This window comes from Streptomyces sp. NPDC048196 (genome assembly GCF_040652715.1).
Lineage (GTDB): Bacteria > Actinomycetota > Actinomycetes > Streptomycetales > Streptomycetaceae > Streptomyces > Streptomyces siderophoricus.
In genome coordinates, this window is record NZ_JBEZMM010000007.1 from 112,953 (window position 1) to 170,623 (window position 57,671).

The following is a 57,671-nucleotide window of genomic DNA, read 5'->3' on the forward strand; positions in this document are numbered from 1 at the left end:
GGGCCAGCACGGCCAGCGGGGTCAGCCAGAGGACGTACTGCGGGGAGTAGACCTTGTTGGTGAGGATGAACAGCGCCACGACGAGGAAGGCGAGCTGGGCGAAGCGCGGCCGGCGCGGCGCGCAGAGCGTCAACAGGCCGATGGCGCCGCAGCCCAGGATCATCAGCAGCGTGGCGTAGGTGTTGGCGTTCTCCAGCGGGGCCCCGGTGCGCTGGGAGATCAGCAGCCAGACGGAACCGAAGTCGATGGGCCGCTGCTGGCTGAAGACATAGAACTTCGCCCAGCCCTCGCGGATGTGGAAGCCCGTCGCATCGTGCGTGATCATCACCGGCAGGTTCACCACCAGCCATGACACCACGGCGCCCGCCACCGCCTTGCCGTACGCGCGCCAGGCCCCCGCCCGCCAGCACAGCACCAGCAGCGGCCCCAGCAGGAGCACGGGGTACAGCTTCGCCGCGGTCGCCAGACCGATCAGGACACCGGCGGCCAGCGGGCGGCTGCGGGACCACATCAGCATCCCGGCGGCCGTGAGGGCGATCGCCAGCAGGTCCCAGTTGATGGTGGCGGTGAGCGCGAAGGCGGGCGCCAGCGCCACCAGCAGGCCGTCCCAGGGACGCCGCCGGTGGGTACGGGTCACGCACACCGCGATGACGGCGGCGCAGATCATCAGCATCCCGGCGTTGACCAGCCAGTAGATCTGCTCGCGGAACTGAAGGTCCCCGCCGTGCGGCGTCATCCAGGAGGCGACCTCCATGAAGACACCGGTCAGCACGGGGTATTCCAGATACTCCATGTCGCCGGGCAGCCGGTCGAAGTACGGGATCAGCCCGTCGGCGAAGCCACGGCCGGCGTAGAGATGGGGGATGTCGGAGTAGCAGGCATGGGTGTACTGGCTCGTGGCGCCGAAGAACCAGGCGCCGTTGTAGCAAGGCAGCTTCTGCACCATGCCGAGCGCGAACATCCCGATCGCGACCAGCGCGATGACGCGTACCGGCGTCAGCCAGTTCGTGCCGAGCAGTGCGTGCCGGCCGATGGGCCCTCCGATCAGCTCGCTGCCGGCCGCCGCCACCTCGTCCCGCTTCGTCGGCCGCACCGGCTCGTCCTGTCGCACGCTCGTCATGGGCCCATCCTGCCGTACGAGCAGGGGCAGAACATGGCGAAGCCCCCGCCCGGTCGAGCCGGGCAGGGGCTTCGTCAGCACCTCCGTTTCACGTGAAACATCGCGCTGTTTCACGTGAAACGGTCGCGGGGTCAGCCTTGGGGGCCGCCGAAGATGCCGCCGCCTCCGTTGGTATCCGTGGGATCCGGTGTCGGAGTCGTGCCTCCGGTACTGCCGCCGGGTCCGCCGGTGCCGCCGCCCTTTCCGCCACCGTTGGCGTTACCGCCGGTGTTCCTGCAGGTGGGGTCGAACGGCGAGCAGGTGTCGGTCGGCGAGGGGCTCGGGCTGTCGCTCGGGGGAGCGGACTCGGTGGGCTTGTCCGACGGGGTCGCCGACGGGGTGTCGGACGGCGTGGGCGTCGGCGTCGGGGCCGGCATCCCCGCCTCGTCCGCCTTCTGCCCGACGGGCGTCGCCGGGGGGAAGTCCTCCGGGGTGACACCGTTCATCGCCTGCAGCATGTACTCGGTCCACACCTCGGTGGGCAGAGCGCCACCGTGGATCGAGTCGAAGCCGCCGACACCGTTCATGGACAGCTGACGCGGGTTCTGGGCGTCCTCACGGAACATCGTGATGGCCGTCGAGAGCTGCTTGGTGTAGCCGACGAACCAGGCCGACTTGTTCTCGTCGGTGGTACCGGTCTTGCCCGCGGCCGGCATGTTCAGTCGGCGGGCTGCCTTACCCGTGCCGTTCTGGATGACGTTCTTCAGGACCTTGGTGACGTTGTTGGCGATGTTGGAGTCCATCGCCGTCTCCTGCTTGGGCTTCTCGAAGCCCGGCAGGGGCAGGCCCTGCGACGTCACCTTGGTCACCGAGTACGGCTCCACCTTGGTGCCCGACTCGGCGAACGTCGCATAGGCATCGGCCATGCGGATCGCACTCGGCGTGGAGGTGCCCAGCGCGAACGACGGGTTGAGGTGCTTGTCGAAGCTGGCCTCCGAGATGCCGCAGGCATGCGCCATGTCCCGGACCTTGTCCATGCCGACGTCCATGCCCAGCTGGACGAAGGGTGTGTTGACGGACTGCTCCATCGCCTTAACCAGCGAGATGTAGCCCCAGGGGTGGTTGCTCTCGTTCTCCTGGTAGAAGGGCGAGTTGTCCCGCTTCAGGACAAAGTTGCCTTGTGCGTCCTTCACCTTGAGGTGGTCGTTGCCGTTGTAGAGGCTGTCCGGCGAGAGCCCCTCGGGCCGGGTCTTGGGGACGCCGTACTTCATCGACGCCGCGAGCACGAACGGCTTCCAGGTCGAGCCGACCGGCACACCGAAGGTGTCGGCGTTGTTGCTGAAGTGACCCTTGTCGTAGCCCTCACCGCCGTACAGGGCGACGATCTTGCCGTCTCCCGGCACCACGGATGCGCCACCGAACTGGACGAACTTGTCCTTCTCGCGCTTCTTCGGGTCGATGTAGCGCTTGTCGACCTTCTTGACCGCGTCCTCCAGCTCCCGGGTCTTCTTCTCGTCGAAGGTCGTCCGGATCGTGTAGCCGCCCTTGTCGAACCGGGCCTCGGGGATGTCCGCGTGCCTCAGGACGTACTTCTTGGCGACGTCCATCAGATAGCCGATCTGACCGCTCTTGCTGGCCACCGGCTTCGGCCGAATGGGCTTCGGGAACCGGTCCATCGTGTACTTGTCCCGCTCGGCCTTCGGCAAGAGGCCGTTGGCCACCTCGCGGTCCAGGATCCACGACCAGCGGGCCTTGACGCGCTTGGTGTTCTCCGCCGCCGTCGCACCCGGCCCGGTACCGCCCGCGGGGTCGTAGAGGTTGGCGCCCTTGAGGACGGCCGCGAGGAACGCCCCCTCGTCCGGCGTCAGCTTCCTCGCGTCCTTGCCGTAGTACGCCTGCGCCGCCGCCTGGACGCCGTACGCGCCGCGACCGTAGTAGCTGGTGTTGAGGTAGCCCTGCAGGATCTTGGGCTTGGTCATCTTCCAGCCGACCTTGATCGCGATGAACAGCTCCTTGAACTTGCGGTCAAGGGTCTGCTCCTGGCTCAGCATCGCGTTCTTCACGTACTGCTGCGTGATGGTCGAGCCCCCCTGGGTCTCGCCACCCCGGGCCATGTTCAGCACGGCGCGGGCGATACCCATCGGGTCGACACCGGAGTCCGTCCGGAAGGACGCGTTCTCCGCCGAAATCGCGGCATCCTGCATCGATTTCGGGATCTCGTCTATCGTCACGTTCTGACGGTTCGTCTCACCGTCGCGGGCCATGACCTTGCCGTTGGCCCAGAGATAGACGTTGTTCTGCGACTGGGCCGCTTTGCTCTCATCCGGCACCTGGACCATCGCCAGCGCCACACCTGCCGCGCCGACCATCAGGCCCAGGAAGCCCACACACAGACTGGCGACCTGTTTCCAGGACGGGACGAACCGCCGCCAGCCGATCTTGTTGGCGCGCGGATAGTCGATGAACCGCTTCTTGGCAGGCGGGCCACCGCCGTCCCGACCGCGGCCGCGACCACCCTCGGGGCCACCGCCGCCACCGCCACGACGGCCTCCGCGACCGCCGCCACCGGAACCCATCGCGGCAGTGTCGGGCGCCCGTCGGCGGCTGCCGCGCTGGGCGGCCCTGCGGGCTTCGGCCCGCCCGCCCGGCCTCGGGTCCTGCCCGGGTGGGCCGGAAGGGGGCGTGGGGCCGGCAGCGGAGCCATGCGGAGGGGCGGCACGACGCCCTGCCCCTGACTGCTGTGCGGCGCGTCGGGCCGCGGCACGTCCGCCACTCTGCGGCTGTGGCGGTTTGCGACGGTGCTCGCTCATGGAACGGATACTCCTCGGGCAGGCGCGCTATCTCGTCGCCTGAAGGCGGCAGTTGTCTTCAGGTCCCCCCGATGCGCGGCCCGCCCCTGGGGCGCGAGCCGCACTACACCGAGGACGGGGACGTCTGATATCGGCCCGCGGTTCCCGGCAGTCTGCATGCCGCACAGACTACGCACGGCCAAAACCTGCCCAGTGTTGAAATTCACTCCAAATCAGTCAGGTTGGATGGCACGAATCAGTGATGTGACGCCGTTCACCGTCCCCCCTCTTGTTCCACCCCAGGGCCCGTTCTATCGTCTGGATGTATCGAGTCGATACATCAGGACGGCATAAAGAACGCACCGGGCCGAGGAGGCGGAGGATGAGCAGACGTTCCGGCATCCTTGAGTTCGCCGTCCTCGGCCTGCTCCGTGAATCCCCGATGCACGGCTATGAGCTGCGTAAACGGCTCAATACGTCGCTCGGGGTGTTCCGTGCGTTCAGTTATGGCACCCTCTACCCCTGCCTCAAGGCGCTGGTCGCGAACGGCTGGCTCACCGAAGAGACGGACGGTGGCGCGGAAGGTGTTCCCGCCGCGGCGCTGACCGGGCGGCGGGCCAAGATCGTCTACCGATTGACCGCAGAGGGCAAAGAACACTTCGAAGAACTGCTCGCCCACTCCGGTCCGGATGCGTGGGAGGACGAGCACTTCGGCGTCCGCTTCGCATTTTTCGGCCAGACGTCGCGGGACGTACGGATGCGTGTGCTGGAAGGCCGCCGCAGCCGGCTGGAGGAACGCCTCGAAAAGATGCGGACCTCCTTGGCCCGGTCCCACGAGCGGCTGGACGACTACACCCTCGAACTGCAACGCCACGGCATGGAGTCCGTGGAGCGTGAGGTCCGTTGGCTGAACGGACTGATCGAGAGTGAGCGTGCCGGGCGCGACCAGCGCGCACCGGACCCCGCAGCGCAGAACAAGAAGAACCAGTCAGGAGATACGGGCGGCCTGCCCCGGCACCGGGGTGGATCCCGGCCGGATCCGTCCGATGACACCACCACATGAGGCACTGCGGTGCAGTGCCTCATCGAGAACACAGGGAGCAACCGGAATGGGTTCGGTTCGCGTAGCCATCGTCGGCGTGGGCAACTGCGCCGCCTCGCTGGTACAAGGCGTCGAGTACTACAAGGACGCCGACCCGGACAGCCGCGTGCCCGGCCTCATGCACGTGCAGTTCGGCGACTACCACGTGCGTGACATCGAGTTCGTGGCCGCCTTCGACGTCGACGCCAAGAAGGTCGGCCTCGACCTCGCGGACGCCATCGGCGCGAGCGAGAACAACACCATCAAGATCTGCGACGTGCCGAACGCCGGCGTGCAGGTCCAGCGCGGCCACACCCTCGACGGCCTGGGCAAGTACTACCGCCAGACCATCGAGGAGTCCACCGAGGCTCCGGTGGACATCGTCCAGGTCCTCAAGGACACCCAGGCGGATGTGCTGGTCTGCTACCTCCCGGTGGGCTCCGAGGACGCCGCGAAGTACTACGCCCAGTGCGCCATCGACGCCAAGGTCGCCTTCGTCAACGCCCTCCCGGTCTTCATCGCCGGCACCAAGGAGTGGGCGGACAAGTTCACCGAGGCCGGTGTCCCGATCGTCGGTGACGACATCAAGTCGCAGGTCGGCGCCACCATCACGCACCGTGTGATGGCCAAGCTCTTCGAGGACCGGGGCGTCATCCTGGACCGCACGATGCAGCTGAACGTCGGCGGCAACATGGACTTCAAGAACATGCTGGAGCGGGAGCGGCTGGAGTCGAAGAAGATCTCCAAGACGCAGGCCGTCACCTCCCAGATCCGCGACCGCGAAATGGGCGAGGACAACGTCCACATCGGCCCGTCGGACTTCGTGGCCTGGCTGGACGACCGCAAGTGGGCCTACGTCCGCCTCGAAGGCCGCGCCTTCGGCGACGTTCCGCTCAACCTGGAGTACAAGCTCGAGGTCTGGGACTCCCCGAACTCCGCGGGTGTCATCATCGACGCGCTGCGTGCCGCGAAGATCGCCAAGGACCGCGGCATCGGCGGCCCGATCCTCTCCGCCTCCTCGTACTTCATGAAGTCCCCGCCGGTCCAGTACTTCGACGACGAGGCCCGCGAGAACGTCGAGAAGTTCATCAAGGGTGAGGTCGAGCGCTGAGGCGCCGGTCGCAACCGCCGTTCGCAGGCCCCCGGGTATTCCACCCGGGGGCCTGCGGGCTGTGTGAGGCTGTGCCTCATGCATGCTGTGCGCGCCCTCCGCGTATTACTCCGGCTACGCGACTTCCGCTCGCTGCTCGCCGCACGGCTGCTCTCCCAAGCGGCCGACGGTGTGTACCAGGTAGCGCTCGCCACCTACGTCGTCTTCTCACCGGAGAAGCAGGCCTCGCCCGCGGCCATCGCCTCCGCCATGGCCATCCTGCTGCTCCCGTACTCGCTCCTCGGGCCGTTCACCGGTGTGCTGCTCGACCGCTGGCGACGCCGTCAGGTCCTGCTGTACGGGAATCTGCTGCGGACGCTGCTCGCCATGGCCACCGCAGCGCTGATCGTGTCGAAGGTCCCCGACTGGCTCTTCTACGCCTCGGCCCTGTCGGTGACCGCGGTGAACCGCTTCGTCCTGGCCGGGCTCTCGGCCGCGCTGCCCCGCGTGGTCGACGGTGAACAGCAACTGGTCATGGCCAACTCGCTCGCCCCGACGGCCGGGACGCTCGCCGCGACGGCCGGCGGCGGGCTGGCCTTCGCGGTCCGGCTGGCCGGCCCCGACGTGGATGCGTTCGTCGTGCTGCTCGCCGCGGCCTTCTACTTCCTTTCGGCGCTCACCGCCCTGCGGATGACGCCACAGTTGCTGGGCCCCGACCCGGTGCAGCTCCAACCCGGCCTGGGCGAGGCCCTGTTGAGCACCGTGCGCGGTCTTGGGGCGGGCCTGCGCCATCTCGCCCAGCGGCGTGTGCCGGCCCGGGCCCTGGCCGCGATGACCCTGGTGCGTTTCTGCTACGGGGCGCTGACGGTCATGGTGCTGATGCTGTGCCGGTATTCCTGGTCGGACACCGAGTCCGAGGGACTGGCGCTGCTCGGCATCGCCGTCGTGGTGTCGGGGGCAGGATTCTTCACCGCCGCCCTCGTCACTCCCTGGGCGGTGGGACGGCTCACCGCGTTCGGCTGGATCGCCTGCTGTGCCCTCGGGGGCGCGGTGCTGGTGCCGGCGCTGGGCCTCTTCTTCACCCCGGGGCCGATGCTGGCCGCCGCGTTCGTGCTCGGTCTCGGCACCCAGGGCACCAAGATTTCCACCGACACGGTCGTCCAGTCCTCGGTCGACGACGCCTTCCGCGGGCGCATCTTCGCCCTGTACGACGTGCTCTTCAACGTCGCCTTCGTCGGCGCCGCCGCGGTCGCGGCCCTCATGCTGCCGCCGGACGGCAGATCGGCCGCGCTCATTGGGATGGTGACGGTCCTCTACGCACTGGTCGCCGCGGCGATGGCCCGCTTTCGGCACAGTTAGGCGCCGCCCTCCCCGGCCCGCAGGGAACCGTGTCTGCGGGGGTGCGTCGGGACCCGGTACCTTACGGGCGTCCCACACAAGCCTGTCCACAACAAAATCGGGGGAGTTCCATGACCATGCCGCCACCGGGGCCCAATCCATATGGCCAGGCGCCGTACGGGCAGCAGCCTTACGGCCAGAACCCGTATCCGCAGGCGCCACCGGGTCCCCAGGCCCCGTACGGCCAGCCTCAGGGCGGATACGCCCATCCCCAGCAGCCGCAGGCGCCCTACGGACAGCCCCAGCCCGGGTACCCGGCACAGCCGCAGCAGCCCTATGGCCAGCCCGGCGCTCCCATACCGCCGCCCCGCCCTGCCAAGACCCGTTCCGCCAAGTCGATTCTGCGGGGCATCGGGATCGTCTTCGTCCTGGTCGCCTTCGCGTTCTTCTGGTTCACCAGCCGGGACGACGCCAGCAACGCCGAGGCCGGCGACTGCGTGAAGAAGTCCAGCAGTTCGCTCGACGACGGGCTCGCCGTGGTCGACTGCAGCAGCGGGGAGGCCCAGTACAAGGTGGCCAAGGTGCACGACGGCACCTCGGACCCGACCGTGTGCTCCGCCGGTGAGGACGCCTACATCAAGACGGTGCACCGCCGTCGGCGGGCCGACACGGCCATGGTGCTCTGCCTGACCCCCACGAAGTAGCGCACTCCGTCTCCTGAAGACGGCTCTGGGGCGGTGTTTCACGTGAAACACCGCCCCAGTCGTCTGCGCCACGTTTCACGTGAAACATGGCAGCGGGCCACCGTCCGCCTCGTTTCACGTGAAACATCGCATCGACCCACCGCCGGGCCGTTTCACGTGAAACATCAGCCCTGCTGTGCAGCCCACCAGTCCTTCAGCGCCGCGATCGCCGCATCGCGCTCCATGGGCCCGTGCTCCAGCCGGAACTCCAGCATCTGCTTGTACGCCTTGCCGACCTCGGGCCCCGGCTGCAGACCCAGGATCTCCATGATGTCGTTGCCGTCCAGGTCCGGACGGATCGCATCGAGCTCTTCCTGCTCCTGCAGCCGTGCGATGCGCTCTTCCAGCCCGTCGTAGGCGCGGGACAGCGCACCGGCCTTGCGCTTGTTACGGGTCGTGCAGTCCGAACGCGTCAGCTTGTGCAGCCGCTCCAGCTGCGGCCCGGCGTCCCGGACATAGCGGCGGACCGCCGAGTCGGTCCATTCGCCCGTGCCGTAGCCGTGGAAGCGCAGATGCAGCTCCACCAGCCGCGAGACGTCCTTGATCATGTCGTTGGAGTACTTCAGCGCGGTCATCCGCTTCTTGGTCATCTTCGCGCCCACCACCTCGTGGTGGTGGAAGGAGACCCGGCCGTCCTTCTCGAAGCGGCGCGTCCGCGGCTTGCCGATGTCGTGCAGCAGGGCCGACAGGCGCAGCACCAGATCGGGACCGTCCTCTTCGAGGTCGATCGCCTGCTCCAGCACCGTGAGCGAGTGCTCGTAGACGTCCTTGTGACGGTGATGCTCGTCACTTTCCAGGCGCAGCGCGGGCAGCTCGGGCAGGACCCGGTCCGCGAGGCCGGAGTCGACGAGCAGCCGCAGCCCCTTGCGCGGGTGCGGCGCGAGGATCAGCTTGTTCAGCTCGTCCCGGACCCGCTCCGCGGAGACGATGTCGATGCGGTCGGACATCGCCTTCATCGCGGCGACGACCTCGGGCGCGACCTCGAAGTCCAGCTGAGCGGCGAACCGGGCCGCCCGCATCATCCGCAGCGGATCGTCCGAGAACGAGTCCTCCGGCGCACCCGGCGTCCGCAGCACACGGGCGGCCAGGTCCTCCAGGCCGTTGTGCGGGTCGACGAACTCCTTCTGCGGCAGGAAGACCGCCATCGCATTCACCGTGAAGTCCCGGCGCACCAGGTCGTCCTCGATGGAGTCGCCGTAGGACACCTCGGGCTTGCGGGAGGTGCGGTCGTACGCCTCGGAGCGGTAGGTCGTGACCTCGATGTCGAACGAGTCCTTCTTGCAGCCGACCGTGCCGAAGGCGATGCCGACCTCCCAGAGTGCGTCCGCCCACGGCCGGACGATCTTCAGAACGTCCTCGGGGCGTGCGTCGGTGGTGAAGTCCAGATCGTTGCCGAGCCGGCCGAGCAGTGCATCCCGGACCGAGCCGCCGACCAGGGCAAGTGTGAACCCGGCCTCCTGGAATCGGCGGGCCAGGTCGTCCGCGACGGGGGACACCCGCAGCAGCTCGCTCACGGCGCGGCGCTGCACGTGGTTCAACGCATTCGTCGACTGCGGGGTCCGCTCGGCGTGCGGGGCAGGGAGGTCATTGTTGGCGTTCGGCACAACAGAACAGGGTACGTGGCCGGACCGCGCGAAGCGCCACGTAATAAAGGCGCAGGTAATAAAGGGGACAGGCCGGTCGGGCGGCCGTCCGCTCCGCGATCATGTGGAGCAGTCCGCGGCACTCCCGCCCGGCGGGTCTCGTTACCATTCGTGGACGCACATTCCGACGACCACTGACGACGACGAGGGACGGGCGAGCGCGTGGCCGAGGCGGCAGGGTTCCAGGGGACTGAACGGCCGCGTGGTCGATGGCTGCGCAGGACCGTGACACTCGTCACTGGAGTGCCCCTCCTCGTGGGCCTGCTCCAGACCCCGCACGCCCCCTCCGCCCAGGCCGCCCAGGCCGGGTCGCACACGGTCGACGTGTCCATCGACGCCATGTCGCCGTCGGCCCCCGGCAAGGGCGACACCGTCACCGTCTCCGGCACCCTGACCAACGACAGCAGCAGCACGATCACCGACGCGCACGTCGGCATGCACCGCGGCGATGCGCTGGGCAACCGCAGTTCGATCGAGACGGCCTCCCGTCGCACCGGCTATCTGCCCAGCGTGGACGGCGAGGAGATCAAGGGCCACACGGAGAAGATCGCCAAGCTGGAGGCCGGTGCCAGCCGCCCCTTCAGCCTCAGCGTCCCGGTCAAGGACCTCGATCTCAACGATGACGGCGTGTACCAGATCGGTGTCTCTCTGTCGGGGCACTCCCAGGCCTCGCCGTACGACCAGCTCCTGGGCATCGACCGGACCTTCCTGCCCTGGCAGTCCGCGGATGCCGACAAGAAGACGCAGCTCACCTACATGTGGCCGCTGATCTCGTCCACGCACCTCACCGCGGAGACCGACGCCGACACCCAGCAGACCCCGGTCTTCCGCAATGACGATCTCGCCGCCGAGCTCGCCCCCGGCGGCCGGCTGCAGCAGATGGTCGCGCTCGGCAAGAATCTCCCGGTGACCTTCGTCATCGACCCCGACCTGCTCGCGACCGTCGACGCGATGACCAAGTCGTACCGCGTGAACGGCCCCGACGGCGCCATGGGGAAGAACCAGGCGGTCGCCAAGCAGTGGCTGCACCAGCTCGAAGAGGCGGTCAAGTCGCACCAGGTGGTCGCGCTGCCCTTCGCCGACCCCGATCTGGCCTCGCTGGCCCACCACGGCAAGGGCGTGCCGAGTGCGCTCAGCCACCTCGGGCCGGCTACCGACCTCGCCGACAAGACCGTGGACACGATCCTCGGGGTCAAGCCGCGTACGGACTTCGCCTGGCCCGTCGACGGCGCCCTCGACCGCTCGATCGTCGATGTCGCGACCTCGGCCGGCGCGCACAACGTGATCACCCGCAGCGACAGCCTCCGGGACGCCGGCCGGCTGTCCTACACCCCGACGGCGGCCCGCCCCATCGGCGGCGGCAACACCGCCATCGTGGCGGACGCACAGCTCTCCAGGGCCTTCGAGGGCGACATGTCGAAGGCGACGAACGCCACGCACGCGGTCCAGGAATTCCTCGCCCAGACCCAGATGATCGGCCTCCAGGACCCGGAGCGGCAGCGCAGCGTCGTCGTCGCACCGCAGCGGATGCCGTCGGCCAGCCAGGCGCACGCCATGGCCACCGCCCTGCGTGAGCTGGACGAGTCCGGCCGCTGGACCCAGGCGCAGAACCTCGGCGCCGCGGCCAAGGCCAAGCCCGACCCCGCGGCCACCCGCCAGGTGCCGAGCAGCGCCTCCTACCCGTCCTCGCTGCGCCGGCAGGAACTCCCCACCGACGCGTTCCGGCAGATCCAGGGCACGCAGTCGGCGCTGGAGGACTTCCAGCCGATCCTGGCCCAGCCGGAGCGGGTGGTGACCCCGTTCGGCAACGCGATAATGCGGGAGATGTCGACGCAGTGGCGCGGCGACCGCTCCGGTGCCGCCGGCTTCCGTCACTCCGTGCGCAACTACCTCGACGGTCTGACGACGAAGGTGCACCTGATCCAGAAGTCGGGGGCCACGCTCTCCGGGCGCAGCGCCACGATTCCGGTGACGGTCCAGAACAACCTCTTCCAGGGCGTCAAGGACATGACGCTGCGGCTCACGTCCTCCCAGCCCAACCGGCTCGACGTGGGCAAATCGCAGCAGATCTCGGTGGACGGCGGGCACAGCCAGTCGTTCAAGTTCGACACCACCGCCAACGCCAACGGCCGGGCCTGGGTGACCGCCCAGCTCTACACCTCGGACGGCAAGCCCTACGGTGAGCCCATGACGTTCCAGGTGAACGTCACGGAGATCACCGCCACGGTGATGCTCGTCATCGCGGGCGGCGTGCTGCTGCTCGTGCTCGCCGGCGTACGGATCTACCTCCAGCGCAAGCGGGCGGGCAGCCGGCCCGAGGAGGACGGCCCCGATGACGGCTCCGAAGGCACGGCGGGCACGGACGGCAACGACGGCGGCACGGACGGGGACGAGCCCGAGCAGCCGAGTGACCCCGCGCCGGACACCGGTTCGGAAAAGTCCGAGCCATCCGGCTCAGGTGAGAAAGTGGACCGTTGATAGATGGCGGGGCCGGATGGCCGGCGACTGATGAGGTGGGGCAGCGATGAATGCGCCGTACGACGGTGACCGGGGCCGGGGCGCCAATGGCGACCCCATGGGGCCGGTCCCTCCGACGCCCCCGTTCCCCGCGGATCAGGACCCGTACGTCCGGGACGCCTACCGCAACGACCCGCACCACGCCCAGGACCCGATGGCCCAGGATCCGGTGAACGACGCGCGCTACGACCGCGCCGCGCACCCGCCGCCGTCCCCGGGACAGCCCCCCCAGCCGCTCTATCCGCAGCCCACGCCCGGGCGGCAGGCGCCTGACCCGCAGACCTGGGCCGCACCCCGGACACCCGCCCCGCAGCGCCCGGACCGGGCCGCTCCGTACGGTGACGACGCCGCGACGACGCAGTTCATGGGCGTCGATCCCCTGGCCAACCAGGCCGGCAGCGAGCGTCCGGAGCCCGACGCCTTTGCGCACCTCTACCGGGACCAGCATCCCTACGAACCCCAGCGCTCCGCCCCGGCCGGCCCGCCCGTCGGGGCGCCGGTGACCAGCGCGGTGCCCGGACCTGAGGCCGTTCCGCAGCAGGCCGCGCCGGAGCCGGAGCCCGCTCCCGTGCCGGCGGCCGGCAAGCCCTCCGGCGGCCGGGCCTCCGGCCTGCTCAAGTCCAGTGCGGTGATGGCCGCCGGAACGATGGTGTCCCGCCTGACGGGCTTCGTCCGCTCGGCGCTGATCGTCGCCGCGCTCGGTGGTGCGGTGCTCGGTGACTCCTGGCAGGTCGCCTACCAGCTCCCGACGATGATCTTCATCTTGACCATCGGCGGCGGTCTGAACTCCGTCTTCGTTCCGCAGCTGGTGCGCGCGATGAAGGAGGACGACGACGGCGGCGAGGCCTATGCCAACCGGCTGCTGACCCTGGTCATCGTGGTGCTCGGGGTGCTGACGGTGCTGGCGGTGGTCGCCGCGCCCCTCCTGGTGAAACTGGTCTCGTTCGACATCTCCCGGGACCCGGCGGCCAACGAGGTCGCGGTGGCGTTCACCCGCTACTGCGTCCCCACGATCTTCTTCATGGGCCTGCACGTGGTCATGGGGCAGATCCTCAACGCCCGTGGCCGCTTCGGCGCGATGATGTGGACCCCGGTCCTCAACAACATCGTCATGATCGCCACCTTCGGCCTCTTCATCTGGGTCTACGGCACGGCGAAGACCTCGCACATCGGCGTCACGACCATCCCCGACGAGGGCATCCGCCTGCTCGGCATCGGCACCCTCCTCGGGCTCGTCGTGCAGGCGCTGGCCATGATCCCGTACCTGCGCGACGCCGACTTCAAGCTCCGGCTGCGGTTCGACTGGCGCGGTCACGGCCTGGGCAAGGCCGCCAAGCTCGCCAAGTGGACCGTGCTCTTCGTGCTCGCCAACCAGGCCGGCGTGCTCGTCGTCACCCAGCTCTCCACCTGGGCCGGCAACACCGCCGACCAGCAGGGGCACCCGGGCACCGGCTTCATCTCCTACGCCAGCGCCCAGCTGATCTGGAACATGCCCCAGGCGATCATCACTGTCTCCGTCATGGCGGCGCTGCTGCCGCGGCTGGCCCGGTCCGCGCACGACGGCGACACCGGCGCCGTCCGGGACGACATGTCGCAGGGCCTGCGTACCTCCGCCGTCGCCATCGTCCCGATCGCGTTCGGCTTCCTCTCCCTCGGCGTCCCGCTGTGCACCCTGGTCTACGGCTCGTCCGGCGCCGGCGTCCCGATGGGCTACATGCTGATGGGCTTCGGCATCGGCCTGATCCCGTTCTCGGTGCAGTACGTCGTCCTGCGCGCCTTCTACGCGTACGAGGACACCCGCACCCCCTTCTACAACACGGTGATCGTCGCTGCCGTCAACGCCGCCGCCTCCGGGCTCTGCTTCCTGCTCCTGCCGGCCCGCTGGGCCGTGGTGGGTATGGCGGCCTCCTACGGCCTGGCGTACATCATCGGCGTCGGGGTGGCCTGGCAGCGGCTGAGCAGGCGGATGGACGGTGACCTCGACACGGCGCACGTCGTGCGGACCTACGCGCGGCTGGCCGGCGCCAGCATCCCCGCCACGATCGTCTCCGGCGTCCTGGTGTACGCGATCATGCAGACCCTGGGTAGCGGGTTCATCGGCTCCCTGGCCGCACTGATCGCCGGCGCCGCCGCCCTTCTGGCCGTGTTCTACGTCGCCGCACGCAAAATGCGCATCGAGGAAATGAACGCCCTGGTCGGCATGGTCCGGTCAAAGCTTGGGCGTTGATTGAGCACAACCATCGACTGCCACCGTGTGTCGTGCATAGTGGCGGACTGTGGGCACAATTGTCTTGGCTCATTGAGCCTGCAACGGATGGGGAGGCAGGAACGACGGTGGCGGAACGGAGCACGGCTGCCGTCGACGTGGCCGACACGAGCGGCGAAGAGCCGCTGACCGCCAAGGCGGGCAAGGCCACGGACGACGGTGCTAAGGCCGAGAAGGTATCCGGCAGGGACACGGACGTCGCACGCACCGACGAGACGCGTGCGGCGGACGAGGCCCAGCCACCGGAACTGCACAGCGGCCACAAGCTCGCCAGACGCTACCGCCTCGAAGAGTGCGTCACCCGTCTGGACGGATTCAGCAGCTGGCGTGCGGTCGACGAAAAGCTGCGCCGCGCCGTCGGCGTACACATCCTGCCCGCCGACCATCCGAGGGCCCGGCCGGTGCTCTCCGCGGCCCGTTCCTCGGCGCTGCTCGGCGACCCCCGGTTCGTCCAGGTCCTGGACGCCGTCGAGGAGAACGACCTCGTCTACGTCGTCCATGAGTGGCTTCCGGACGCCACCGAGCTGGCCACCCACCTCGCCAACGGCCCTCTGGAGCCGCACGAGGCGTACCAGCTCGTCAGCCAGGTCTCCCAGGCCATGGCCGCCGCACACCGCGAGGGTCTGGCCCACCTCCGCATCACCCCCAGCTCGGTGCTGCGGACGGAATCCGGGCAGTACCGCATCCGCGGCCTGGCCGTCATGGCCGCGCTCCGCGGCATCACCTGCGAGCACCCGCAGCGCACGGACACCGAGGCGATCGGGGCACTGCTGTACGCCGCGCTCACCCAGCGCTGGCCGTACGAGAACGACGCGCACGGCCTGACCGGGCTGCCGAAGGGCGTCGGACTGATCGCGCCCGACCAGGTGCGCGCCGGTGTCCACCGCGGCCTCTCCGAACTCGCCATGCGCGCGCTGATCAACGACGGCGCCACGGCCTCCCGCCAGGAGCAGCCGTGCACCACGCCCGAGGAGCTGTCCAAGGCGGTCGCGGCGATGCCCCGCATCCGGCCCCCGGAGACCGCGTTCACCACGCCCCCGCCGTACCAGCGCACGGGCTACCAGCAGGGCAGCTACCGGCAGGCGGCATCCCACAACGCCCAGCCCGGCCGGCCGACCCAAGCGATCCCCACGCCGCCGCCCCCGCTCCAGAGCCGTACCGGCCGGGCCCTGAAGTGGTCCGTCTCCGCGCTGCTCATCGCGGCGCTGGGCCTGGGCAGCTGGCAGCTCGCGGACACCTTGCTGAAGCGCGAGAAGGACCAGGACGATCCGGGGAACTCGCAGTCGCAGGGCGGCAGCAAGAAGAAGAAGCCTTCGGGTCCCTTGGCGATCCAAAGTGCCACGGAGTTCTCTCCGCTGGCATCTGCGTTTTCCGGAAACGAGGCGTCGAACACGACGGACGGCAATCCCTCGACGGCATGGGTGACCGGCCGTTTCCAGGGCTGGGCAAATTTCGGGAACCTGCCGGCTCGCAAGGACGGCAGCGGCATCGTCATAGACCTCGGAAGCGCCAAGGACGTCTCCGGCGTAGAGGTCACCATGTACCGTCCGGGCCAGACGGTGGAGGTTCTGGCAGCGGCACCGTCCGCGTCGGCCCCGACGGCGCTCAGTGACTTTTCGCGGCGGCTCTCCAAGCCGGCGAAGGCCGGTGAGAAGCTGACGGTGAAGCTGGACAAGGCCGTCAAGGCACGCTACGTGCTGGTACACATCACCGAGCTGCCGAGCGACGGCGTCTCGGACTGGTTCCGCGGCGGGATCTCCGAGATCAAGGTGACGGGCTGAGCAGCAGCGGGCGAGCGGCCGAAACGGGGCGCTCGCCCGCTGATCAACGCCCCTCGGCACATTTACTTTCCCCACCCGGCGGGCTTCAATGGGACCGAGATCAGGCAGCTACGGCCGGGGGGCCCGTGTCCACCGACAGCGACAAGGCTTCGACACCAACCGACGCCGATCTCCTTGCGCTGCATGTGAAGGGCGACCCCGATGCGTTCGGGGAGATCGTCCGACGCCATCGCGACCGACTCTGGGCGGTGGCGCTGCGCACTCTCGGTGATCGTGAGGAAGCCGCGGACGCCGTACAGGACGCCCTGGTCTCCGCCTACCGCGCGGCCCACACCTTCCGAGGGCAGTCCGCCGTGACGACCTGGCTGCACCGCATCACGGTCAACGCCTGCCTGGACCGGGCCCGTAAGGCCGCCTCCCGGCGCACCTCGCCGGTCGCCGACACCGAGCGGCTGGAGCAGCTCCTCGAACCCGAGGAGTCCGCCGCGATCCCCGCCGAGCGCCAGGACCTGCACCGCGAGCTGCTCCGCGCCCTGCGCACGCTTCCCGAGGAACAGCGCGCCGCCCTGGTCCTCGTCGACATGCAGGGCTACCCCGTCGCCGAGGCAGCCGCGATCCTCGACATCCCGACCGGAACGGTGAAGAGCCGCTGCGCACGCGGCCGTGCCCGCCTCCTCCCCTTGGTCACCCATCTGCGGGCTGACGGCGGGGGTAGCAACCCGGCGAGCGGGGGAAGGAACCGGGCGCAGGGGACATCCGTCCCACCGACGGCAGGACCGAAGGACACAGGTGCCGTGAAGGGCGGAGGTGGGCGAGCGTGACGTCGACGACCGGCACAGGTGAGCACCCGGAGGTCTCGGAGATCTCCGACCTCACAGACGGGCTGCTCTCTCCCTCGCGCAGCGCGGACCTGCGCGCCCACCTTGCCGGCTGCGCGCTGTGCGCGGACGTCTACACCTCCCTGGAGGAGATCCGCCGGATGCTCGGCCGGCTCCCCGGCCCGACGCGCATGCCGACTGAAGTGGCAGGGCGTATCGATGCCGCCCTCGCGGCCGAGGCACTTCTCAACGCCACCGTTCCGGGCTCCGCGACGCATGTTTCACGTGAAACAGCGACCCGCGAAACGGCGGCTCGTGCCACAACGACCCGGGAAGCGACCGCCCGCCCCGCTTCTGTTTCACGTGAAACCGAGCCCGAGGTACCTACCCGCAGCACGCCGATCAGCCGGCCCGCCGGGCGTCCCGCTGGTTCCTCCGGACCGGGCCGACCCACACGCGGCGGCCGGGCCTCCCGGGCGCGTCGCTGGCCGCGGGTGCTGCTCGGCACCGCGGCGGCCGCGGCCGTCCTCAGCGTCGGCGGCCTGCTCCTGCAGAACGCCGCCATGGACGGTACGCAGGCCGGGCCCAGCCAGACCACGGCGACCCCCGAGAAGGGGTCGAGCAGTGCGGCCGGCCTGACCGCCACCAATCTCGGCTCCCACGTCCACGCCCTGCTGGCGACCAAGGGCTCGCACAAATCGCCGGGCATCGGTGCCCGCAGCTCTCCTGAGACCCCACTGCGGGGTAGCGCCGACACCGTCCCGTCCTGCGTCCGCCACGGCATCGGCCGCCCGGAGGCCCCGATCGCCTCCAGCCACACCCGCTACCAGGGCAAGGACGCGTTTCTGGTCGTTCTGCCGGACCCGGCGGACGCCAAGCGCGTCTCGGCGTATGTGGTCTCGTCCTCCTGTATCTCCGCCACGCCGCCGGCGCCCGGAAAGGTCCTGCTGGCGCACTCGTACCCGCGAGATTGAAACGACGAGTAGTGCGCTGTGACACTCCGGGAATGCACGCACCGTAGGATCCGTTGGGTGGGGTGAGAGTTCCGAGAGCCCCAGCAAGCAGTCGGCAGAGACAAGGAAGACACCCGTGAGCGACGTCCGCAACGTGATCATCATCGGCTCCGGGCCCGCGGGCTACACCGCAGCGCTCTACACCGCCCGCGCGTCCCTGAAGCCGCTGGTCTTCGAAGGTGCCGTCACCGCCGGAGGCGCGCTGATGAACACCACCGACGTGGAGAACTTCCCCGGTTTCCGCGACGGCATCATGGGGCCGGACCTCATGGACAACATGCGCGCCCAGGCCGAGCGCTTCGGCGCCGAGCTGGTGCCCGACGACATCGTCTCGGTCGACCTCAGCGAGGACATCAAGACGGTCACCGACACCGCCGGCAATGTGCACCGCGCGAAGGCGATCATCGTCAGCACCGGCTCGCAGCACCGCAAGCTCGGTCTGCCCCGTGAGGACGAGCTCTCCGGTCGTGGCGTGTCCTGGTGCGCCACCTGCGACGGGTTCTTCTTCAAGGACCAGGACATCGCCGTCATCGGTGGCGGCGACACCGCGATGGAGGAGGCCACCTTCCTCTCGCGGTTCGCCAAGTCGGTCACGGTCGTCCACCGCCGCGACACCCTTCGGGCCAGCAAGGCGATGCAGGAGCGTGCCTTCGCCGACCCGAAGATCAAGTTCGTCTGGGACAGCGAGGTCGCCGAGATCCACGGCGAGAGCAAGCTCTCCGGCCTGACCCTGCGCAATCTCAAGAGCGGCGAGACCTCGGAGCTCCCCGTCACCGGTCTCTTCATCGCGATCGGCCACGACCCGCGCACCGAGCTCTTCAAGGGCCAGCTGAACCTCGACGACGAGGGCTACCTCAAGGTCGACGCGCCCAGCACCCGCACCAACCTGACGGGCGTCTTCGCGGCCGGCGACGTGGTCGACCACACCTACCGCCAGGCGATCACCGCGGCCGGCACGGGCTGCTCCGCCGCACTCGACGCCGAGCGGTACCTCGCGGCGCTGGCGGACGGGGAGTCGACCCCCGAGCCCGAGAAGACCCCCGCCGCCTGACCCGCGGCCCCAGCTTTCCCACCACCCACCCAATAAGGAGATTGCCATGGCCGGCGCCACGGTGACCGTCACGGACGCCAACTTCGAAGAGGTCGTCCTCAAGAGCGACAAGCCCGTCCTCGTGGACTTCTGGGCCACCTGGTGCGGCCCGTGCCGCCAGGTCGCCCCGTCCCTGGAGGCCATTGCCGCGGAGCACGACGAGATCGTCATCGCCAAGCTGAACACCGACGAGAACCCGGCGACCACCGCCAAGTACGGCGTCATGTCGATCCCGACGATGAACGTCTACAAGGACGGCGAGGTCGTGAAGACCATCGTCGGGGCCAAGCCGAAGGCCGCGATCGAGCGCGACCTGGCGGACTTCCTCGCCTGAGTCAGCTCATCGTCTGTTTCACGTGAAACGGGCCCGTTCCTCGTCGAGGCCGGGCCCGTTCTCCGTTTCACGTGAAACAGAGCTCGGTTTCACGTGAAACATCGTGCGCTACAACGGCCGCAGGGCGGGCTCTTTCTGGACGGCGCCCAGCAGACGGTCGAGCGCCATCTCCACATCTTCCTTCCACGAGATCGTGGTCCTCAGCTCAAGGCGCAGCCGAGGAAAGCGGGGGTGGGGGCGTACGGTCTTGAAGCCCACCGCAAGGAGATGGTTGGCGGGGAGCACACAGGCCGGCTCGGTCCAGCGGGCATCGCCGAACGCCTCGATCGCCTTGAACCCGCGCTGGGTGAGGTCCTTGGCGACCGTCTGGACCATGACCCGTCCCAGCCCCTGGCCCTGGTATCCAGGCATCAGCCATGCGGTGAGCAGTTGCACCGCGTCCGGCGATACGGGACTGGTCGGGAAGGCGGTCGAGCGCGGCACATAGGCCGGCGGGGCGTACATCACAAACCCCACCGGGACCTCATCGACATAGACGACCCGCCCGCAGGATCCCCACTCCAGCAGTACCGCCGAGATCCAGGCTTCCTTCTCCAGCTCGGGACGTCCCGCCTTTACCGCGGCCTCGCCGCTGACGGGGTCGAGCTCCCAGAAGACGCAGGAGCGGCAGCGCTTGGGGAGATCCGGAAGGTTGTCCAGCGTGAGCGGTACGAGCCGACGGCCCATGGAACCAGGTCCTCACTTCTCTCGCCTGCCGCACCACGCAGTGCCGTCAGCACGGCCGGCTCCCTGAGCAGACCTCCAACGAACCCTCCGACGGCTGCCAGGCCGAAGCCCGCTGCCAGTAGTCCGGTGCGGCTCACCGATCGCATGGCCCTCTCCTCGATGTGAGGCGTCTCCACGTGGATGCGTGCCATACCCGAACGCATCGTATCCACCCTTTACGGGCACGGGTAGCGCGAGAGAGCAAAGGGCGGACCGTGTTCCGGTATGGACTCCGGAACACGGCCCGCCCTGGAGCCGTGGGCGTCAGCTCACTGCTCTTCGCCGGTCTCCTCGTCGTTCTCCTCGGCCAGCGACTGGCCCAGGACGGGACCTTCGCCCGGGGCGAGGGTGCCGAGGATGCGCTCCAGATCGTCCATCGAGGCGAACTCGACGACGATCTTTCCCTTCTTCTGGCCCAGGTCGACCTTCACCCGGGTTTCGAAGCGGTCGGAGAGCCGGGAGGCGAGTCCGGTGAGCGCGGGGGAGACCCGAGTGCCCGCGCGGGGACCCTTCGCCTTGTTCGGGCTCGTGGGGGTCGATCCCATGAGCGTCACGATCTCCTCGACCGAACGCACCGACAGCCCCTCGGCGACGATGCGGCGCGCAAGGTGGTCCTGCTCCTCCGAGTCCTCCACGGAGAGCAGTGCCCGGGCATGACCCGCTGAGAGCACTCCCGCGGCCAGCCGCTTCTGCACGGACGGGGAGAGCTTCAGCAGGCGCAGCGTGTTGGAGACCTGCGGACGCGAGCGCCCGATCCGGTCGGCCAGCTCGTCATGCGTGCACTGGAAGTCCTTGAGCAGCTGGTCATAGGCGGCTGCCTCTTCCAGCGGGTTGAGCTGAGCTCGGTGCAGGTTCTCCAGCAGCGCGTCGAGGAGGAGCTTCTCGTCCTCCGTCGCCCGCACGATCGCCGGAATCTTCTCCAGCCCCGCCGCACGGCAGGCCCGCCAGCGGCGCTCCCCCATGATGAGCTCGTACCGTCCGGGCTCGGTCTGACGGACCACCACCGGCTGGAGCAGGCCCACCTCCTTGATGGAGGTGATCAGTTCGGCGAGAGCGTCCTCGTCGAAGACCTCTCTCGGCTGGCGCGGGTTCGGGGTGATGGCATCGAGCGGCACCTCCGCGAAGTGCGCACCCGCTACTTCCGATACGCCGTCCGCCGACGGCTCCGCCGCTGCCGGTGCTTCCGTTTCACGTGAAACACCGTGCGTCGGCAGCGAGGTCACCTTGGCGGCGGCCACCCCTCGCTCCGGCGTCAGGACCGGCACGGACGAGGGTGATGTCGCTCCCTGCCCCACCGCGGGCCCGGCATGGTCCGTGCTCTGCGGTGCCGCGGGGATCAGCGCCCCGAGCCCACGGCCCAGGCCTCTACGTCGTTCGCTCACTGAGTCCCCTCCGAGATGCTGTGCTGTCCTTCATAGGTGACGCTGAGGCCCTGGCCCCCGGTCTGCGGGGCCCCACGCAGCGCGATCTCCCGAGCCGCTTCGAGATACGAAAGCGAACCACTGGATCCGGGATCATAGGTGAGCACTGTCTGCCCATAGCTGGGTGCCTCGGAGATCCGCACGGAGCGGGGGATGCTGGTACGAAGCACCTCGTGACCGAAGTGGTTACGGACCTCGTCGGCGACCTGGGAGGCCAGCCGGGTGCGTCCGTCGTACATGGTCAGCAGAATCGTCGAGACATGGAGCTGCGGGTTGAGGTGACCCCGCACCAGGTCGACGTTCCGCAGCAGCTGCCCCAGCCCCTCCAGTGCGTAGTACTCGCACTGAATCGGGATCAGCACCTCGGCCCCCGCGACCAACGCATTGACCGTCAGCAGGCCGAGCGAGGGCGGGCAGTCGATGAAGATGTAGTCGAGCGGCTGCTCATACGCCTTGATGGCCCTGTCCAGCCGGCTTTCCCGGGCTACCAGCGAGACCAGCTCGATCTCGGCGCCGGCCAGGTCGATCGTGGCGGGCGCACAGAACAGCCCCTCCACATCCACGACCGGCTGCACCACATCGGAGAGTGGCTTGCTGTCCACCAGCACGTCATAGATGGAGGGCACTTCGGCGTGATGGTCGATCCCCAGCGCCGTCGACGCATTGCCCTGGGGGTCGAGGTCGATGACCAGAACACGTGCTCCGTGCAGGGCCAGGGAGGCCGCCAGGTTCACGGTGGTCGTGGTCTTACCGACCCCGCCCTTCTGGTTGGCAACGACCATGACCCGGGTCTGTTCGGGCCGGGGAAGCCCCTCGCCCGCGCGGCCGAGTGCCTCTACCGCCAGCTGAGCTGCACGACCGATCGGGGTGTCGTCCATCGGGGGCGGCGTTTCACGTGAAACGTCGTCCCCGAACGACTCGCTACGGGGACCGGGGACCGGATCGGTCATCGGTCCCGCGATGTTGGCGTCGGACCGCAAGGATTCACTCTCCTCGACATCAGGCTCGCAATGGACAGAGCCTGCCATGCTTTCGGCGTCGTGAACCAGTGAGGTCCGTTCTCCTGTGGACAAACCCACGTCTGTGGATACTTCCGTTACCCGTGTGGGTCTACGGTCGCGCGGCGCGGCAGCCGCACGACCACGGCCGATGATCCCTTGCAGCAGAGAGCGACGTTTCACGTGAAACACGATGCCAGCGTCGCGTCCGAATAAGCCGCGACACTCCGTCTTGTGCCGTTTTGAAGGGGTTTATGGAAATACCGCGTCGCCTATTTCGCGGAACGGGATTCCCTCCCCCCTCTGCCGGTCTCCACGGCTCCGGCTCATGCCTCAGCGCCGGCGCCCCCTCGTCGGACGGCTGGCCCGCGCCGCCTTCGCCCGCTTCGCCGCGAAGCGCACGCCACCAGGGCTCTCGCCCACCTCGACCCGCACCACCGTCGTCGGCGGATCCACAATGCCCTCACCGACCTGCACCACCGAGGTGTCGACCACACCGAGCTTGCTCAGCGCGGCCCGGGCGCCCTTGAGCTCCTCCTCCGCGGCATCGCCCTTGAGCGCCAGCATCGCGCCGTACGGACGCAGCAGCGGAACGCCCCACCCGGCCAGCCGGTCCAGCGGAGCCACCGCACGCGCGGTCACCACATGCACCTGCGGAAGCTTGCCCATGACCTCTTCGGCCCGTCCCCGTACGACCGTCACATGGTCGAGGCCGAGCAGCTCGACGACTTCCTGAAGGAAATTCGTCCGCCGCAGCAGCGGCTCCAGCAGCGTGATCTTCAGATCCGGCCGCACCAGAGCCAGCGGGATGCCGGGCAGCCCGGCCCCCGAGCCCACGTCACAGACCGAGACGCCCTCGGGCACGACCTCGGAGAGGACCGCGCAGTTCAGCAGATGCCGCTCCCACAGCCGCGGCACCTCGCGCGGCCCGATCAGCCCTCGCGTCACCCCCGCGTCGGCGAGCAGTTCGCCGTACCGCACGGCCTCCGGAAAGCGCTCACCGAATACCTCCTGTGCCGCCTTCGGCGCAGGAGGGAGCTCCGCTGCTGCCTCCGTCACGGGAACCGCCCTTCCTCTGGACTGCTTTTCCTGCCGGGAACCCGGGTCACCCACCCGGAATAACACAGAACGCTGACAACTTTTGGCCCCGCCTGCGAGCAGACGGGGCCAAAGAAAAAACGGCTGCGCTGAGCGGTCAGGCCGGGAGGACAACCACTCGGCGCTGCGGCTCCTCGCCCTCGGACTCACTGCGCAGGCCGGCCGCCGCCACCGCGTCATGCACGACCTTGCGCTCGAACGGCGTCATCGGATCCAGCTTCACCGGCTCACCGGTACCGCGGGCCTCCTCCGCTGCCTTCGCACCGATCGCCGTGAGCTGCTCGCGCTTACGCGCCCGGAAGCCGGCGATGTCCAGCATCAGACGGCTGCGGTCACCGGTCTCCCGGTGCACGGCCAGCCGGGTCAGTTCCTGCAGCGCCTCCAGCACCTCACCGTCGCGGCCCACCAGCTTCTGCAGGTCGCGGCTGGTCGAGTCGCTGATGATCGACACCGCGGCGCGGTCGGCCTCGACGTCCATGTCGATGTCACCGTCGAGGTCGGCGATGTCCAGCAGACCTTCGAGGTAGTCGGCCGCGATCTCGCCTTCCTGCTCCAGGCGGGTCAGGGTGTCGGTGCCCTCGGCGGCAGGGGTCGTGTCCGTCACGAAAGGACTCCTTCTTACTTCTTCGACGGGTGCTTGGGGCGCTGCTGGCCCTTGCGCTGGCCGGACTTCGCGGAGCGGGACCCGGACGAGCCGCTCTGCGCGGTGCCGTCCTGGGCGGCCTTCTTCTCCAGCGACTGCTTCTTCGCTCCGCCCTGGCCGGAGTCCGCCGAGCCGTCCGCCGTGCCCGCCGAGCCGGCCCGCGTACGGGCCTGGGCACCACCGGTGGGCGCACCGCCGGTCTGCCGCTTGGACTTCGTCTGACGCTTGGGCTGCTGACGGTTCTGGCGCGCTTCCTCGACGGCCTTCTTCGCCGCGACCTCGGCCGGGCTCTCGACCAGCTTGCCCTGGGCCCGCAGCCGCTCCTGGCGCTCGGCGAACGCCTTGCTGCCCGGAGTCGGGTTACGACGGATGACGAACATCTGCTGGCCCATGGTCCACACGTTGGTGGTCAGCCAGTAGACGAGGACACCGACGGGGAAGTTGATGCCGAAGACGGCGAACATGACCGGGAAGACGTACATCAGCATCTTCTGCTGCTGCATGAACGGCGTCTTCACCGTGAGGTCGACGTTCTTGGTCATCAGCTGGCGCTGCGTGTAGAACTGCGACGCCGACATCAGGACGATCATGATGACCGTGACCACACGGACGTTGGTGACCGAGGCGCCGAGGCTCTCGATCTTCGCCGCGCTGTCCATGAACTTCGCCGCCAGCGGGGCACCGAAGATGTGTGCCTTCTGCGCGCTCTGCAGCAGCGTCTGGTCGATGAAGCCGACCGTCTTGCCGTTCGCGATGTGGCTGAGGACCTGGTACAGCGAGATGAAGAACGGCGACTGGGCCAGAATCGGGAGACAGCTCGAGAGCGGGTTGGTGCCCGTCTCCTTGTAGAGCTTCATCATCTCTTCGGACTGGCGCTGCTTGTCGCTCTTGTAGCGCTCCTGGATCGCCTTCATCTTCGGCTGGAGCGCCTGCATGTTCCGCGTCGACTTGATCTGCTTCACGAAGAGCGGGATCAGGCAGATACGGATCAGCACCACCAGCGAGACGATGGACAGACCCCACGCCGCGCCACTGTTCGGATCAAAGAGCAGGCTGTAGAACGAGTGGAACTGGACGATGATCCAGGAAACGGCGTAATAGAGAGGATTCAGGATCGTGTCCACGAATCAGGCTCCTTGGGCGTTGGGCTGAGTCTCGGGCTGGGCGGCGGGTTCATGGACGGCAGTCCCGCCCAGACGGCTCCTCAGCCGCTGGTGCCAGACCGGACGCTTCCGGGGAGGGACGTGGTCGACGCCACCGAGCGACCACGGGTTGCAGCGCAGAATGCGCCAAGCTGTCAGCGCAGTCCCTTTCACCGCGCCGTGCCGGTCGATGGCCGTGTAGCCATAGTGCGAGCACGACGGGTAGTACTTGCAGACCGGCCCCAGCAGGGGGCTGATGGTCCACTGGTAGATCTTGATCAAAAGCAGCAGCGGGTACTTCACTGTGCGCTCCCTCCCGGGCCCCGGCCGGGGTTCCGGGGGTCCGCGGCGCGACCACTGCCGGTCGCGGCCCCCGTGGGGTTGGAGCCTCTCGGCGCCCCTCCCAGCAGCCGCTCCAGGGCGGCGTCCAGGTCGCGGGCCAGTTCGTCGTGGTCCGCGGTGCCCGCGCCGGGCAGGGCCCGTACGACAACCAGGCTACCGGCGGGAAGCCGGTCCAGCCGTTCGCGCAGGAGATGGCGAAGCCGCCGCTTGACCTTGTTGCGGACGACCGCGATGCCAACTGCCTTGCTCACGACGAAACCCGCACGCGTCGGGGGAACACATTCCCCCGCTGCGTGCGGGTCCGTTGAACCGCTACGACAATGCACGACAAGGAGCGGGCGCCCGGCCCGGCGTCCTCGGCGTACCGCGGTCGCGAAGTCCTCGCGCCGCCTCAGCCGATTTTCGGTAGGCAGCACGTCATGGACCTAGGTCGGGCTGCTCAGGCCGACAGGCGGGCGCGACCCTTGCTGCGGCGCGTCGCGAGAATCGCGCGGCCGGCGCGGGTCCGCATGCGCAGACGGAAGCCGTGGGTCTTCGCGCGGCGGCGGTTGTTCGGCTGGAAGGTGCGCTTGCTCACTCGGGGGCTCCAGGAATGCTTGTTGTCTCAAGGAGAGACAGATGTGGGGCGTCGTTGGCTGTCACCGTGCGCCCACGAGTAGCTCGCAACGCCTAAGTGCACCGCTACACGATCACCAGAGCGCGATCTTTGCCCATCGGAGGCAGGCGGCAGCAGCCATCGACAACTCGACCTGGTCACGGTACGCGCGGCTACGCCATCCGGTCAAACCGGCTCCATGTGAGCCCGCGCGGTCCGTCGTCAGGACACACTATGCACAGCCTGTGGACAACAACTTGAATCCCCAGGCCCGCCCTGACTACCGTGGCTGAACTCCGATTCCTTCCCGCCCGTCCTGAGAATCACACATTCGTGGGACTGTGAGAGAGCGTGCCCTGTGGCTGATGTACCTGCCGATCTTGCCGCAGTGTGGCCGCGCGTGCTCGATCACCTCCTCCGGGCCGAGGCCGACGGCCTCAAGCCGAAGGACCAGGACTGGCTCAAGCGGACCCAGCCGCTGGCGCTGGTGGCCGACACCGCGCTGCTCGCCGTGCCCAACGAATTCGCCAAGGGCGTGCTCGAAGGCCGGCTGGCGCCGCTGATCGGGGAGGCCCTCAGCCATGAGTGCGGCCGCCCGATCCGGATCGCGATCACCGTCGACGACTCCTCCGAAGAGCCGCCGGCGCCCTCCGCGCCCGTGCAGCACCAGTCGCCCCAGCACCAGTCGCCCCAGCAGCAGCCGCACCACCAGCAGCACCCGGCGCCGCAGCAGCACGAGGCGTACGACTACGAACCCCGGCACGACAGCCGCCAGGGGTACGGGCACCAGGGCGACGATCTGCCCGGCGTGCGCCCCGCCTACCCGGACTACCAGCAGCCGCGGCACGAACCCGGTGCCTGGCCCCAGCACCTCGCCCCCGGCGGCCCCGGCCCGCGCGAGGACTACGGCTGGCAGCAGCAGCACCTCGGCGGCTTCCCCGAGCGCGAGACGTCCGCGGAGCAGTGGCGCGAGCCGTACCCGCCGGCGCCCCACGTACCGCAGCACCAGCAGGCGCAGCCCGACTACCGCGGCCAGGACCGCGGCCTCCCCCCGCAGCACTCCGACGGTGCGCGCTCCCCGTACGACGCGCAGCGCCGCGATCTTCCCGAGCACCAGCCCGGTGGCCACAACGGCCGCTCCGGCCCCGGTGCCGCGCTGCCGGCGCCCAGCGGCGCCCCGGGCCCGCTCGCCGCGCAGCCCGCGCCGGCCACCGGCCCGGGTGAGCCGACCGCCCGGCTGAACCCGAAGTACCTCTTCGACACCTTCGTCATCGGTGCCTCCAACCGCTTCGCGCACGCCGCCGCGGTCGCCGTCGCCGAGGCCCCGGCCAAGGCGTACAACCCGCTGTTCATCTACGGGGAGTCAGGTCTGGGCAAGACCCACCTGCTGCACGCGATCGGGCACTACGCGCGCAGCCTCTACCCGGGCACCCGCGTGCGGTACGTGAGCTCGGAGGAGTTCACCAACGAGTTCATCAACTCCATCCGCGACGGCAAGGCGGACGCGTTCCGCAAGCGCTACCGCGACATGGACATCCTGCTGGTCGACGACATCCAGTTCCTGGCGAGCAAGGAGTCGACGCAGGAGGAGTTCTTCCACACCTTCAACACGCTGCACAACGCCAACAAGCAGATCGTGCTCTCCAGTGACCGGCCGCCCAAGCAGCTGGTCACCCTGGAGGACCGGCTGCGCAACCGCTTCGAGTGGGGCCTGATCACCGACGTCCAGCCGCCCGAGCTGGAGACCCGGATCGCGATCCTCCGTAAGAAGGCGGTGCAGGAGCAGCTGAACGCCCCGCCGGAGGTGCTGGAGTTCATCGCGTCCCGGATCTCGCGCAACATCCGCGAGCTGGAGGGCGCCCTGATCCGGGTCACCGCGTTCGCCTCGCTCAACCGGCAGCCGGTGGACCTGGGGCTCACCGAGATCGTGCTGAAGGACCTGATCCCCGGCGGTGAGGACGCCGCTCCGGAGATCACCGCCACCGCGATCATGGCCTCGACCGCCGACTACTTCGGCCTGACCATCGACGATCTGTGCGGCTCGTCCCGCAGCCGGGTGCTGGTCACCGCCCGGCAGATCGCGATGTATCTGTGCCGCGAGCTGACGGACCTGTCGCTGCCGAAGATCGGCGCGCAGTTCGGCGGCCGGGACCACACGACCGTGATGCATGCCGACCGCAAGATCCGTGCGCTGATGGCCGAGCGGCGGTCGATCTACAACCAGGTCACCGAGCTGACCAACCGCATCAAGAACGGCTGAGACCGCGGCCGACGCGCCGCCTCGCACCGACCGCGCCCAGGGCGCCCGGGACCCGCTCCCGGGCGCCCTTCGCCGTTTGCGGGCCGCGCCCGGCGCGGTGTGCGACGCGGCGTACGACGCACTGCGCCGCCGTCCCGGGGCTGTGGAGCGTCGCCGGCCGTGTTCGATTCCGTGCCTGGTCACGGCCTCTCTCCACAGATTGGGCAAGAATCTTCCGTCCACACCCTGGGGAGAGGAAAGTTATCCCTGTGGGATCCACAGCCGGGCTCTCCGAAGGAAGATCGTAGGAGGTCAGCCGGGTGTGGATTTGTGGCCAAGCACTCTCCACAGGGTGTGGACAAAGATTCCGTCCACAGGTCGGTGGATCTCTTGTCCACCGACCGCCCACAGGTGAGCCGCCGTTGTCCCCAGCGATCCCCAGCTTCTCCACACCCCTGTCCACTGTTCGGCAACGCAACACCCCCTCTCACCGGGCCGAGTGAAAGCGGTCACACCAAGGTGATGGGTTGGGCTGTGGGGAACGTGGGTAAAGCTGGGGATGGCACTGGGGAGAACTGCCCGTCCCCTGTGCATCGGGTGTGCAGAACTTTCCGCGGTCCACAGCACGGGCCGTTTATCCACGGCCCCCGCCCACAGCCACGGTGGACAAAAAACCGAAGCTGACCTGCGCAGACGCAGTTGTCCACGGTTTCCACAGGGCCTACTACTACGACCACGGATATCTACCGGGGAACTCGTTCGGAAACGGGGCCTGTGCACAACTCGGCGGCCCGGCGTCCGGCGTCGCCCGAGTCGACTTGACCCCGAGCCGCACCGACTGTCGGTGGCGTGCGTCAGACTGGTCTCCGGCAACTGAGCCGACGACGAAGGCCAGCAGGGCGAAAGCCAGCAACAGCAGGAGGCGGTTTCCGGTGAAGATCCGGGTGGAGCGCGATGTACTCGCGGAGGCAGTGGCCTGGGCGGCCAAGAGCCTCCCGGCCCGTCCGCCGGTGCCCGTCCTCGCGGGCCTGCTGCTGAAGGCCGAGGACGGCGCACTGAGCCTCTCCGGCTTCGACTACGAAGTCTCCGCACGCGTCTCGGTGGAGGCCGAGGTCGAGGAGGAGGGCACGGTCCTCGTCTCCGGCCGGCTGCTCGCCGACATCTGCCGCGCTCTCCCCAACCGCCCGGTGGAGATTTCCACCGACGGTGTACGGGTGACCGTGGTCTGCGGCTCCTCGCGGTTCACCCTCCACACCCTTCCTGTGGAGGAGTACCCGTCCCTGCCGGCGATGCCCACCGCCACCGGCACGGTCCCCGGCGAGGTCTTCGCCGCGGCCGCCGCCCAGGTGGCCATCGCGGCCGGCCGTGACGACACCCTCCCGGTGCTCACCGGCGTCCGCATCGAGATCGAGGGCGACACGGTCACCCTGGCCTCCACCGACCGCTACCGCTTCGCGGTCCGCGAGTTCCTGTGGAAGCCGGAGAGCCCGGACGCCTCCGCGGTCGCGCTGGTCCCGGCCAAGACGCTGCTGGACACCGCCAAGTCCCTGAGCAGCGGCGACACGGTCACGCTCGCGCTGTCCGGCTCCGGCCAGGGCGAGGGCCTGATCGGCTTCGAGGGCGCCGGGCGGCGGACGACGACCCGTCTGCTGGAAGGCGACCTGCCCAAATACCGCACGCTCTTCCCGACCGAGTTCAATTCGGTCGCGGTGATCGAGACCGCTCCGTTCGTCGAGGCCGTCAAGCGCGTGGCGCTGGTGGCCGAGCGCAACACCCCGGTCCGGCTGAGCTTCGAGCAGGGCGTGCTGATCCTGGAGGCCGGCTCCAGCGACGATGCACAGGCTGTGGAGAGGGTCGACGCCGATCTGGACGGTGACGACATCTCGATCGCGTTCAACCCGGGCTTCCTGCTGGAGGGCCTGTCGGCGATCGACTCCCCCGTGGCGCAGCTGTCGTTCACGACGTCCACCAAGCCGGCGCTGCTGAGCGGTCGCCCCGCCAAGGACGCCGAGGCGGACGACGCCTACAAGTACCTGATCATGCCGGTGCGGCTGTCGGGCTGACGGCCGGCGGTGCCCGTGGCGGGGCCCTTGCGGCGACCGGCTGAAGGGCCCTGATGAGCGGCTGAGCCCACAGGTGTGCGCGGACCTGCGGGCGTAGGCTCGGACCCGGGTACTACAGCAACGACTACGTGCAAAGAGGGTCTCTGATGGAGCTCGGTCTCGTCGGTCTCGGCAAGATGGGCGGCAACATGCGCGAGCGCATCCGCCGCGCCGGCCACACCGTCGTCGGATACGACCGCAACCCGGACCTGGCGGATGTGAACAGCCTCCAGGAGCTTGTGGACAAGCTGAAGGGTCCGCGGGTGGTCTGGGTCATGGTGCCGGCCGGCGCCGCCACCCAGTCCACGATCGACGAGCTGGCCGAGCTGCTCTCGCCCGGCGACATCGTCGTGGACGGCGGCAACTCCCGCTGGACCGACGACGAGAAGCACGCCGAGGAGCTGAAGGCCAAGGGCATCGGCTTCGTCGACTGTGGCGTCTCGGGCGGCGTCTGGGGCCTGGAGAACGGCTACGCGCTGATGTACGGCGGCGAGAAGGACGACGTCGCCAAGGTGCAGCCGATCTTCGACGCCCTCAAGCCGGAGGGCGAGTTCGGCTCGGTGCACGCCGGCAAGGTCGGCGCCGGCCACTTCGCGAAGATGGTCCACAACGGCATCGAGTACGCGATGATGCAGGCCTTCGCCGAGGGCTGGGAGCTGCTGGAGAAGGTCGACTCCGTCACGGACGTGCGCGAGGTCTTCCGCTCCTGGCAGGAGGGCACGGTCATCCGCTCCTGGCTGCTCGACCTGGCCGTCAACGCCCTCGACGACGATGAGCACCTGGACAAGCTGCGCGGTTATGCACAGGACTCCGGCGAGGGCCGGTGGACTGTGGAAGCCGCCATCGACAACGCCGTTCCGCTGCCCGCGATCACGGCCTCGCTCTTCGCCCGCTTCGCGTCCCGCCAGGACGACTCCCCGCAGATGAAGATGATCGCCGCGCTGCGCAACCAGTTCGGTGGCCACGCGGTCGAGAACAAGAAGTAACCACCAGCAGTACTGGCACCACCACGCAGCCGGGGGAGGTCGGCGCACCGCCATGCACGTGACGCATCTGTCGCTCGCCGACTTCCGCTCGTACGCCCGGGTCGAGGTCCCGCTCGATCCGGGCGTCACGGCGTTCGTGGGCCCCAACGGGCAGGGCAAGACCAATCTCGTCGAGGCGATCGGCTATCTGGCCACGCTCGGCAGCCACCGGGTCTCCTCGGACGCACCGCTGGTGCGGATGGGCGCCGAGCGGGCGGTCGTCCGGGCCGCCGTCACGCAGGGCGAGCGGCAGCAGCTGATCGAGCTGGAGCTGAATCCGGGCAAGGCCAATCGCGCCCGTATCAACAGGTCCTCGCAGGTCAAGCCGCGGGATGTGCTGGGCATCGTGCGGACGGTGCTGTTCGCGCCGGAGGACCTGGCGCTGGTCAAGGGCGACCCCGGCGAGCGCCGGCGGTTCCTGGACGAGCTGATCACCGCGCGCTCGCCCCGGATGGCCGGGGTGCGCGCCGACTACGACCGCGTCCTCAAGCAGCGCAACACCCTGCTCAAGACCGCGGCGCTGGCCCGGCGGCACGGTGGCCGCCAGATGGACCTGTCGACGCTGGACGTCTGGGACCAGCATCTGGCCCGGGCCGGCGCCGAACTGCTGGCACAGCGGCTCGACCTGATCGCCGCGCTGCATCCGCTCGCCGACAAGGCGTACGAGCAACTCGCCCCGGGCGGCGGCCCGTTGGCGCTGGAGTACCGCCCCTCGGCGGGTGAGGCGATGGCCGGCGCGACGTCCCGCGAGGAGCTGTACGGCGTGCTGCTGGCCGCGCTCGGTGCGGCCCGCAAGCAGGAGATCGAGCGCGGCGTGACGCTGGTCGGCCCGCACCGCGACGACCTGGTGCTGAAGCTCGGCCAGCTGCCGGCCAAGGGCTACGCCAGCCACGGCGAGTCCTGGTCGTACGCGCTGGCGCTGCGGCTGGCCTCGTACGACCTGCTGCGCGCCGAGGGCAACGAACCGGTGCTGGTGCTGGACGACGTCTTCGCCGAGCTGGACGCGCGGCGCCGGGAGCGGCTGGCGGAGCTGGTGGCCCCGGGCGAGCAGGTCCTGGTGACGGCGGCGGTCGACGACGACGTGCCCGGGGTGCTGGCCGGGGCGCGCTTCGAGGTCTTCGACGGCGCGGTCGAGAAGGTGACCCCGTGAGCGAGCAGCAGTCCGACCGGCCCGAGCCCCCGGCACTGTCCGGCGTCGACCTGGCCCGGCAGGCGCTGGTGGCCGCGAAGGAGCAGGCGCGGGCGCGGGGCGCGGCCGCGCAGCAGAAGAAGCAGGCCCGGCGCGGGGGCCTGCGCTCCGGCGCGCGGGCGGACGGCCGCGATCCGCTGCCGCTGGGCGCGGCGATCAACCGGCTGATCACGGAGCGCGGCTGGGAGACCCCGGCGGCGGTCGGCGGGGTGATGGGCCGCTGGCCGCAGCTGGTGGGCCCCGAGGTGGCGCAGCACTGTGAGCCGCAGCGCTACGACGAGGACGCCCGGGTGCTGACCGTGGCGTGCGACTCCACGGCGTGGGCGACCCAGCTGCGCCTGCTGGCCCCGCAGCTGGTGGCCCGGCTCAACGAGGACCTGGGCCACGGCACGGTCAAGATGCTCAAGGTGCTGGGTCCGGGCGGTCCTGCCCGCCGGTACGGAGCGCTGCGTGCGCCCGGCAGCAAGGGCCCCGGCGACACCTACGGATAGCCCGCAGGACACCGGTTCACCACTGGGGCGGGTGAGACTCCGCTCACGGTAGCCGCCGGTTGACAGCCGGAAGCGCTGAGTGCCCGTTTGAGCGTCCTGGGGCCCCGTCTCGGATATGGGGAGTCGGCGGACGGCGGTTCAGGGCGGCACATGACGACTCAGGTGCCTGCAAACCCCCATGAGTGTCGGCGCCACCGGTACACTGGTAGCAATCCCGCCCACTCGCGGAATATGTCGAACGACGCAGCCGCTCCCGCCTGTTTTCCCGGGGTGACCCGCTCAGGCGCGGAAGGGGCTTGTGCTGTGCCAGAAAGGGCGCTTCGTGGCCGACTCCGGCGACCTCAACGAGAACAACACGGCTTCTACTGAAGAGGGGGTTCCTGCCGGCGCCATGGGCGACTCCTCGGTGGAGACGTCGTACGACGCCAGCGCGATCACCGTCCTCGAAGGCCTGGACGCGGTCCGTAAGCGCCCCGGCATGTACATCGGCTCGACGGGCGAGCGCGGTCTGCACCACCTCGTGCAGGAGGTCGTCGACAACTCCGTCGACGAGGCGCTGGCCGGCCACGCCGACACCATCGATGTGACGATCCTGGCCGACGGCGGTGTGCGGGTCGTGGACAACGGCCGCGGTATCCCCGTCGGCATCGTTCCGTCCGAGAACAAGCCGGCCGTCGAGGTCGTGCTGACGGTGCTGCACGCCGGCGGCAAGTTCGGCGGCGGCGGGTACGCGGTCTCCGGTGGTCTGCACGGCGTCGGTGTCTCCGTGGTGAACGCGCTGTCGACCCGGGTCGCGGTGGAGATCCGCACCGACGGCTACCGCTGGACCCAGGAGTACAAGCAGGGTGTGCCGACCGCCCCGCTGGCCAAGCACGAGGCCACCGACGAGTCCGGCACCTCGGTCACCTTCTGGGCCGACGGCGAGATCTTCGAGACCACCACCTACAGCTTCGAGACGCTGTCCCGGCGTTTCCAGGAGATGGCGTTCCTCAACAAGGGGCTGACCATCTCGCTCAAGGACGAGCGTCCGGACCACGTGGACGAGGACGGCACGCCGCTCTCGGTCCGGTACCACTACGAGGGCGGCATCGTCGACTTCGTGAAGTACCTCAACTCCCGCAAGGGAGAGCTGGTCCACCCGACGGTCGTCTCGGTGGAGGCCGAGGACAAGGAGCGGAACCTCTCCGTCGACCTCGCGATGCAGTGGAACACCCAGTACAGCGAGGGTGTCTACAGCTTCGCGAACATCATCCACACCCATGAGGGCGGTACCCACGAAGAGGGCTTCCGCGCCGCGCTGACGGGTCTGATCAACCGTTACGCGCGCGACAAGAAGCTGCTCCGCGAGAAGGACGACAACCTCACCGGTGAGGACATCCGCGAGGGTCTGACGGCGATCATCTCGGTCAAGCTCGCCGAGCCGCAGTTCGAGGGCCAGACCAAGACCAAGCTGGGCAACACCGAGGTCAAGACCTTCGTCCAGAAGGTGGTCCACGAGCACCTCAACGACTGGCTGGACCGCAACCCCAACGAGGCCGCGGACATCATCCGCAAGGGCATCCAGGCGGCGACCGCCCGCGTGGCCGCCCGTAAGGCGCGCGATCTGACCCGTCGCAAGGGCCTGCTGGAGACCGCGTCGCTGCCCGGCAAGCTGAGCGACTGCCAGTCCAACGACCCGACCAAGTGCGAGATCTTCATCGTCGAGGGTGACTCCGCCGGCGGCTCGGCCAAGTCCGGCCGCAACCCGGAGTACCAGGCGATCCTGCCGATCCGCGGCAAGATCCTCAACGTCGAGAAGGCCAGGGTCGACAAGATCCTGCAGAACAACGAGGTCCAGGCGCTGATCTCGGCCTTCGGCACGGGCGTGCACGAGGACTTCGACATCAGCAAGCTCCGGTACCACAAGATCATCTTGATGGCGGACGCCGACGTCGACGGCCAGCACATCAACACCCTGCTGCTGACCTTCCTGTTCCGCTTCATGCGCCCGCTGGTCGAGGCCGGTCACGTCTACCTCTCCCGCCCGCCGCTGTACAAGATCAAGTGGGGCCGGGACGACTTCGAGTACGCCTACTCCGACGCGGAGCGGGACGCGCTGGTCGAGCTCGGCAAGCAGAACGGCAAGCGGATCCGCGAGGACTCCATCCAGCGGTTCAAGGGTCTCGGTGAGATGAACGCCGAGGAGCTGCGCGTGACGACCATGGACACCGACCACCGTGTCCTCGGCCAGGTCTCGCTGGACGACGCGGCACGCGCCGACGACCTGTTCTCGGTGCTCATGGGCGAGGACGTCGAGGCACGCCGCTCGTTCATCCAGCGCAACGCCAAGGACGTCCGCTTCCTCGACATCTGAGCCCTGTCGGCCCGATCAACAGCCGCAGCTCGAAAGGACTTTGAACCACCATGGCCGACGAGAACCCCCCTGTGACCCCGGACGGCGTGACCGCCGAGGGCGCGCCCGCCACCATCGAAGGCGTCGGGATGCGCGTCGAGCCCGTCGGGCTCGAGACGGAGATGCAGCGCTCCTACCTCGACTACGCGATGTCCGTCATCGTCTCGCGTGCGCTTCCGGACGTCCGGGACGGCCTCAAGCCCGTCCACCGCCGGGTGCTGTACGCGATGTACGACGGCGGCTACCGCCCCGAGAAGGGCTTCTACAAGTGCGCCCGCGTCGTCGGCGACGTCATGGGTACGTACCACCCGCACGGCGACTCCTCGATCTACGACGCGCTGGTCCGCCTGGCGCAGCCGTGGTCGATGCGGTTGCCGCTGGTCGACTCCAACGGCAACTTCGGTTCCCCGGGCAACGACCCGGCCGCGGCCATGCGGTACACCGAGTGCAAGATGAAGTCGCTGTCCATGGAGATGCTCCGGGACATCGACGAGGAGACCGTCGACTTCCAGGACAACTACGACGGCCGTAACCAGGAGCCGACGGTCCTGCCGTCCCGCTTCCCCAACCTGCTGATCAACGGCTCGGCCGGTATCGCGGTCGGCATGGCCACCAACATCCCGCCGCACAACCTGCGCGAGGTGGCGGCCGGCGCCCAGTGGGCGCTGGAGCACCCGGAGGCATCCCACGAGGAGCTGCTGGACGCGCTGATCGAGCGGATCAAGGGCCCGGACTTCCCCACCGGCGCGCTGGTGGTGGGCCGCAAGGGCATCGAGGAGGCGTACCGCACCGGCCGCGGCTCGATCACGATGCGCGCGGTGGTGGCGGTCGAGGAGATCCAGAACCGCCAGTGCCTGGTGGTCACCGAGCTGCCGTACCAGGTCAACCCGGACAACCTCGCGCAGAAGATCGCCGACCTGGTGAAGGACGGCAAGATCGGCGGCATCGCGGACGTCCGTGACGAGACCTCCTCGCGTACGGGCCAGCGTCTGGTGATCGTCCTCAAGCGGGACGCGGTCGCCAAGGTCGTCCTCAACAACCTCTACAAGCACACCGATCTGCAGACCAACTTCGGTGCGAACATGCTCGCGCTGGTCGACGGGGTGCCGCGCACGCTCTCCCTGGACGCGTTCATCCGCAACTGGGTGACGCACCAGGTCGAGGTCATCGTCCGGCGGACGAAGTTCCGGCTGCGCAAGGCCGAGGAGCGGGCGCACATCCTGCGCGGTCTGCTCAAGGCGCTGGACGCCATCGACGAGGTCATCGCGCTGATCCGGCGCAGTGAGACGGTCGAGGTGGCGCGCGAGGGCCTGATGGGCCTGCTGGAGATCGACGAGATCCAGGCGAACGCCATCCTGGAGATGCAGCTGCGCCGGCTGGCCGCCCTGGAGCGCCAGAAGATCACCGCGGAGCACGACGAACTCCAGCGCAAGATCAACGAGTACAACGCGATCCTGGCCTCACCGGAGCGCCAGCGCCAGATCATCAGCGAGGAACTCGCCGCGATCGTCGAGAAGTTCGGCGACGACCGGCGCTCCAAGCTGGTGCCCTTCGAGGGCGACATGTCCATCGAGGACCTGATCGCCGAGGAGGACATCGTCGTCACGATCACCCGTGGCGGCTATGTGAAGCGCACGAAGACGGACGACTACCGCTCGCAGAAGCGCGGCGGCAAGGGCGTCCGGGGCACGAAGCTCAAGGAAGACGACATCGTCGACCACTTCTTCGTCTCCACCACCCACCACTGGCTGCTGTTCTTCACGAACAAGGGCCGGGTCTACCGCGCCAAGGCCTACGAGCTGCCGGACGCCGGGCGCGACGCCCGCGGCCAGCACGTGGCCAACCTGCTGGCCTTCCAGCCGGACGAGCAGATCGCGCAGATCCTGGCGATCCGCGACTACGAGGCCGCGCCGTATCTGGTGCTCGCCACCAAGGCCGGCCTGGTGAAGAAGACGCCGCTGAAGGACTACGACTCGCCGCGGTCCGGCGGTGTCATCGCGATCAACCTGCGTGAGCGGGACAACGACGCCGAAGGCACTTCCGACGAGCTGATCGGCGCCGAGCTGGTCTCGGAGGCCGACGACCTGCTGCTGATCAGCAAGAAGGCCCAGTCGATCCGCTTCACCGCGTCCGACGATGCGCTCCGGCCGATGGGCCGGGCCACCTCCGGTGTGAAGGGCATGAGCTTCCGCGAGGGCGACGAGCTGCTCTCGATGAACGTGGTCCGCGCGAACACCTACGTCTTCACGGCCACGGACGGCGGGTACGCCAAGCGCACCGCGGTCGACGAGTACCGCGTCCAGGGCCGCGGCGGTCTGGGCATCAAGGCCGCCAAGATCGTCGAGGACCGGGGTTCGCTGGTCGGCGCGCTGGTCGTCGAGGAGACCGATGAGATCCTGGCCATCACGCTCGGCGGTGGCGTGATCCGTACGCGGGTCAACGAAGTCCGGGAGACCGGCCGTGACACCATGGGCGTCCAATTGATCAACCTGGGCAAGCGCGATGCCGTCGTGGGCATCGCACGGAACGCCGAGGCCGGCCGGGAAGCCGAAGAGGTCGACGGGGACGAGCCCGGGACCGAGGCGGCAGAGGTGACCGAGCCCCCGGCGGAGTAGCACGAGGAGTAGGTCATGAGTGGAGCCACGGGCGCTACGGCGGGTGGACGGGGAGGCCGGAAGGAATCCCCGTCCGGACCCGCGACCGTGAAGGAGGACAGCGCCCGTGGCTCCGCCATTTCTGCCGACGGCCCCCGACATGAGGGCGCGCACCAGGGGGGACCCGTGAGCGACACCCGCCAGCCACAGCCGCAACCGCAGCCCCGGCCGCAGGACCCGGCCCCGCAGGCCGCAGAGGGCCCGCAAACGCCGTACCAGCCGCCCCAGGCGTATTCCACCGCCGGCGGGCCGGGCGGCGGCTCCCAAGCGGTCCGCAAGCCCCGTACGGGCGCCGCCACGGCCCCGCGGACGCGCAAGGCCCGGCTGCGGGTCGCGCGCGCCGATCCGTGGTCGGTGATGAAGGTCAGCTTCCTGCTCTCGATCGCGCTGGGCATCTGCACGGTCGTGGCCGTCTCGGTGCTGTGGATGGTCATGAACGCGATGGGCGTCTTCTCCACGGTCGGCGGGACGATCAGCGAGGCCACCGGCTCCGGCGACGGCGGCGGCTTTGATCTGCAGTCGTTCCTGTCGCTGCCGCGGGTGCTGCTGTTCACCGGGATCATCGCGGTGATCGACGTGGTGCTGGCGACCGCGCTGGCCACCCTCGGCGCCTTCATCTACAACCTCTCGGCCGGGTTCGTCGGGGGCGTGGAGCTGACCCTCGCCGAGGACGAATGAGGCCCGGCCGGGAGGGCGTCCGGGGGGCTCCCGGAACCGATTTTGGGAACGCCTCTGAAGTGCGCTAATCTTTCGGTGCAGCGAACGCGCGGCTATAGCTCAGACGGTTAGAGCGCTTCCCTGATAAGGAAGAGGCCCCAGGTTCAAGTCCTGGTAGCCGCACTGCACCATCGGCCCGGCCGGGGAACTCCCCGCCGGGCCGATTCGTTGTTCCGGTGCGGAAGTTGGCTCGCGGCGGGCGCCCGCGAACGAGGTGTTGCCGACCGCGAGCTAGGTAACCGATCGGTATCGGCCGGTGTGTATCATCGGCCGACATAGGTCCCCTACGTCAACGAAAGACGAGGTCGCGCGGTGAAGAAGCTTCTCCTGGTCGCACTGGCCGCCATCGGCGGGCTCCTCGTGTACCGCCAGATCCAGGCGGATCGCGCCGAGCAGGATCTGTGGACGGAGGCGACCGACTCCGTGCCCGCAGGTTCGGGTGTCTGAGACCCACCTACGTACAGCAAGCTCGTACGAACCCCGATTGCCCGGTGGCAGTCGGGGTTTCGTATGTCCGGGGGCGGGCGGGGCGGTGTGCGGTGGGGTGCCGGGGAGCGGGCCGGGGTGGCTGATTGTCGTTGCGGGACCGTGACGGTGATCCCCTTGAGTTTGCTAACGCACACTATTAGCTTGCATAAGCAAAGTTTCTGTCTGTGATGTGACCAGCAGGACTCTAGGGGGATCAAGGCATGGCACACCGACCACGCAGAGGGGCGGTGGCGTTGCTCGGCGGGCTGATGCTGGCCCTGGCCGCCGTGGCCGCACCGTTTCAGGCCACCGCCGCGGGGATGCCGGAGGCGGCACCGGCCGCGGCGGGCAGCGGCATGGTGATGGTGCTCGACTCCTCGGGCTCGATGGGCGGGAGCGACGGGGCGGGCAGCACCCGGATCGCCGCCGCCCGTAAGGCCGTGGGCGCCGTCGTGGACTCCCTGCCCGACGGCTATCCGACCGGTCTGCGGGTCTACGGCGCCGACAAGCCCAAGGGCTGCGACGACACCCGGCTCGTCCAGCCGGTCGCCGCGCTCGACCGGGCGGGGCTGAAGCGGGCCGTCGCGGGCGTCCGGCCGAAGGGCGACACCCCCCTCGGACTGTCGCTGCGCAAGGCGGCCGGTGACCTTCCCCGGCCGGCCGGCGGCTCGGGCGGCAAGCGCACGATCCTGCTGATCTCGGACGGTGAGGACAACTGCCAGGCACCGCCGCCGTGCAAGGTCGCGGCCCAACTCGCCGCATCCGGCGTCGATCTGCACATCGACGCCATCGGATTCCAGGTGGCCGGCAAAGCCCGCGCCCAGCTGGAGTGCATCGCCAAGGCCGGCAACGGCCGCTACTACGACGCCCCGGACGCCCGGGCGCTCGCCCGTCAGCTCCAGCGGGCCGGCCAACTCTCCGTGGACGGCTACCGGTTCAAGGGGAACCCGGCCCGCGGCACGGCGACGAGGAGCGGCGCCCCGCACCTCGTTCCCGGCCAGTACCTGGACTCCATCGGGCCCAATGAGGAGCGCTGGTACGCGGTCGATCTGGACGCCGGGTCGACGGCCGACTTCTCGGCGACCGTGGTGCCGCAGTCCGGGGCCACCGTCGGTCTTCTCGACACCCTGAACACCCGGATCGCGTACGGCACCGACAGTGCCTGTGATTCCAGTACCGCGCTGTTCGGGCAGTCGGAGGGAGCCACGCCGCTGACGTCCGGCGTGAGCCGGGTCCCCTCGCAGACCGGCACCGGTACCTGCGACAAGGCGGGCCGGTACTGGCTGGTCGTCCAGCGCAAAGCCCCCAAGGGCTCGGACGCGGCGCGCTGGCCGATGGAGCTGACGTTTCACGTGGAACCACCGCTGACGAAGGGCGTCACTCCCGCGCAGTCGGAGCCCGAGTACGGCGCGGGCGGCAAGGACGCGGCCCTGCCCACCACCGCGCCCCGGGACGTCACCGGCGGCACCGGCTTCAACGACGCACGCCCCCTGCACCCCGGCGTCTGGCGGGACCGGATCCTTCCGGCGCAGACCCTTTGGTACAAGGTGCCGGTCGGCTGGGGCCAGCAGCTGCGCTACGACGTGGAGTTCGCCAACGAACCCACGGTCAGGGGCCACAGCGCCACCATCTCCTCCGGCGGCACCCAGGTCTACACGCCGTTCCGTACCCCGGTCGGTAGTGGCACCGGTGAGTTCGACCCCTCGGTCCCGTACGACGGCCGGCCGGCCGCACTCAAGATGGGCACGGTCCCGGTCGCCTGGACCAACCGCTACGAGAGCCACCCCAACGTCATTCCCGTGCACCAGAAGGGCGACTTCTACATCGCCGTGACGCTGGGCGCCAAGGCCGCGGAGATCGCCCAGAACCCGCGTATCGGGGTGGTGCTGAGGGTTGCGGTGCTGGGCAAGGAGAAGGCCGGCCCCGGGGCGAGCGCGGCCACGGTCACCGGTGCTGCCGCCGGGCGAACTCCCGGGGCCCGGGCGGACGGTGCGCCACAGGACGGTGGAGGATGGTCCACAGGACGCGTGGTGGCCGTAGCCGTCGGTGCGGTAGGGGTCCTGATGCTGGCCGGTCTGGCACTGGCCTACGTACGGGCCCGCCGGAAGCCGGCGGTCCGCGGCGGGGATTCGGATCCGATGAGGGGTGGCTCGTGGTGACCGGACGCACGGCGAGGCGGACCGTGTTTCACGTGAAACATGGCGGACGGGCGGTCGCCGCGCTGGCGGCGCTGACGGCGCTGGCCGGGGTGGCCGTACTTCCCGGGACGGTGGGCGTGGCCTCGGCCACGACCGTGCCCGGCTACCGGGTGGCGGACGACGCCACGGCGGTCAAGGGCACCGCCAGCCGCGCGGACGCCCCCGCGCTCAAGCCCGGGCTGCACACCGACTCCCTCCGGCGCGGGCAGCAGAAGTACTACGCGGTCACCCTCGACGCCACGACCAACGCCTACTTCTCGGTGGTGGCCGCGCCCCGGCCGGGCACCAAGATCGAGGACTACAAGGACCAGTTCACCGTCAGCGTCCAGGACAGCAGCGGCCAGCCCTGCGGCACGGATGCGACACCGTCCTTCCACGGCGGCGGAATGGCCTATCCGATCGCCGACTACGCCACCCGCCGTATCGGCAGCGACCGGACCCAGTGCCAGGAGCCCGGGCCGTACTTCGTCGTCCTCACCCGGGAGGGATCGCAGACCTCCGGACCCGATGCCTGGCCGGTCGAGCTGGATTACCTGCAGGAGCCTGCGATCAAGGGCAGTGCCCCCGCCCGCCCGGCGCCGGGCTCCTGGTCCACCGCCACGCCTCCTGCGCGTACCGATGCCACCAAGCGCCGGGCCAAGGGCGGCACCAGCTTCAACGACGCGGGCTCGGTCGCCACCGGGGTGTGGCAGGACCACATCGAACCGGGCGAGACCCGCTTCTACCGCGTTCCGGTGGACTGGGGCCAGCGGCTCAACCTCAGCGCGGAGCTGCCCAACTCGACCACCGGAAAATCGCGTTTCCTCGCCAACGCGCTCGGGCTGAGCGTCTACAACCCGGCCCGAGGTGCGGTCGGCAACGACAGCTTCGTCGCGTACGACAACGGGGCCGCCGCGAAGAAGTTCACCGCACCCGTCGATTACGGCAACCGCTTCAACCCGACCGACGCGGTCAGCGCGATGCGCTTCGCCGGCTGGTACTACCTGGAAGTGAGCCTCAACCCCAACACCGCCCCGTACTTCGCCAAGGGCGCCGACCTCACGCTCCGGGTGGACGTCCGCCAGAGCCCCAAGCCGGGCCCCGCATACGCCTCCCCCAGCAAGGACTTCTCCGTCACGCCCGACGACCGGGAGGCGGCGCAGAACGGCCGCACCGCACAGGAGGACTCGGCGCGGAGCGGCACCCTGATGACGGTCGCGTACGCCGGGATCGGCACGGGCGTGGTGCTGCTGACCGGGCTCGGGGCGTGGACGCTGGTGGCCCGGCGGTCCGCGGCGGCCGGTCCGCCGGCCCAACGGACGCCGGAGGGCCGCCGGTTCGGACCACCGGGGGGCCGGTAGGCCGGGGCGGCCGGCGGGCGGGGCGCGGCCTCAGGCCGTGAGCAGCGCCCAGACGCCGACCGCGATGCACAGCAGCGCCACGATCAGCACCGGGACCGCGACCTTCGGGGGCGGTCCCGGCTTGCGGTACGGGACGGGCGGCGCCACGGCCGGAGCGGCGACCGGCATACCGGCCGGCGGCTGCCCGGGAACCGGGTGCGGGCCCGCCGTGTAGGGACGGGTGGCGGCCGCCTCGGGGCGGACCGCGGCGGTGGGTTCGTACGCCGGCACCGGAGGCGGCGGGGGCACCGCGGGGACCGGCCGGGGCAGGGGTGCGGGCGTCGGCGGGGTGGACGGCTCCGGCGGGGTGCGCGGCTCCGGCGGGGCGAGCGGGAAGCTGTCGGTGCCGATGGGGGAGCCGCGCCCGGCCGTCGCGGAACCGGCTGTCCCGGGGCCGGTGAGGGGACCGCGCCCAGCCGTCCCGGCACCGGTCGTCCCGGCGCCGACCGCCCCGATGCCGGTCGTCCCGGTGCCGGCCGCCGCGGATCCGCCGTCCTGCGTGGGCTCGTCCGGCCCGCCGGTCGCCAGCGGCCCGTCCGGTCCGAACCCGGCCGGGAGCGGCCCGATGTGGTCGAAGACCTCGACGACCTCGTCCTCGACCGTCGCCTCCGGCAGCAGCTCGACCACCGACAGGATCGCCTTGCGCGCCCCCGTGGCCGTCTTGAACCGGGCGTCCGGGTTCGGGTGCACCAGGGACGCCAGCACCTGCCACAGCGGCTCAGGTACGCCCTCGGGCGCGCCCGGGATCCCGTCGGCGAAGTGCCCGATCAGCGCCTCGGGGTCCGGTTTGACGCCGGTGAGCAGGTAGATCGCGACCAGCCCGACGGCGAACAGGTCGCCAGGGAAGTCCGGTTCGGCGCCGAGCAGTTGCTCCGGTGCGAAGTAACCGGGCGTTCCCACCACGTAGTTGGCCTCGGTGAGCCGGGGCTCGCCCTTGCGCATCGCGATGCCGAAGTCCGACAGTCGCAGATGCGGGCGGCCGGTGCCGGTGGCCTCCAGCAGGATGTTCGCCGGCTTGATGTCGCGGTGCACCACGCCCTCCGCGTGCACCGCGGTCAGCCCGGCCAGCAGCTGGTCCAGCAGCGTGCACACGAACCGCGCCGGCAGGGGCCCGTAATCGCCGGTCAGATGGGCCAGCGAGCCGCCGCTCACCAGGTCCATGGTGAACAGCACCTTGTCGTCGTCCGCCGCCCAGCTCGCCGGGGCCAGTACGTGCGGATGGTCGATCCGCATGGCCTGTTCGCGGACGAAGCGCAGCAGCGTGTGCGCGTCGCTCTGCTGGAGCACCTTCGCCGCCACGTACCGCCGCCGCCGGTGGTCCCAGGCGCGCCAGACCGCGCCCACCCCGCCGCGCCCGATCGGGTCGATCAGCTCGTACCGGCCGGCGAAGATCTCACCCATTGCGCCCCGTCCGCTTCTTGGACCCGCGAAGTCCCCTGTGGCTAACCCTGGTGCGCCTCATAGTGGGCGACCGCGTCCGCGGTGCGACCGGCACCGTAGACCCGGAGGAACTCTGCCAGTTCGGGGTGAGTGGGGGCGAGGGTGTTCGCCGCATCGATGATGTCCCCGGCGTCGGAGACCGAGCGCAGCAGCGACTGGATCTCGCGGACCACCCGGCGGACCGTGGTCGCCCCCGTCGACGACGTCTGCTGCGCGGTGTTGTTCAGCACCGAGCCGCCGGCCGTCTTCTTGATCTCGTCCATGCGGTCGGTGGCCTCGGCGGCGCTGACGCTGCCGTCCGCGACCTGGCCCGACAGCTCCTGCAGTGCCTGGACCCGCTGGACCACGGCCGGGTTGCCTATCTTCGCCCGCTGTCCGCTCATCAGCTGGGAGAGCATCGGGGCCGAGAGCCCGAGCACGGCGGCGAGCCGGGCCTGGTTGAGACCGAGGTCGTCGATGAGTCGGCGGAACAGCGCGCCCAGAGGCTCCCCGTACCAACTGCGCTGCAGCTCCCGGGCCCGCGCGGTGGCTTCCTGCTGTGCTGCGTCCATACCGTCTCCCCTGTCTCCCCGATCGCTTCGCTGCCGCGAATCTCGCGAAGCATCCTACGGAGAGCGACGGTGTGCGGCGATACCCGGTCGGGAAAGCGCCCGGACACCGGGTACCCTGGTGCGCGAAGGGGCCTTAGCTCAGTTGGTAGAGCGCTGTCTTTGCATGGCAGATGTCAGGGGTTCGACTCCCCTAGGCTCCACTCCCCAAGCCCTTCCGGTCGGCGTCACCGCTGGTCAGAAGGGCTTTTTGCTGCCCTGATGGGCTGACGGGCCCTCACCTTGTCCGCGTGCGGGGCCGCGGGCGCCGGCAGGCGAACGGGCCGCGCCCGCCACCCCGCGGAAGGGGTGGGGACGCGGCCCGGTGTGCTGTGGCGGTGCCCGGCGTCAGGCCGTGCCGCCGCCGCCTCGCTCATCGGCCTCTTCCTGCTTGGCCTGGACCTCCGGATCGAGCGCGGCGCCCTCGCTGCCGTCGACCGCGCTCAGCCGGCCGCGGTCGCCGACCTCGGTGGGGGCCGGCGGCTCGACCAGCCAGTCCGGGTTGGCCTGCTTGTCCCACCACTTCCATGCGGCGACCGCACCGGCGGCCAGGACGCCCAGCACCGCGAGGCGCTTGACGGCCTTGCCTCGACGGGCACGGCGGCGGTGCTTCTTCTGCAGCCTGGCGATCTCCTTGGCGGTCACCTGGCCGCGCAGTGCGGCGAGCGCGGCGGTACCGCGGGCCACGGCTTCCTCGCGTACCGGATCGGCCGCCGCGCGGGCGCTGCTCACGGCGTGTTCCAGCCGCGGCGCGGTGTAGTCGGCGGCCTGGCGGGCCGCCTTGCGGGTCCGGCGCGCCGCCCGGTTCGCCGCCGCGTCCACCTTGGGCGGCAGGGCGCCGCGGGCGTGCTCGATACGCGGATGCAGATGGGCGTCGTACTGCACACGGGCCTGATGGGCGGCCTGGTGGGCGGCCTCGGCCACCTTGGGGGCCATGCGCGTACGGGCCTCGTGCGCGTAGTGCACGGCGGCGTCCTTGGCCGTACCGGCATACGGAGCCACCGCCTCCGCGGCGTGCCGCACGCTGTCCCTGGCCGAACTGGTCGCGGTGCGCACGCTGTCCTTGCGGGTCACGGGATCCTCCTCCTCGGTGGCGTGTCCGGGGGGCTCGGGGGGTCGGTTCCCCTTGTCTGCTATGTCGCCTGTCCACCCGTTGGAAGATCATGCCCGCTCGCGCGACATACGGCATGCGCGAGGAGGCATACGGGTCAATACCGGACACTTCCGGAGCTCTGTGGACGACGATGCCACGGTTTGCCGCCCACCGCGCCCGAAATCAGTGCGAAGCCCGGTAAGGGGTGGTGGTCCGGCGACGGGAGGGTCACTTCGTGCGAGGATCGGGGGCCCGTCAGCAAAGACTCATGGAAGGTTGATCGTGGCTGAGCAGCTGTACGCCACCCTGAAGACGAACCAGGGCGACATCGAGATTCGGCTCCTGCCGAACCACGCACCCAAGACGGTCAAGAACTTCGTCGAGCTCGCCAAGGGCGAGCGGGAGTGGACGAACCCGGAGACCGGGGAGAAGACCACCGCTCCGCTGTACGACGGCACCGTCTTCCACCGGGTGATCAGCGGCTTCATGATCCAGGGCGGCGACCCGCTGGGCAACGGCACCGGCGGTCCGGGCTACGAGTTCGGCGACGAGTTCCACCCCGACCTGGCCTTCGACAAGCCGTACCTGCTGGCCATGGCCAACGCCGGCCCGGGCACCAACGGCTCCCAGTTCTTCGTCACGGTCTCCCCGACCGCCTGGCTGACCGGCAAGCACACCATCTTCGGTGAGGTCAGCAACGAGGCGAGCAAGAAGGTGGTGGACGCCATCGCCACCACCGAGACCAACCCGCGCACCGACCGTCCGGTCAAGGACGTGGTGATCAAGTCGGTGGTCGTCGAGACCCGCTGACCCCCGGTGCGCCCGGGCGCGGCCCGGGAACCCTTGCGCCCTGGTGCCGTCCGGGGAACCATTGCGCCCCGCCTGGACGTAAATCAAGCGGGGCGCGCAGCACGTCCGGGGGTGGTGGTCGGGCGACGGGCGGGCGGGGCGGTGTGTTGTGATGCCGGTGTTTCGATGCCGCCCGGCGGATGTGGAAGAGGACGAGGGGACCGATGGACCAGGTGCCAGGCAGCCCGCAGGAGCCGCAGGACGCGCGGGGCGATGACGGCCTGCCCGGCTGCTACCGCCATCCGGACCGCCCGAGCGGCATCCGCTGTACCCGCTGCGACCGTCCGATCTGCCCCGAGTGCATGGTCAGCGCCTCGGTCGGGTTCCAGTGTCCGGACTGCGTACGCGGCGGCAGCGGCACCGGCCACTCCCCGCGGGCGACCGCCCCGCGCACGCTCGCGGGCGGCGCGGTCGCGGCCGACCGGCGACTGGTCACCAAGATCCTTCTGGCGCTGAACGCCGCGGTGTTCGTGGCCGTGCTGGCGACCGGCGGCCAGACCAGCCCGCTGCCCGACCGGCTCGACATGCTGGGCCTGGCCGCCGACCCGACCCGCTACCAGCTCGTCGGGGTCGCCGCGGGCGAGTGGTACCGCCTGTTGACCGCGATGTTCCTGCACCAGCAGGTCGCGCACATCGCGTTCAACATGCTCTCGCTGTGGTGGCTGGGCCCGCCGCTGGAGGCGGCGCTCGGCAGGCTGCGGTTCACCGCGCTGTACCTGCTCTCCGGTCTGGGCGGCAGCGCGCTGTCGTACCTCCTCGCCGCCCAGAACCAGCCCTCGCTGGGGGCGTCCGGCGCGATCTTCGGCCTGCTGGGGGCGACCGCGGTGCTGATGCGCCGGCTCAATTACGACATGAAGCCGGTGCTGATCCTGCTCGCCCTCAATCTGGGCTTCACGTTCCTGTGGCCGCACATCGCCTGGCAGGCACACGTCGGCGGGCTGATCGTGGGCGCCGCGGTCGCGTTCGGGATGGTGCACGCACCACGCGACCGCCGGAACGTGGTGCATGCGGCGACATGTGCGGTGGCGGTGCTGGCGATCGCCGCGGTGGTGTGGGTACGGACCCTCCAGCTGCTGGGCTGAGGGGTCCTCCGAACACGTTGTCCACAGTGCGTGGCCGATCTTGTGCAAGCTGTGCGGAACTCTGCTTCCGGACCGCTCTGACCTGTGTTTCCGCAGGAAGAACCGGGGAGGGAGCGGCCGGGCGGAGTGCCCGGCCGATCACACCGGCGTCAACCGCCGGAGGGTTATCCACAGATCTTCTGAAGTTTTCCCCGGCTGTGGATAACCGTGTGGATGGCCTTGGGCAGGGCTTGCGCTACTTCCACTGGGTGGATACGCCGAAGCCCACCGCGATGAAGCCGAAGCCGCAGACGATGTTCCAGTTGCCCATGGCCGCGATCGGCAGATCGCCCTCGGACACGTAGAACAGCACGATCCACACAAGACCGATCAGGAACATCGCCAGCATCACAGGCGCCACCCAACCCCGACCGGAGTTCATCTTCAGGGTGGTGGTCTTCGCCGGCGGCGGCGTGAAATCGTCCTTCTTGCGGATCCGTGACTTCGGCACGAGGAACTCTCCTGTCGATGCGCTGCGGGGTGCGCCGGGCGCGGACGCGGTGGGGTCGGATTCCTTTCCCGGGCGTCCGTTAGCGTAGTGCTTCCGCGGCGTCGTAAGGAGTAAGGGTACGTTGAGCAATCCCGCCGACCCCTCAGGCCTTCCCCGCCGTGCCCGTCTGCGGCCCGTCCGGCTGCTGACCCTCGTGGTCTTCGCCCTCGCCGGGCTGTTGTTCTGGCTGAGCTTCGACACTGCGCGGGGCACCAATCTGCGTTCCGACGACTCCATGCTGCGCCTCTCCGACCTCATCCAGGAACGCAGCCACAAGAACGGCGTCCAGGACGACCGCAACGCCACCCTGCGCGGGGAGGTCGACGCCCTCGCCCGGCGCGACAACGGCAGCTCCGCCGCCGAGGACGCCAAGCTCCGGGCGCTGGAGAAGAGCGCCGGCACCAAGCCGGTGTCCGGGCAGGGTGTGACGGTCACGCTCATGGACGCCCCGCCGAACGCCACCGCCAAGATCCCCGGCGTCCCCGAGCCGCAACCCAACGACCTGGTCATCCACCAGCAGGACCTCCAGGCCGTGGTGAACGCCCTGTGGCACGGCGGCGCCAAGGGCATCAAGGTCATGGACCAGCGGCTGATCTCCACCAGCGCGGTCCGCTGCGTCGGCAACACCCTGATCCTCCAAGGGCGGGTCTACTCCCCGCCCTACAAGATCACCGCGGTCGGCGACCGCGAGGCGCTCAACAACGCGCTGACCGCCTCCCCTGCCATCCAGAACTACCTCCAGTACGTCAACGCCTACGGCCTCGGCTGGAAAGTCGACCAGCGCGAGGCGGTGACTCTGCCCGGCTACTCCGGCACAGTGGATCTCCACCACGCACAGCCTGTGAAGCCGTAAGCCGTGCCCGCGGGCCGGCGGGAGGGCGGGCCGGATGACACTGCGGAGCCGGACGGTGGCGCGATGGATCGTACGGACGCTCAGCGAGATCTGCCTCACCGCCGGCGCACTGATCGTCCTCTTCGTGGTCTACCTGCTCTTCTGGACCGGCGTACGGGCCGACAGCGCCATGGACGGCGAGATCGGCAAGCTCCACGACCGCTGGTCGTCCGGAGCGGCGGTCGCTCCCGACCGCACGCCGCCGCCCGGTGAGAGCCCCACCCCGGCCCCACCGCCCCGCCGTTACCGGTCGGGCGACTCCTTCGCCGTGATGTACATCCCGCGCTTCGGCGCCGACTGGGCCAAGCCCGTCCTGGAAGGCACCGCGACCGGCACCCTCCAGCGCGGCCTCGGCCACTACGCCCGTACCGCGCGCCTCGGCGACCTCGGCAACTTCGCCGTCGCCGGCCACCGCCGCACGTACGGCGACCCGTTCAAGGACTTCCCCGAGCTGCGGCCCGGGGACGCGGTGGTCCTGTCCGACGGCACGACCTGGTTCACCTACCGCATCGACAACCGCCCCTACACGACGCTGCCGGGCGACATCGGCGTGATCGACCCGGTGCCGCGGAAGTCCGGCTTCAACGGCCCGGGCCGCTACCTCACGCTGACCACCTGCGAACCGGAGTGGGGTCACAGCCACCGGCTGATCGCCTGGGCCCACCTCGATGCCACCCAACCCGTCGCCCAGGGAAGGCCGTCGGCTTTGACCGGCTGACCCACCCGCCCCCGCCCTCGCCCCTTACTCTGGTGTCGCAATCGACATCGTCATCGGCATCGGCAAGGGGACAGCGACAGCATGTACGGCTGGATCTGGCGGCATCTGCCGGGCAACACATGGGTCAAGGCGCTGATTTCCGTGGTGCTCGTACTGGCGGTCGTCTTCGTACTCTTCCAGTACGTCTTTCCGTGGGCGGAGCCGCTGCTGCCCTTCAATGACGTCACTGTCGACGAAGGGATGGCTGCCCTCTGATGACCGCACGGATTCTCGTCGTCGACAACTACGACAGCTTCGTCTTCAACCTCGTCCAGTACCTCTACCAGCTCGGTGCCGAGTGTGAGGTGCTGCGCAACGACGAGGTCGCGCCCCGGCACGCCCAGGACGGCTTCGACGGCGTCCTGCTCTCGCCCGGCCCCGGTACGCCCGAGCAGGCCGGCGTCTGCGTCGACATGGTCCGGCACTGCGCGGACACCGGCGTCCCGGTCTTCGGCGTCTGCCTGGGCATGCAGTCGATGGCGGTGGCTTACGGCGGGGTGGTGGACCGGGCGCCCGAGCTGCTGCACGGCAAGACCTCCCTCGTCGAGCACGGCGGCAAAGGCGTCTTCGCCGGACTGCCCTCGCCGTTCACCGCGACCCGCTACCACTCGCTGGCCGCCGAACCCGCCACCGTCCCGGACGCGCTGGAGGTCACGGCCCGCACGCACGACGGCATCATCATGGGCCTGCGGCACCGCCAACTCCCGGTGGAGGGGGTGCAGTTCCACCCCGAGTCGGTGCTGACGGAGTGGGGGCACCGGATGCTGGCCAACTGGCTCGTCGAATGCGGCGACGCAGGAGCAGTGGAGCGCTCGACGGGGCTCGCCCCGGTGGTCGGCAAGGCCGGCGCGTGACCGACCTACGCCCCGAGCGTGAAGGGAGATCCTACGAGCCGCACGGGCCGGAAGAGCCGTACGCGCCGCAGGACCCGTACGGGCCCCCGGACCCGCTCGGGCAGCCCGATGCGTTCGAGGCGGCCGTGGGCCGGCTCAGCGACCCGCTGAACGACCCCCTGCCGGGCCAGGACGCGCCGCCGCCCGGCACCGGCCGCCGACGGCGCCATGCGGCCCCACCGGCCGACGAGGGGCCGTCCTCGCCCTGGTTCCGCCCCCACCAGGAGCCACCGCCCCCGGCCCCGCCCCGGCTCGACGCCGGGACGCCGCGGTCCTACGGCCCGGACCCCGCCGCCTACGGCCAGGCGTACGGCCCCCGCACCCGGTCCCGCGGTCCCGCCCCCACCGCGCCCGAACCGATACCCGGGCCGCAGACCGCAGCCGCGCCGCCGGCCACGCCCGTCCCCGCCGCGCCTGCTCCCGCCGCGATGCCGCGGCGGGACGACGAGACCATGGCCCTGCGCCAGGCGGAAAAGGCCAGGCCGGCCAACCGGGACGCCGTTTCACGTGAAACCGACGCCGTTTCACGTGAAACAGGAGCCGGTGTTTCACGTGAAACCACGACCACGGCATCCGGGTCGGCCGAGGCAGAGACACCCGTGCCCGGCGGTCGTGCGGCCCGCCGTAAGGCCGCTCAGGAGGCCGCCAGGAAAGGCGGCCGGCGCGGCCGTCACGGCGGCGCTGCCTCCGCAGCCGCTGACACGGCCTCCGAACCGGCGCGCCCCCTCTCCCGTGTGGAAGCCCGCCAGGCCGCCCGCGCCGCGAAGGACAGCCCCAGCCTGATCGCCAGCCGTGCCCTGGGCGAGGCGTTCATCACCCTCGGCGTGCTGATGCTGCTGTTCGTCACCTACCAGCTGTGGTGGACGAATGTGCGGGCCGAGGAGGAAGCCGGCGGCGCCGCCACCAACCTCGAACACGAGTGGAACAAGGGCGGCGCGGAGAAGAAGAACCTCGCCGTCGGCGAGCGCTTCGGGATCATGTACATCCCGAAGCTCGATGTGAAGGCGCCGATAGCGGAGGGCACCGACAAGCACTCCGTGCTGGACCACGGCATGGTCGGTCACTACGACAAGAGCAGCGGGATCAAGACCGCGATGCCCTGGGACAAGAAGGGCAACTTCGCGGTCGCGGCCCACCGCAACACCCACGGCGAGCCGTTCCGCTACATCAACCGGCTCGTCAAGGGCGACAAGGTCATCGTCGAGACGAAGGCCGCGTACTACACGTACGAGATGGAGAGCGTGCTCCCGCAGACCTCACCCAGCAACACCAGCGTGATCACGCCCGTACCGCCCGGTTCGGGCTTCACCAAGCCCGGCCGCTACATCACCCTGACGACCTGCACCCCGGAATTCACCAGTACCTTTCGGTTGATCGTCTGGGGCAAGATGGTCGACGAGCGGCCGCGGAGCAAGGGCAAACCGGAAGCGCTCGGCGGCTAGAAAACAAGAGGGGTGCTACGCGGTGACTGCAACCGGAACCGACGAAGAGAGCGACCGGTCCGCGCCGCCGCCCTCGCCACCGCGCCGGGTGCGCCGGACCATCGCGTCCATCGTCAGCGTCATCGGTGAACTGCTGATCACCACCGGCCTGATCCTGGGCCTGTTCGTCGCGTACTCGCTGTGGTGGACCAACGTCCTCGCCGACCGCGAGGCGCACCAGCAGAGCGACCAGGTGCGCCGGCACTGGGCCAGCAGCGGCCCCAAGGGACCCGGGGCGCTGGACACCAAGGACGGCATCGGCTTCCTGCACGTCCCCGCGATGGACAACGGCGAGGTGCTGGTCAAGAAGGGCACCAGCACCGAGGTCCTCAACGAGGGCGTGGCCGGCTATTACACCAAGCCGGTCAAGTCGGCGCTGCCGCAGGACAAGAAGGGCAACTTCACCCTCGCCGCGCACCGCGACGGCCACGGCGCGAAGTTCCACAACATCGACAAGCTCAAGGACGGCGACCCGGTCGTCTTCGAGACCAAGGACACCTGGTTCATCTACAAGGTCTTCGCGGTCCTGCCCGAGACCTCGAAGTACAACGTCGACGTCCTCAACAAGGTCCCCAAGGAGTCCGGCAAGCACCAGGCCGGCCGCTACATCACCCTCACGACCTGCACCCCCGTCTACACCTCGACCTACCGCTACATCGTCTGGGGCGAGCTGGAGCGCACGGAAAAGGTCGACGCGGACCGCACACTGCCGAAGGAACTGCGCTAGCCGCACAGGGCCCGCCACGGCCCCGTACCGCCAGCCCGGCACACGACGAAGCCCCGGCCGCCCTCCAAGGGCTGCCGGGGCTTCCTCGTCGTGCTGTGCGGCTGTCAGCCGCCGAACGGTCCGCCGAAGATCCCGCCGCCACCGTTGTCGCCGCCGTTGTCACCGCCACCGCCACCGATGGTGGTCAGCGTCACGGTGGTCGACTTCGGGTCGGACGGGGTGTTCCCCGCGGGGTCCTGGTTGATCACCCGGGCGTTGTCGTCCTGCGGCCCGTTGATCTGGATGTTGGTGAAGCCGGCCTGCTGCAGCGCCTTCCTCGCATCCTTCAGCTTCTGGGTCCGCACCTCCGGCACCGGCGTCTGCGCGGCCGCCTTGCCGATCACCAGGTTGACCGTGGAGCCGCTCTTGGCCGGGGTGTTGCCCGCCGGGCTCTGGTCCAACACCTTGCCGACCTGGCTCGGGTCGGGGGCGTCCTGCTCGGTCTTGGTGACGTTGAAGCCCAGATCCTTCAGCTGCTTCTCGGCCGCCGCCGCGTCCTGGCCCTTGACGTCCGGGACGCCGACCTTCGGGCTCGCCTTGGCGACGGTGAGGGTGATCTCGGTGTCCTTGGTCGCCTTGCTCTGCCCGTCGGGGTTCTGCTTGATGACGGTGCCCGCCGTACGGTCGGACTCCTCATCGACCCGCTTGATGTTGTCGAAGCCCTTGTTGTGGAGCTCCCTCTCGGCTTCCTCGACCGGCAGGCTCTTGACGTCGGGGACCGGCACCTTTGCCGCCCCGGAGCAGATCGTCACCGTGATCGTGTCGTTCTTCGCGATCTGGGTGCCGACCTCCGGAGACTGGGAGGTGACCTGGTTCTTCTTGACGTTGGTGCAGGGCTTGCGGCCGGCCGATTCGACCGTGAAGGAGCTGTTCACCCCGGACTGCTTGGCTTCCTTCAGCGTCCTGCCGACGAGGTTCGGGGCGGCGAACTTGCCGTCCTGCTTGTTGCCGGTGAACATCGCCTTGCCGATGAAGATCGCGCCGACCAGGACCAGTACCGCGGCCAGGACCAGCAGGATCGTCGAGACGTTGCTCTTCTTCTGGCCGCCGCCGCGGCGCCGGTCGGCCCGCTCGTCGTAGCCGTAGCCGCCGTCGTCCGGGTTCATCGGCGGGAGCATCGTGGTCTGGCCCGCCGGGTCCTGCGCCCGCAACATCGTCGTGGGCTGGTCCTGGTCGTAACCGACCGCGCCCATCGCCGAGGTCGCCGCGACCGGCTGGCCCTCCAGCGCCGCCTCGATGTCGGCACGCATCTCGTCCGCCGACTGGTAGCGGTAGTCCGGGTCCTTGACCAGCGCCTTCAGGACGATCGCGTCCATCTCCGGCGTGATCTCGGGGTCGAAGTTGCTCGGCTTCTGCGGCTCCTCGCGGACGTGCTGGTACGCCACCGCGACCGGTGAGTCACCGACGAACGGCGGCCGCACGGTCAGCAGCTCGTACAGCAGACAGCCGGTGGAGTACAGGTCGGAGCGGGCGTCGACCTGCTCGCCCTTGGCCTGCTCCGGCGAGAGGTACTGCGCGGTGCCGATGACCGCCGCGGTCTGCGTCATCGTCATGCCGGCGTCGCCCATGGCGCGGGCGATGCCGAAGTCCATGACCTTGACCTGGCCGGTGCGGGTCAGCATGACGTTGGCCGGCTTGATGTCGCGGTGGACGATCCCGGCCCGGTGGGAGTACTCCAGCGCCTGGAGGACGCCGATGGTCATCTCCAGCGAGCGCTCGGGCAGCAGCTTTCTTCCGGAGTGCAGCAGCTCACGCAGCGTCGATCCGTCGACGTACTCCATGACGATGTACGGGATCGAGACACCGTCGACGTAGTCCTCGCCGGTGTCGTAGACCGCGACGATCGACGGATGGTTCAGCGAGGCGGCCGACTGGGCCTCACGGCGGAACCGGGCCTGGAAGGACGGGTCACGGGCGAGGTCCACCCGCAGCGTCTTCACAGCCACGGTGCGGCCCAGGCGGGTGTCATGCGCGAGGTACACCTCGGCCATGCCACCGCGGCCGAGCACCGAGCCCAGCTCGTACCGGCCGCCGAGGCGACGCGGCTCTTCCATAAGCTTCTCCAGCCCTCTCCGTCAGTCCCGACCGCACCCGTGTGTGTGGTCCGGCGGTGTGCTGTCCGGGCTACCGTACCCGGCACGCCCTACCGGACCGGGCCGGAGCCGCAACCTGATATGCGACCGGTATTGGCATGGCCCGGGTCACTTCTCGCCTTCGAGTACCGCTTCCATGACGCGCTTGGCGATCGGAGCGGCGAGCTTTCCACCCGCGATGTCGCTGCGCAGGGTGTCGGATCCCTCAATGACCACGGCGACCGCGACGGGGGTGCCCTTGTCGGTCTTCGCGTAGGAGATGAACCAGGCGTACGGGTTGTCCTTGTTGTTCTCGCCGTGCTGGGCGGTACCCGTCTTACCCCCGACTGTGACGTTCGGGATCTGCGCGTTGGTTCCCGTGCCCTCCTTGACCACGGTCTCCATGATGCTCTGGACCTTCTGGGCGTTCTCCGGGCTCAGCGGTCGGCTCATCTCCTGCGGCGTGTGCTGCTGCACCACGTTGAGGTTCGGCGCGACCAGGCTCTCGACCATGTACGGCTTCATCAGCTTGCCGCCGTTGGCGACCGCCGAGGCGACCATGGCCATCTGCAGCGGGGTGGCCCGGTTGGAGGCCTGGCCGATGCCCGCCATCGCGTTCTGCGGCCGGTTGTCCGTCGGGTAGATGCTCTCCGCGGCCCGGACCGGGGTGTCGATCTTGGCGTTGTTGAAGCCGAACTTCTCCGCCTCGGCCTTCATCTTCTTGTTGCCGAGGTCCGCGCTGATCTTGCCGAAGACGGTGTTGCAGGAGTACCGCAGCGCCTGCCGCAGGCTGGCGTTCTCACACGGGATGCTGCCCTCGTTCTTCAGCTCGATGCCCGAGGTGTCGGGCAGCGTGTACGGAAGTGGCGAGCGGGTGTCGGCATCGACGTCGGTGTAGAGCCCGTTCTCCAGCGCCGCCGAGGCCGTGACGACCTTGAAGGTGGAGCCCGGCGGGTAGGTCTGGCGCAGCGCCCGGTTGAGCATCGGCTCGTCGGGGTTGTTCTTCTTCTGTAGCCCGTTGTACGCCTTGGCGTCCTTGTCGCTCATCCCGGCGAAGGTGGACGGGTCGTACGACGGGGTGCTGGCCAGCGCCAGGATCGCGCCGGTCTCCGGGTTGATCGCGGCGACCGCGCCCTTGCTGTTCCCGAGCCCGTCGAAGGCGGCCTTCTGGGCCTTGGCGTCCAGCGTGGTCACCACGTTGCCGCCCTTCTGCTTGCTGCCGGTGAACATGTCCACCGTGCGGCTGAAGAAGAGCCGGTCGTCGGTGCCGGTGAGGATGCCGTCGTTGAGCTTCTCCAGCTGGTTGGCGTCGAACGCCTGCGAGGCGTAGCCGGTGACCGGCGCCCACATCTTGCCGTTCTTGTACGTGCGCTTGTACTTGAAGTCACCGCTGTCGGTGGTCGTCGAGCCGGTGACCGCCTTGCCGTCCACGATGATGTTGCCGCGCGGCGTGCTGTAGCGCTCGATCGCGACCCGGCGGTTGTGCGGGTCGTTCTTGAGTTCGTCGCCCTTGACGAACTGCACCCAGTTGACGCGGACCAGCAGGGCGAGGACGAGCAGGCCGCAGAAGATCGCGACCCGGCGCAGGGGCTTGTTCACGGGCGGACCACCTGGGTCATCTCGGCGTCGGTGGACGGTGCGGGGGTCGGTGCCGGGCGGCGCGCGGTGTCGCTGATGCGCAGCAGGATGGCCACCAGCGCCCAGTTGGCGATGACGGAGGAACCACCCTGGGCCAGGAACGGCATCGTCATACCGGTCAGCGGGATGAGG

Annotated in this window: 49 protein-coding genes and 2 tRNA genes (2 of these 51 cut by a window edge); 32 read left to right on the top strand and 19 right to left on the bottom strand. The window is 69.4% G+C overall.

The annotated features are described in order from the left end of the window. Positions 1 to 1,120, bottom strand: partial view of a glycosyltransferase 87 family protein gene (locus AB0E02_RS11090; RefSeq protein ID WP_362137722.1) — the 5' portion only. It extends 362 nt beyond the left edge of the window; the window shows 1,120 of its 1,482 coding nt (coding positions 1-1,120); the start codon lies at positions 1,118 to 1,120; its stop codon lies off the left edge, out of view. A gap of 131 nt (positions 1,121 to 1,251) precedes the next feature. Then, positions 1,252 to 3,675: a transglycosylase domain-containing protein gene (locus AB0E02_RS11095; protein WP_362137724.1), complete on the bottom strand. Its 2,424-nt coding sequence runs from the start codon at positions 3,673 to 3,675 to the stop codon at positions 1,252 to 1,254. A gap of 595 nt (positions 3,676 to 4,270) precedes the next feature. Between AB0E02_RS11095 and AB0E02_RS11100 the strand changes: the two genes are divergently transcribed. The 4 genes from AB0E02_RS11100 to AB0E02_RS11115 all read left to right on the top strand — a co-directional run bounded on the left by AB0E02_RS11100 (position 4,271) and on the right by AB0E02_RS11115 (position 8,101). Continuing rightward, a complete protein-coding gene (locus AB0E02_RS11100) occupies positions 4,271 to 4,951 on the top strand; it encodes a PadR family transcriptional regulator (protein ID WP_362137725.1) in 681 nt (226 codons plus the stop codon). A 46-nt stretch (positions 4,952 to 4,997) separates the two neighbouring features. Next, a complete protein-coding gene (locus AB0E02_RS11105) occupies positions 4,998 to 6,080 on the top strand; it encodes an inositol-3-phosphate synthase (RefSeq protein ID WP_362137726.1) in 1,083 nt (360 codons plus the stop codon). A 78-nt stretch (positions 6,081 to 6,158) separates the two neighbouring features. After that, on the top strand, positions 6,159 to 7,418 hold the full coding sequence (locus AB0E02_RS11110; protein ID WP_362137727.1) for an MFS transporter: 1,260 nt from the start codon (positions 6,159 to 6,161) through the stop codon (positions 7,416 to 7,418). 110 nt (positions 7,419 to 7,528) lie between these two features. Continuing rightward, positions 7,529 to 8,101: a hypothetical protein gene (locus AB0E02_RS11115; protein ID WP_362137728.1), complete on the top strand. Its 573-nt coding sequence runs from the start codon at positions 7,529 to 7,531 to the stop codon at positions 8,099 to 8,101. Between the two features lie 164 nt (positions 8,102 to 8,265). Here AB0E02_RS11115 and AB0E02_RS11120 read toward each other — a convergent pair whose 3' ends face one another. Further along, on the bottom strand, positions 8,266 to 9,744 hold the full coding sequence (locus tag AB0E02_RS11120) for a CCA tRNA nucleotidyltransferase (RefSeq protein ID WP_362137729.1): 1,479 nt from the start codon (positions 9,742 to 9,744) through the stop codon (positions 8,266 to 8,268). A gap of 282 nt (positions 9,745 to 10,026) precedes the next feature. On the opposite strand from AB0E02_RS11120, the gene AB0E02_RS11125 reads away from it, so the two are divergent. The 7 genes from AB0E02_RS11125 (at position 10,027) to trxA (ending at position 19,602) form a co-directional block, all read left to right on the top strand. Next, positions 10,027 to 12,261 carry a DUF6049 family protein gene (locus AB0E02_RS11125; RefSeq protein ID WP_362137730.1) on the top strand — a complete coding sequence of 745 codons (2,235 nt, stop codon included), beginning with the start codon at positions 10,027 to 10,029 and terminating at the stop codon, positions 12,259 to 12,261. Positions 12,262 to 12,307: 46 nt separating this feature from the next. Then, positions 12,308 to 14,527 carry a murein biosynthesis integral membrane protein MurJ gene (gene murJ / locus AB0E02_RS11130; RefSeq protein ID WP_362137731.1) on the top strand — a complete coding sequence of 740 codons (2,220 nt, stop codon included), beginning with the start codon at positions 12,308 to 12,310 and terminating at the stop codon, positions 14,525 to 14,527. Positions 14,528 to 14,634: 107 nt separating this feature from the next. Next, positions 14,635 to 16,347 carry a protein kinase family protein gene (locus AB0E02_RS11135; RefSeq protein ID WP_362137732.1) on the top strand — a complete coding sequence of 571 codons (1,713 nt, stop codon included), beginning with the start codon at positions 14,635 to 14,637 and terminating at the stop codon, positions 16,345 to 16,347. A 125-nt stretch (positions 16,348 to 16,472) separates the two neighbouring features. Next, positions 16,473 to 17,168 (top strand): RNA polymerase sigma factor SigM, encoded by a 696-nt coding sequence (gene sigM, locus AB0E02_RS11140; RefSeq protein ID WP_030412268.1) that lies wholly within the window; start codon positions 16,473 to 16,475, stop codon positions 17,166 to 17,168. Then, positions 17,165 to 18,139, top strand: a complete 975-nt coding sequence (locus tag AB0E02_RS11145; protein ID WP_362137733.1) for a zf-HC2 domain-containing protein — start codon at positions 17,165 to 17,167, stop codon at positions 18,137 to 18,139. Before sigM ends, AB0E02_RS11145 begins: the two co-directional genes overlap by 4 nt. Positions 18,140 to 18,254: 115 nt before the next feature. After that, complete coding sequence (trxB, locus tag AB0E02_RS11150) at positions 18,255 to 19,229, top strand: thioredoxin-disulfide reductase (RefSeq protein ID WP_362137734.1); 975 nt, start codon at positions 18,255 to 18,257, stop codon at positions 19,227 to 19,229. A 46-nt stretch (positions 19,230 to 19,275) separates the two neighbouring features. Continuing rightward, a complete protein-coding gene (gene trxA, locus AB0E02_RS11155) occupies positions 19,276 to 19,602 on the top strand; it encodes a thioredoxin (protein WP_360942433.1) in 327 nt (108 codons plus the stop codon). Between the two features lie 108 nt (positions 19,603 to 19,710). Here the strand turns inward: trxA and AB0E02_RS11160 are convergent, their stop codons facing one another. The 9 genes from AB0E02_RS11160 to rpmH all read right to left on the bottom strand — a co-directional run bounded on the left by AB0E02_RS11160 (position 19,711) and on the right by rpmH (position 26,588). Beyond that, complete coding sequence (locus tag AB0E02_RS11160; protein ID WP_261956695.1) at positions 19,711 to 20,328, bottom strand: GNAT family N-acetyltransferase; 618 nt, start codon at positions 20,326 to 20,328, stop codon at positions 19,711 to 19,713. 308 nt (positions 20,329 to 20,636) lie between these two features. After that, positions 20,637 to 21,749, bottom strand: a complete 1,113-nt coding sequence (locus AB0E02_RS11165) for a ParB/RepB/Spo0J family partition protein (protein WP_362137735.1) — start codon at positions 21,747 to 21,749, stop codon at positions 20,637 to 20,639. Beyond that, complete coding sequence (locus tag AB0E02_RS11170) at positions 21,746 to 22,816, bottom strand: AAA family ATPase (RefSeq protein ID WP_362137736.1); 1,071 nt, start codon at positions 22,814 to 22,816, stop codon at positions 21,746 to 21,748. The genes AB0E02_RS11165 and AB0E02_RS11170 overlap by 4 nt, the downstream gene beginning before the upstream one ends. 303 nt (positions 22,817 to 23,119) lie before the next feature. After that, positions 23,120 to 23,845, bottom strand: coding sequence for a 16S rRNA (guanine(527)-N(7))-methyltransferase RsmG (rsmG, locus tag AB0E02_RS11175; protein ID WP_201805639.1), 726 nt, complete (start codon positions 23,843 to 23,845; stop codon positions 23,120 to 23,122). A 136-nt stretch (positions 23,846 to 23,981) separates the two neighbouring features. After that, on the bottom strand, positions 23,982 to 24,488 hold the full coding sequence (locus tag AB0E02_RS11180; protein WP_030412276.1) for a R3H domain-containing nucleic acid-binding protein: 507 nt from the start codon (positions 24,486 to 24,488) through the stop codon (positions 23,982 to 23,984). A gap of 14 nt (positions 24,489 to 24,502) precedes the next feature. Continuing rightward, complete coding sequence (gene yidC, locus AB0E02_RS11185) at positions 24,503 to 25,651, bottom strand: membrane protein insertase YidC (RefSeq protein ID WP_362137737.1); 1,149 nt, start codon at positions 25,649 to 25,651, stop codon at positions 24,503 to 24,505. A 3-nt stretch (positions 25,652 to 25,654) separates the two neighbouring features. Continuing rightward, positions 25,655 to 25,972: a membrane protein insertion efficiency factor YidD gene (gene yidD, locus AB0E02_RS11190; RefSeq protein ID WP_030412278.1), complete on the bottom strand. Its 318-nt coding sequence runs from the start codon at positions 25,970 to 25,972 to the stop codon at positions 25,655 to 25,657. Next, on the bottom strand, positions 25,969 to 26,427 hold the full coding sequence (gene rnpA, locus AB0E02_RS11195; protein ID WP_362137738.1) for a ribonuclease P protein component: 459 nt from the start codon (positions 26,425 to 26,427) through the stop codon (positions 25,969 to 25,971). The genes yidD and rnpA overlap by 4 nt, the downstream gene beginning before the upstream one ends. Before the next feature lie 23 nt (positions 26,428 to 26,450). After that, positions 26,451 to 26,588: a 50S ribosomal protein L34 gene (gene rpmH / locus AB0E02_RS11200; protein WP_003975051.1), complete on the bottom strand. Its 138-nt coding sequence runs from the start codon at positions 26,586 to 26,588 to the stop codon at positions 26,451 to 26,453. Between the two features lie 376 nt (positions 26,589 to 26,964). Between rpmH and dnaA the strand changes: the two genes are divergently transcribed. The 12 genes from dnaA to AB0E02_RS11260 all read left to right on the top strand — a co-directional run bounded on the left by dnaA (position 26,965) and on the right by AB0E02_RS11260 (position 43,421). Then, positions 26,965 to 28,866, top strand: a complete 1,902-nt coding sequence (gene dnaA, locus AB0E02_RS11205) for a chromosomal replication initiator protein DnaA (protein ID WP_362137739.1) — start codon at positions 26,965 to 26,967, stop codon at positions 28,864 to 28,866. A 911-nt stretch (positions 28,867 to 29,777) separates the two neighbouring features. Continuing rightward, a complete protein-coding gene (dnaN, locus tag AB0E02_RS11210) occupies positions 29,778 to 30,908 on the top strand; it encodes a DNA polymerase III subunit beta (protein ID WP_030412281.1) in 1,131 nt (376 codons plus the stop codon). 146 nt (positions 30,909 to 31,054) lie between these two features. After that, entirely contained in the window at positions 31,055 to 31,933 is an 879-nt protein-coding gene (gene gnd / locus AB0E02_RS11215) for a phosphogluconate dehydrogenase (NAD(+)-dependent, decarboxylating) (RefSeq protein ID WP_030798389.1), read from the top strand. A 52-nt stretch (positions 31,934 to 31,985) separates the two neighbouring features. Next, entirely contained in the window at positions 31,986 to 33,122 is a 1,137-nt protein-coding gene (gene recF, locus AB0E02_RS11220) for a DNA replication/repair protein RecF (protein ID WP_362137741.1), read from the top strand. Continuing rightward, on the top strand, positions 33,119 to 33,652 hold the full coding sequence (locus AB0E02_RS11225) for a DciA family protein (protein ID WP_030412284.1): 534 nt from the start codon (positions 33,119 to 33,121) through the stop codon (positions 33,650 to 33,652). Before recF ends, AB0E02_RS11225 begins: the two co-directional genes overlap by 4 nt. Before the next feature lie 298 nt (positions 33,653 to 33,950). Further along, positions 33,951 to 36,005 carry a DNA topoisomerase (ATP-hydrolyzing) subunit B gene (gene gyrB, locus AB0E02_RS11230; protein WP_362137742.1) on the top strand — a complete coding sequence of 685 codons (2,055 nt, stop codon included), beginning with the start codon at positions 33,951 to 33,953 and terminating at the stop codon, positions 36,003 to 36,005. Between the two features lie 50 nt (positions 36,006 to 36,055). Beyond that, on the top strand, positions 36,056 to 38,659 hold the full coding sequence (gene gyrA, locus AB0E02_RS11235; RefSeq protein WP_362137743.1) for a DNA gyrase subunit A: 2,604 nt from the start codon (positions 36,056 to 36,058) through the stop codon (positions 38,657 to 38,659). Positions 38,660 to 38,674: 15 nt separating this feature from the next. After that, entirely contained in the window at positions 38,675 to 39,376 is a 702-nt protein-coding gene (locus AB0E02_RS11240) for a DUF3566 domain-containing protein (protein ID WP_362137744.1), read from the top strand. 88 nt (positions 39,377 to 39,464) lie between these two features. After that, positions 39,465 to 39,538: transfer RNA gene (locus tag AB0E02_RS11245), tRNA-Ile, on the top strand. A 189-nt stretch (positions 39,539 to 39,727) separates the two neighbouring features. Beyond that, positions 39,728 to 39,862 carry a DLW-39 family protein gene (locus AB0E02_RS11250; protein WP_003958712.1) on the top strand — a complete coding sequence of 45 codons (135 nt, stop codon included), beginning with the start codon at positions 39,728 to 39,730 and terminating at the stop codon, positions 39,860 to 39,862. A gap of 242 nt (positions 39,863 to 40,104) precedes the next feature. Further along, positions 40,105 to 42,042, top strand: a complete 1,938-nt coding sequence (locus AB0E02_RS11255; RefSeq protein ID WP_362137745.1) for a VWA domain-containing protein — start codon at positions 40,105 to 40,107, stop codon at positions 42,040 to 42,042. Positions 42,043 to 42,074: 32 nt separating this feature from the next. Further along, positions 42,075 to 43,421, top strand: a complete 1,347-nt coding sequence (locus AB0E02_RS11260; protein ID WP_362137746.1) for a hypothetical protein — start codon at positions 42,075 to 42,077, stop codon at positions 43,419 to 43,421. A gap of 30 nt (positions 43,422 to 43,451) precedes the next feature. Here the strand turns inward: AB0E02_RS11260 and AB0E02_RS11265 are convergent, their stop codons facing one another. Beyond that, on the bottom strand, positions 43,452 to 44,861 hold the full coding sequence (locus AB0E02_RS11265) for a serine/threonine-protein kinase (protein WP_362137747.1): 1,410 nt from the start codon (positions 44,859 to 44,861) through the stop codon (positions 43,452 to 43,454). A 41-nt stretch (positions 44,862 to 44,902) separates the two neighbouring features. Further along, the gene (locus AB0E02_RS11270) at positions 44,903 to 45,451 is read right to left on the bottom strand and encodes a DNA-binding protein (RefSeq protein ID WP_362137748.1); all 549 of its coding nucleotides are present in this window, start codon (positions 45,449 to 45,451) and stop codon (positions 44,903 to 44,905) included. Between the two features lie 127 nt (positions 45,452 to 45,578). On the opposite strand from AB0E02_RS11270, the gene AB0E02_RS11275 reads away from it, so the two are divergent. Further along, positions 45,579 to 45,651: transfer RNA gene (locus AB0E02_RS11275), tRNA-Ala, on the top strand. A 184-nt stretch (positions 45,652 to 45,835) separates the two neighbouring features. Here the strand turns inward: AB0E02_RS11275 and AB0E02_RS11280 are convergent. Continuing rightward, entirely contained in the window at positions 45,836 to 46,561 is a 726-nt protein-coding gene (locus tag AB0E02_RS11280; protein WP_362137749.1) for a DUF5324 family protein, read from the bottom strand. 301 nt (positions 46,562 to 46,862) lie between these two features. On the opposite strand from AB0E02_RS11280, the gene AB0E02_RS11285 reads away from it, so the two are divergent. Both AB0E02_RS11285 and AB0E02_RS11290 read left to right on the top strand, forming a co-directional pair. After that, positions 46,863 to 47,390, top strand: coding sequence for a peptidylprolyl isomerase (locus AB0E02_RS11285; RefSeq protein WP_362137751.1), 528 nt, complete (start codon positions 46,863 to 46,865; stop codon positions 47,388 to 47,390). A 203-nt stretch (positions 47,391 to 47,593) separates the two neighbouring features. After that, positions 47,594 to 48,511 carry a rhomboid family intramembrane serine protease gene (locus AB0E02_RS11290; RefSeq protein ID WP_362137752.1) on the top strand — a complete coding sequence of 306 codons (918 nt, stop codon included), beginning with the start codon at positions 47,594 to 47,596 and terminating at the stop codon, positions 48,509 to 48,511. Positions 48,512 to 48,746: 235 nt separating this feature from the next. On the opposite strand, the gene crgA is transcribed toward AB0E02_RS11290, so the two are convergent. After that, a complete protein-coding gene (gene crgA, locus AB0E02_RS11295) occupies positions 48,747 to 49,001 on the bottom strand; it encodes a cell division protein CrgA (protein ID WP_362137754.1) in 255 nt (84 codons plus the stop codon). Between the two features lie 121 nt (positions 49,002 to 49,122). Between crgA and AB0E02_RS11300 the strand changes: the two genes are divergently transcribed. From AB0E02_RS11300 to AB0E02_RS11325, 6 genes are all read left to right on the top strand, one after another. Then, the gene (locus AB0E02_RS11300) at positions 49,123 to 49,893 is read left to right on the top strand and encodes a DUF881 domain-containing protein (protein ID WP_362137755.1); all 771 of its coding nucleotides are present in this window, start codon (positions 49,123 to 49,125) and stop codon (positions 49,891 to 49,893) included. A gap of 34 nt (positions 49,894 to 49,927) precedes the next feature. After that, positions 49,928 to 50,650 carry a class E sortase gene (locus AB0E02_RS11305; protein WP_362137756.1) on the top strand — a complete coding sequence of 241 codons (723 nt, stop codon included), beginning with the start codon at positions 49,928 to 49,930 and terminating at the stop codon, positions 50,648 to 50,650. Between the two features lie 81 nt (positions 50,651 to 50,731). Then, positions 50,732 to 50,905, top strand: coding sequence for a hypothetical protein (locus AB0E02_RS11310; RefSeq protein ID WP_030412298.1), 174 nt, complete (start codon positions 50,732 to 50,734; stop codon positions 50,903 to 50,905). Next, positions 50,905 to 51,543, top strand: a complete 639-nt coding sequence (locus AB0E02_RS11315) for an aminodeoxychorismate/anthranilate synthase component II (RefSeq protein ID WP_030412299.1) — start codon at positions 50,905 to 50,907, stop codon at positions 51,541 to 51,543. Before AB0E02_RS11310 ends, AB0E02_RS11315 begins: the two co-directional genes overlap by 1 nt. Next, positions 51,540 to 53,024 carry a class E sortase gene (locus AB0E02_RS11320; RefSeq protein WP_362137757.1) on the top strand — a complete coding sequence of 495 codons (1,485 nt, stop codon included), beginning with the start codon at positions 51,540 to 51,542 and terminating at the stop codon, positions 53,022 to 53,024. Before AB0E02_RS11315 ends, AB0E02_RS11320 begins: the two co-directional genes overlap by 4 nt. A 22-nt stretch (positions 53,025 to 53,046) precedes the next feature. After that, positions 53,047 to 53,790: a class E sortase gene (locus tag AB0E02_RS11325; protein WP_362137758.1), complete on the top strand. Its 744-nt coding sequence runs from the start codon at positions 53,047 to 53,049 to the stop codon at positions 53,788 to 53,790. 104 nt (positions 53,791 to 53,894) lie between these two features. On the opposite strand, the gene pknB is transcribed toward AB0E02_RS11325, so the two are convergent. The 3 genes from pknB to AB0E02_RS11340 form a co-directional block, all read right to left on the bottom strand. Then, positions 53,895 to 55,883, bottom strand: a complete 1,989-nt coding sequence (gene pknB / locus AB0E02_RS11330) for a Stk1 family PASTA domain-containing Ser/Thr kinase (protein ID WP_362137759.1) — start codon at positions 55,881 to 55,883, stop codon at positions 53,895 to 53,897. 147 nt (positions 55,884 to 56,030) lie between these two features. After that, positions 56,031 to 57,500, bottom strand: coding sequence for a penicillin-binding transpeptidase domain-containing protein (locus AB0E02_RS11335; protein WP_030412303.1), 1,470 nt, complete (start codon positions 57,498 to 57,500; stop codon positions 56,031 to 56,033). After that, positions 57,497 to 57,671, bottom strand: the final stretch of a protein-coding gene (locus AB0E02_RS11340; RefSeq protein WP_030412304.1) for an FtsW/RodA/SpoVE family cell cycle protein. Its footprint extends 1,223 nt past the window's final position; the window shows 175 of its 1,398 coding nt (coding positions 1,224-1,398); its start codon lies off the right edge, out of view; the stop codon is at positions 57,497 to 57,499. Before AB0E02_RS11340 ends, AB0E02_RS11335 begins: the two co-directional genes overlap by 4 nt.

What these genes read in the sequence shown, in the direction of transcription:
- gyrA (WP_362137743.1), top strand. Translation starts at nt 36,056, where the DNA reads ATGGCCGACGAGAACCCCCCTGTGACCCCGGACGGCGTGACCGCCGAG.
- AB0E02_RS11115 (WP_362137728.1), top strand. Translation starts at nt 7,529, where the DNA reads ATGACCATGCCGCCACCGGGGCCCAATCCATATGGCCAGGCGCCGTAC.
- AB0E02_RS11100 (WP_362137725.1), top strand. Translation starts at nt 4,271, where the DNA reads ATGAGCAGACGTTCCGGCATCCTTGAGTTCGCCGTCCTCGGCCTGCTC.
- AB0E02_RS11170 (WP_362137736.1), bottom strand. Translation starts at nt 22,816, where the DNA reads ATGGCAGGCTCTGTCCATTGCGAGCCTGATGTCGAGGAGAGTGAATCC.
- AB0E02_RS11110 (WP_362137727.1), top strand. Translation starts at nt 6,159, where the DNA reads ATGCATGCTGTGCGCGCCCTCCGCGTATTACTCCGGCTACGCGACTTC.
- AB0E02_RS11240 (WP_362137744.1), top strand. Translation starts at nt 38,675, where the DNA reads ATGAGTGGAGCCACGGGCGCTACGGCGGGTGGACGGGGAGGCCGGAAG.
- recF (WP_362137741.1), top strand. Translation starts at nt 31,986, where the DNA reads ATGCACGTGACGCATCTGTCGCTCGCCGACTTCCGCTCGTACGCCCGG.
- AB0E02_RS11305 (WP_362137756.1), top strand. Translation starts at nt 49,928, where the DNA reads ATGACACTGCGGAGCCGGACGGTGGCGCGATGGATCGTACGGACGCTC.
- AB0E02_RS11265 (WP_362137747.1), bottom strand. Translation starts at nt 44,861, where the DNA reads ATGGGTGAGATCTTCGCCGGCCGGTACGAGCTGATCGACCCGATCGGG.
- murJ (WP_362137731.1), top strand. Translation starts at nt 12,308, where the DNA reads ATGAATGCGCCGTACGACGGTGACCGGGGCCGGGGCGCCAATGGCGAC.
- AB0E02_RS11160 (WP_261956695.1), bottom strand. Translation starts at nt 20,328, where the DNA reads ATGGGCCGTCGGCTCGTACCGCTCACGCTGGACAACCTTCCGGATCTC.
- trxA (WP_360942433.1), top strand. Translation starts at nt 19,276, where the DNA reads ATGGCCGGCGCCACGGTGACCGTCACGGACGCCAACTTCGAAGAGGTC.
- gnd (WP_030798389.1), top strand. Translation starts at nt 31,055, where the DNA reads ATGGAGCTCGGTCTCGTCGGTCTCGGCAAGATGGGCGGCAACATGCGC.
- pknB (WP_362137759.1), bottom strand. Translation starts at nt 55,883, where the DNA reads ATGGAAGAGCCGCGTCGCCTCGGCGGCCGGTACGAGCTGGGCTCGGTG.
- AB0E02_RS11270 (WP_362137748.1), bottom strand. Translation starts at nt 45,451, where the DNA reads ATGGACGCAGCACAGCAGGAAGCCACCGCGCGGGCCCGGGAGCTGCAG.
- AB0E02_RS11095 (WP_362137724.1), bottom strand. Translation starts at nt 3,675, where the DNA reads ATGGGTTCCGGTGGCGGCGGTCGCGGAGGCCGTCGTGGCGGTGGCGGC.
- AB0E02_RS11290 (WP_362137752.1), top strand. Translation starts at nt 47,594, where the DNA reads ATGGACCAGGTGCCAGGCAGCCCGCAGGAGCCGCAGGACGCGCGGGGC.
- AB0E02_RS11315 (WP_030412299.1), top strand. Translation starts at nt 50,905, where the DNA reads ATGACCGCACGGATTCTCGTCGTCGACAACTACGACAGCTTCGTCTTC.
- AB0E02_RS11310 (WP_030412298.1), top strand. Translation starts at nt 50,732, where the DNA reads ATGTACGGCTGGATCTGGCGGCATCTGCCGGGCAACACATGGGTCAAG.
- AB0E02_RS11105 (WP_362137726.1), top strand. Translation starts at nt 4,998, where the DNA reads ATGGGTTCGGTTCGCGTAGCCATCGTCGGCGTGGGCAACTGCGCCGCC.
- AB0E02_RS11255 (WP_362137745.1), top strand. Translation starts at nt 40,105, where the DNA reads ATGGCACACCGACCACGCAGAGGGGCGGTGGCGTTGCTCGGCGGGCTG.